Source organism: Pseudorhodoferax aquiterrae (genome assembly GCF_014652235.1).
GTDB classification, from domain to species: Bacteria; Pseudomonadota; Gammaproteobacteria; order Burkholderiales; family Burkholderiaceae_C; genus Pseudorhodoferax; species Pseudorhodoferax aquiterrae.
The window spans coordinates 55,077-109,987 of the sequence record NZ_BMYK01000022.1 but is presented as its reverse complement, the minus strand read 5'-3'; the positions used below and the strand labels follow the sequence as shown (position 1 = coordinate 109,987).

Genomic DNA, 54,911 nt, shown 5'->3' with positions numbered 1-54,911 from the left:
AGCAGGACCGTCAGCCCCTCCCCGCCTCGCAGTGAGTCCAGCGACTCACCAGACCAGCCCTTCAGGAAGAACGCCAGGCCCGACGAACGCTTGTCGTCGCGCAGGGAGTGGCCGCCCAGCATCTCGCCGCCCTCGGCGCTGAACACACCCACGCTGGACTGGAACTTCAGCAGCTTGCAGATGCCTTCGATGGTGGCATTGCCTGTCGTGATGCTCTTCGGCGCGGGCTTGGCCGGCTCAGGTTCCTTGCTGCCCTTGCGAGCTGCCATGTCCTCCTCGTAGTTGGCCAGCTGCGCTGAGTAGTCGCGGGCCTGCTGCTTGCGCGTCTCCTCGATCTCGTGGCACGCAACGGCATCAACTGCGCTCTTTCGGTCGCCGGAGCCGGCCCCGGTCAACACGAAGACGGACAACGGCGAGCGCTGGCCGTGCGGCATGACCACGTTGGCTAATGGCGAACTGGCTAATCCTGCCGCTGCAAGGACGCTTCCACCGGCCAGACTGTCCGGGGCCTGTACGTCGTGGGCGATGGCGCGAGCGGCGTCGCCGAGCACAGGGCCCATTGCATGGAACGGAAACGCATCGGGCATGGTGGGTTGGTCATCGATCAACGGGTCGAGCACCGGCCAGCCTCCCGCCACTTGCGCCGCCGCCTCCACTGACTCATTCACCGGGTTCAGGACCGCGCTCATGCCGTCACCTCCACAGCGCCAGCCAGCCGGTGCAGATCGTTGAAGTCGGTGTCCTTGTCGCCGCGAGGCAGGCCCGTGAAGTTGGGCACTGCCAGCAGTCCGCCGACAGCCTTCGCGGCCTCGGTAGCGGCGGTCAGCCCGGGATTGCCATCGGTCTTCCAGTCGTCGTCAGCAGCGAGCACCAGATCGATGCACGGAAACTTGCTGCGCAAAGCTCTGGCCACCGGCAGCAAGTTGCCGGCATTGAAGGCGACCGCGACAGCGTGACCGGTCTGCTCGTGGACGGTGGCCCCGGTGGCGAACCCTTCCACGATCACCAGCTTGCCGGCCGGCTTGCCGATGGCGTGATAGCAGCCCCTGGTGCGGCCGCCTGGCATGAACAGCTTAGCGCCGTCCGCGGCGATGAATTGCAGGCTGTGCAGTTGGCCCGAGGTGTCCCGCAGGGGAACCATCAGTGCGTTGCCCTCGATCCGCGTGCCGTGGGCCTGGATGCCCTTGGCGCGCAGGTACTGGTGATCGTGCGCAGGCTGGGCCGACACCCAGCGGACAGCGGCGGATGCGGCGGCCTCTGCCTGGCGCTGGCGCTGCTCGGCGTCATGGTTGCGGCGCAGGGCCTCCATGCGCTGGGCGAAGGCCTTGCGTTCGGCCGGCGTCAGCTCGCGCTGCTCGCGGCGGGACTCGACGTATCCGCAGCGGAAGCAGTGGGCAATGCCGTGCTGCTCATCGAGGATTGTCACGCCCATCGTCTTGTCGCGCGGTGCCTTGCCGCAGACAGGGCACATCAGCCGATGATCGCCGATGGTCAGATCGTGGAACACGCTCATTGCGCACCGCCGATCTGCGCGAGAAAGGCGCTTGCCTCTTCAAGGTTGCCCAGTTCGCGGACCAAGCCCCAGCGCGTGGAGAAGTAGCGCACTTGGCCGTCCTCGGCATTGGTGCGATGCAATTGGTGGCCGACCAGGGCGAAGCGGGCGCGCAGGTCGGCGAAGGCCTTGTCCTCGGCCGGCGTGCTCAAACCGCCTCCTTCTTGCCCTGCGCGTCGCGCCAGGCAATCAGCTGGTCACCGGGGAATACGGTGCAGCGGGAGGAAAGCCGAATAGGCTGCGGGAAGTCGTGGCGAGTCTTGACCCAGCGCCAAAGAGTTGCGGTTCCAATGCCGAGCAGCTCTGCTGCCGACTTCGGGCGGTAGGAATGGAAAGGTGATACCACTATTCGCTCCAAGTAGTCCCGCGTTGCATCGTTGCTGCGGTATGGAGCGACTGTCTTTTCGCTTGAACTTTCAGGTAAGCCTGCCGGCCGGCAGGCCTTGCACTCAGCCGCTAGGGGCTACAGCGTGCCGCTAAGACCTACGGTCTGCCGGCAGAGCGTAGTTTTTTCCACTCGCCAATCCAATCACGTGCCGTTCGGAAAACGACGGGGACTAGCTTGCCCGCCACGTCCGTCGCAGCAGCGTCCATGCTCTTGTAGTTGGCCATATTCGCATCGCACCATTCGTGCACGACTGCCTTCATCGCCCGGTTCTCAGCGTGGGCGGAGGCCGCACCCATTCGACCCACATCCGATGCGAGGAGCGCCTTGCGCCCTCCGCCGACTCGAGTCATCAAACCTTGCAGAACACCAAGCCATCGGTTGGCGTCCGCGACGTAAGACCAGGCAGCCGGAGAGTTCTTCTTCTCCCGGAAGGCCTGGATGCAGTAGGCGCAGATCACCGTGACCAGGGTTATCTTCACCACACCCTCATGCTCGGCTTGGGTCATTTTCTTGCCCTGCCATTCTTTGGCGTTCTCTGCCGCCTCCATCTCGTCAAGTTGAGCGGCCCCAGAGATGTCGGGGTTTGCCCACAGCGGAGCGAACATGATGTCGAAAAAGCTGTGCTGCTCGAACCATCCATCCCACATCTCAGCGAGCTTCTCCAATACCAAGTTCGCTTCGGAGATCGACTGGCATTTCGGACGGCGACGCTCTGCATAGTCCACTTTGGTTTCTTCTGTCACTTCGACACCTCGCCTTGAAAAAGGAATTCAGCCCATGCGGCCATCAACTCGGCCCGCTTGTTGAACAGGTCGCCACGTCGGTAGGCGGCCTCGACCTTGTTTTCGAGCGCGTGGGCCAAAGCGGCTTCTGCCACCTCACGCGGATAGTTGGTGCGCTCGGCCGCCCAGTCGCGGAACGATGAGCGCATGCCATGCGGCACGGCCTCGACCTCCATGCGTCGGGTAACGGCAGTGAGCGACATGTCCGATAGCAGGCCGCCACGTGGGGCGGAGAACACCAGGTCGTTGCCCTCGATGCGCGGCGTGTGAGCCAGCAGTTGGAGGGCCTGCGAACAAAGCGGCACGCGATGTTCCACGCCAGCCTTCATGCGCTCGGCCGGGATGGTCCAGGTCTTGGCGGGGAGGTCGAACTCGGACCACAGCGCGCCGCGGATCTCGCCGGAGCGGCTTGCGGTCAAGACAAGGAGCTCAAGCGCACGCGCCGCCACCCCGCCACGCTTGCGCAGGTTGACCATGAACCCGGGCATGGCATCCACGGGAAGGGCAGGGTGGTGGGTAACCTTGGCGACCTTGGTAGGCGCTGGTAGCAGTTTGTCCAGGTGGCCGCGCCAACGCGCTGGGTTCTCGCCCTCCCGGTAACCGCGAACGCGGGCCCAGTCCAGCACCTGCTCCATGCGGCCGCGCAGCCGGGTGGCAGTCTCGGTCTTGGTGGTCCAGATGGGCCGCAGGATCGAAAGGATGTGCGTCTGGCTCACATCGGATACCAGTACCTTCCCAATGACCGGGCCGGCGTAGGTCTCCAGAGTCGCCGACCACTGCGCGCGATGTTTGGCATTGCGCCACTGCTCCCCCTTGTCGGTGACGAACTGAGCCGCCGCGTCGGAGAAGGTAAGCGCCTTGGCCTGCTCGGCTCGCAGCGCGCTGGCGGCCCGCTGCCGCTCGAGCACTGGATCTACACCCAGCTCAACCTTCGCACGTGCTGCCCGCGCTTTGTCACGCGCCATCGCCAGTGGCACCTCCGGGAAAGCGCCCAGGCCCATCTCCCGGCGCTTGCTGCCGACGGTCACGCGCAATATCCAGGACTTGGTGCCCCCAGGGGCGATCTGCAGATAGAGTCCGGACACGCCACCCACGGCATGCATGCCCGGATCTTTCAGGCGCCCCACCGCCAGGGCACCTAATTCAGCTGCTCGACGCACCATTTCTACCCCCCTTTGAGCCCATCAAAGGCGATGAGATTGTGGGCGATTATGCGGGACAACGCGAGACAACCAGGGCGGGGGCTACTCCTCTGAAAACAGCTCGAAATGAGACTTTCTGAGACGATGTGAATCCCTATTTCAGCAGACTCCGTTTCCGCCAAACAAAAAATGGGCCTTCGGGCCCATTTTTCTTTTGGCTTCGGACTCATCCAAGCCAGCCATCGCGCCATGCGATGGCGAGCAGCATGTACGTCACGCGACGCACGCTCGCAGCCTGCCTGGCCTTGTCGTGGCCACACCCGAGGACGTCGGCCCGCGAGGGTGTGGCCGACCACCAACAGCGGATCCGGGCCGCTGGCGGCCGGCCCTTGACCTTAAGTCGACTTGAGGTTTTATCCTGCTGCTGCCCCGTGCATCCCCGTCATGCGCGGGTTCGACACGACGCCATGAAACCCCGGAGTTCCCTTCCATGTTCGCCAGCACGACAGAGTCACCAGCGGTCGCCCAGCCTGCAAGCACCTTTCTCGAGGAAAAAGCCTTTCGTGCACGGACCGTGCTCGTGTTCGGCACGGTCACCGATGCGCTGGCCTCGGAAACCGTCCGCAAACTTCTGGCGCTGGACGCGGAATCCAGCGCGCCGATCACCATGATCGTCTCCTCGCCTGGAGGCCATCTCGAGTCGGGCGATGCGATCCATGATGTCGTGCGCTTCGTCTCCTCGCCGGTCAACATGGTGGGCACAGGCTGGGTCGGCAGCGCGGCCACCCATCTCTACCTGGGGGCGTCGCGCGAGCGACGCTTCTGCCTGCCGCAGACCCGTTTCCTGATCCACCAGCCGAGCGGCGGTGCCGGCGGACCGGCAAGCGACATCGCGATCCAGGCCGAGGAGATCATCAAGGCCCGTGAACGCATCGCCCGGATCATCGCGCGCGAGACGTGGCAGCCCCTCGAGCGCGTGCTGAAGGACATCGAGCGCGACCTGTGGATGCCGGCCGAGCAAGCGCTTTCCTATGGGCTGGTGTCGCGCATCATCCAGCGGCGCGAGGAACTCGCCTCCGTCTGACCTGCTGGTCGCGGACCAGGGGCACGCAAGCCGCATGGCTCAGCCTCGCAAGGCCTTGATCCGCAAGGCCTCCGAGCGTCGGCGCCGGGAATCGTTGGAGCGGGCGAAGGGAATCGAACCCTCGTATGAAGCTTGGGAAGCTGCCGTTCTGCCATTGAACTACGCCCGCGCGGCGCGGATTCTACTGTGGCCCGGGACGCCGGCCGGGCTGGTCCTCCGGATGAGCGCCCCGAGCGATGAGCGCGGTGCGCGCCGCCATGGCGCCGTGAACCCACCGTTGCCACCGTCGTCGTACAGCATGGCGCAGTACATTATTGGCAACACAAGTTACGCAAATGAACCGGCCGATCCGATCATTTTCCAGAGCATTGGTCCAGGGCGTCGTCGCCTTGGTGCTCGTGGTCGGTGCCATCGCGTTGGCGGCCATGGCGTGGCAGGCCGCCTCCAGTACCCGCGAAGCGGAGGAGCAGGACCTGGCCCGCACGCTGGACCGCTCGGTCGAGCGCCTGCGCATGCTGGTGCAGGCGGCCGAGATGACCGCCGACTCGGTCGAGCGGGTGGCCCGCGTGCCGACAGTGACGCCCACAACGCTGCAGCCTGCACTGGAGCGGGCCCTGGCCGCCTTCGAGCAGCGTCCGGAGCTGAGCTACCTCGGCATCGCGCTCGCCGAGCAGGGCCAGTACGGCAACCTGGAACGCACGGCCGATGGCCGGGTCCTGCTGTGGCTGCATCCCGGAGCGGAGCCGGGCGAGCAGATCACGCGCAACTTCATCCTGGCCGATGGCGCCTTCACGCCGTACAGCCAGCAGCCTGCCGACGGCTACGACGCGCGCGAGCGGCCGTTCTACCGGGCGGCGCTGGAGCAGGCGGAGCAGGGGCGCTGGCTGCCGGCGTACCCGTGGATCGTGCACGGTGGCGCCGACAACCAGGCGCCGCTGTGGGGCTTGAGCTACGTGAAGGTCTTGCGCGACCGGTCGGGGCAGCGGATCGGCGTGCTCGACGTGGACTTCGACCTCCCTGCGGTGAACCGCTTCCTGGCCGCGGTGGCCGACGAATACGGCGTGCAACTGCAGATCGTGGAGCTCGGGCCGACGCCGCGCCTGCTTGGCGACCGGCGCGCCCAGGGCGCGCCGCTGCCGGTGCCGCAGGCGCTGGCACCGCTGCTGGGCGCGCCAGGCGGGGCGGCCACCAGCCGGCTCGCGCTGCCCGATGGCGACCACTGGGCGGCGGCGCGCCGTCTCGAACTGCAGGGCGGGGTGCAGTGGCTCGTGGTGGCCACGCGCAAGACCGCCCTCATCGGCGCACCGCTGCGCAGCCAGCTGTACCAGGTGGTGGGTATGGGTCTGGCGCTGGTCGTCGGCCTGGTGCTGATCTCCTGGCGCATGGCGCGGCGCTTCGGTCAGCCCTTGCAGGACCTGGAGCGCCAGGTCGCGCGCGCCGGGCAGCCCGATGCGCCGGACGCCTTGGCGATCGCCCCGGTGGCCGGCGGCTTCCGCGAAACGCAGCGCCTGGGCGAAGCGCTGCACCGCATGGCCACGGCGGTGCGTCAGCGCGAGGCGCAGTTGGCCGGCAAGACCCGCGAGCTGCTGCGCGCCAAGGAAGAGCAACTGGCCTCGCTCGCGCTGCGCGGCGCGATTTTCGAGTCCATCGACACGGCACTGCTCACCATCGACGCGCAGCGCACGGTGCTCGAATGGAACGCCGGCGCGGAACGCCTGTTCGGCGTGCGCCGCACACAGGCCCTGGGCCAGGACGTGGCGCGGTCCATCGCCGCGGCCGAGGGCCCGGCCGACTGGGAGGCGCTCCTGGCCACCCAGGGCGCCGGCATGCTGCGCCTGGCCGGCCCGCACGGCGCTTTCGACGCCGAGCTGCGCGTGGTGGCGTCGGGCCAAGGCGCAGACCGCTCGCACACGCTGGTCGTCAACGACGTCTCGGCGCGTCGCAATGCCGAGCGGCGCCTGCGCGAGGAGCGCGACTATGCCGACGCCGTGCTCAACAGCCTGCCCGGCGTCTTCTACCACTGCGACGCGCAGGTGCGGCTGCAGCGCTGGAACCACAACTTCGAGCGCATCACCGGCGCCGATGCGCGGCAACTGGCCGGCGTCGATCCGCTGGTGTTCATGCCCGAGGACCAGCGTGCGCGCGTCGCCGGCCAGTTTGCGCAGGTGTTCACCGCGGGCAACGTGCAGTTCGAGGCCGACTACGCACTGGCCAACGGTCGCCGCATCCCCTGCCTGTTCACGGGCGTGCGCTTCGAGCACGGCGGTGTGCCCGGCTTCGTCGGACTGGGGACCGACATCTCCGAACGCAAGCGGGCCGAGCGGCGGCTGCAGCATCTGGCCACGCACGATGCGCTGACCGACCTGCCCAACCGCAAGCTGCTGCACGAGCGCTTCGCGCAGGCCGCGGCGCGGGCGCGGCAGACCGGCCGGCCGCTCGCGCTGCTGCTGCTCGATCTGGACCGCTTCAAGGTCGTCAACGATGCCTACGGCCACCGCTTCGGCGACGAAGTGCTCAAGCTGGTCGCGCAGCGCCTGGTGCGGCTGCTGGGGCCTGGCGACACGGTGGCCCGCCACGGCGGAGACCAGTTCCTGCTGTTGCTCGGCGAACTGCGCGATGGCGCCGACGCCCAGGCCGTGGCCGGCCGCGTCCTGCAAAGCCTGGCCCAGCCCGTGGCTTTGCAGTCGCGCGAGGTGCACCTGTCCGGCAGCATCGGGCTCAGCCTGTTTCCGCAGGACGGCGAGGGGGTCGACGTGCTGATCAAGAACGCCGACCAGGCCATGTACCGCGCCAAGACCCTGGGCCGCAGCACCTGCGTGGGCTTCACGCAGGCCATGAACCACGACACCCAGCAACGCGTGGAACTGGAAACGCAGCTGCGCGGGGCCGCCGCCGCCGGCCAGCTGCAGCTGCTCTACCAGCCCAAGGTGAGCCTGGCAACGGGTGCCATCGTCGGCTGCGAGGCGCTGCTGCGCTGGCACCACCCGGTGCTCGGCCCGGTCTCGCCGGCCCGCTTCATCCCGGTGGCGGAGGACTCGGGACTGATCGTGCCGATCAGCGACTGGGTGTTGCGCACCGCCTGCCTGCAGGCCCGGGCCTGGGCCGATGCCGGCCTGCCGCGCACGACCGTGGCCGTGAACATCTCGGCGCGCCAGCTGCTGCAGCAGGACCTGGCCGGCTGGACGCTGGACATGCTGCAGGAAACCGGGCTGGCGCCCGGCCTGCTCGAGCTCGAACTGACCGAAAGCCTGATCGCCCAGGACGTGGAGAAGATGATCGACACCTTCGAGCGGCTCAAGGAGGTCGGCGTGCGCCTGTCGATCGACGATTTCGGGACCGGCTATTCGAGCCTGAGCTACCTCAAGCATTTCCGCGTGGACACGCTCAAGATCGACCAGTCTTTCGTGCGCAACATGCTCACGCAGCGCGAGGACGAGACCATCGTGCGCGCCGTCATCGCGCTGGCGCACAACCTGCAGTTCGAGGTCATCGCCGAGGGCGTGGAGACGGCCGCCCACTGCGCACTGCTGCGCGCCCACGGCTGCGACGAGATCCAGGGCTACTACTTCAGCCCGCCGGTGCCGGCCGCCGAGTTCGAAGCGCTGTTGCGCGGGGGCAGGCATCTGCCGCTCGAGGCAGGCGCGACGGCGCCGCAACGGGATGAGGAAAGCCTGCTCGGCCAGTGAGCGCGGCTCAAACGAGCTGGCGCAGCGCCGCGGTCGCCAGCACGCCGAGCAGCACGCTGCCGAACTGGCCCGCGCGCAGGAACCAGGCCACGACCACCGTCGCCAGCCCGCCCAGCAGCGTGGGCTCCAGCCCGCGGCCGGCCGCACCCACGACCGAGCTGGCCAGCATGCCGGCCAGCAGCGCGGCCGGCAGGGCGTCGATGAAGGCCGCGATGCGGGGCGGGAAGCGGCGCCCGTGCGCCAGCACCGGGCCGAGGGCCTTGATCGTGAAGTTGATCGCCGCGAACGCGAGCACGGTCCATAGCATGGCGCTCATGCTGCGGCTCCGCGACGCAGCAGGGCGGGCAGCGCGGCGACGCTGGCGAACATCAGCGCCACGCCGGGCGGCAGCAGCCAGCACATGCCGGCCGTGACGAGCACGGCGAGAGCCACGGTGCCGCGGCGCCGGGGCTCGCCGCGCACGATGTCGAGCACGAACACAAGGAAGAAGCCGGGGAAGACCAGGTCCAGCCCGATCGCGCGCGCCAGTGCCGGCTCGGGCGCGAGGTAGGCGCCCATTGCCGTGCCGGCCACCCAGGCGGGCCACTGCACCAGCGTGGCGCCAAGCATCTTGGCGCGGTCCACGCCGCCGTCGGGTCGGCGCGCGGCGGCCCAGGACGCGTCGACCACGGCCTGGGCCTCCAGCGAGCGGCGCCAGGCGCCGCCCTTGAATTCCGAGGTCAGCGCCATCGGAATGAAGCGCAGGTTGATCAGCGTGGCCGCCCCGAGCGCGGCCGGCATGCCGCCACTGGCGAAGGCCATCACCAGCGCGAACTGCGCGCCGCCGGCGAACACGATGGCCGACATCAGCGTGGCCAGCCAAGCCGGCCAGCCCTGGGCCACGGCGGCGGCGCCGAAGCCCACGGCCAGCGCGAACGCGCCCACGCCGAAACCCGCGCCCACCGCGAAACCTGCGCGCCAGCCGCCGCTGGATGCGGTGCTCCTGCCTGCCTGCATGCCGTCTCCCCAAAACCCGGAGCCGCCAATCTAGCAGGGCGAGCGCAGGCCTCACGCCGGACGGCGCCCGGCCCGCAGAATGCGGCGCGACTCCAGGGAAAGACCATGCACGTCCTCACTCGGGCAGGTGTTGCGCCATGAAGCGCCTGAACAGCTTCATCGACGGGCTTTCCGTGCGGCCGGCCAGTGTCACGAGGGCAAAGATGGCGTTGGAGCTGTAGGGCGGATCGGTGACGAGCTCGACGATCTCGCCCGTCGCCATGTGTTCGCGCGCGGCGGCGAAGATGGCGAACAGAATCGTATCGGTCTGCCGCATGACGTTGACCAGACTCGTGATGTCTTCACTGCGCAGCCGCACCGACTGGTTCGGATGGGCACGTGGCCCGAAATGGCGCATCAGCAGGTTGGCGATCTCGTCGGTCAGCGTCGTCGACGCCAACGGGTAGAGCATCACATCGTCGAAGGTCACGGGGCCGCCGCGCGCCAGCAGCGGGTGGCCGCTGCGGCACATGAAGCCGCCGCGCAACTCGGCCACCACTTCGACCACCAGGTCCTCGGCCGGTGGCACCGCACGCCGATCGATCACCAGCGCGTCCACGCTGCGCTCGCGCAGCTGGCGCAGCTGGAGCTCCAGCGCACCACGCGAGAGGGTGAGCCGCACGTCCGGATGGTGCCGGGCGACATGGACCATGAACGGCGTCATCAGCAGTGAAGCCGGCCCCGCCCCCAGGCCGATGCGGATCGGGCCGGAGCTGCCACGCTTGACCAGATCCACGCTGCGCCGCAGTTCCTCGGCGCCGAAGATCAGCTGACGCGCACGCGCCGCCACGGTCTCGCCCAAGGGCGTGAGTTCGTTGCGCCGGCCCATGCGGTCGATCAGCCGCGCGTCGAGCGCGTCTTCGAGCAGTCGGATGCTGCGGCTCAAGGCCGGCTGCGTGATGTGCAGCCGCTCGGCAGCGCGGCTGAACGATCCGGCGTCAGCCACCATGAGCAGGTGCTCGAGTTGCTTGAGGTTCATGCTCTATCCAAAAGTTTTTTTTCTAGTTTGAAGAAAAACAATGCATTGGACAGATAGGTGTGGGCGTTTTTACCATGGTCTCATTCCGTTATTTATGTGTACAAAAGCTAACGTAGTATCAGCGCATGAGCTTGTGCATCCAATCAATGGCGGAATGAACCGGAGAACACCATATGCCCCATCCCCTGATCGACAGCATCACCGCCCATGCCCAGATGTTCGTGAAACTGCGCCGTGAGCTGCAGTTGTCGGCCGAGCGCGACCTGGTGGATTGGCGCACCGAAGACCTCGTGGCAGGACGCCTGGAGCAATGGGGCTACAAGCTCGAGCGCGGCGTCGGCGGCAGTGGCATCGTCGCCCAGCTGCGGCGCGGCAAGGGCACCAAGCGGCTCGGCCTGCGCGCCGAGATGGGGGCGGCGCCGGCGGTGGCCGGCAGCGCGTTCGGCCACACCGCCATGCTGCTGGCCGCGGCCCACTATCTCGCGCGCCAGGGAGACTTCAGTGGCACGCTCAACCTCGTCTTCCAATGCGCCGACCTGCAGCAGGGTGGGGCGCGCCGCATGGTGGCCGACGGCCTGTTCGACCGGTTTCCCTGCGATGCCATCTTCGCGATGCACGGCGTCGCCGGCCAGCCGCAGGGCCAGCTGCTGCTGCGCGACGGCCCAGCCATGGCTTCGCACGACGAGGTCTTCATCACGCTGCACGGTGACCCGCTGCAGGGCGCGGCCGATCCCGTCGTGGCAGGGGCTGCCATCGTCATGGGGCTGCAAAGCCTCGTGGCGCGCCACACCGATGCGCAGCGGGTGGCGGTGCAGGTCAGTGGTTTCGAGGCCAGGGCCGTCCCGGGGGCTGCCGCCCCCCTGGCGACGCTGCAGCTCGGCGTGCGCGCGCTCGCGCCGGAGGTGCGCGACAACCTGCAACGCCGCATCACGGCGCTGACCGAATTGCAGGCACTCAGCTACGGGGTGCAGCCCACGGTGGACTACCGCCGCCACGCGCCGGTGCTGTTCAACAGCGCTCTGGAAACGGAATTTGCGCGCCAGCTGGCCATGGAGCTGCTGGGACCGGGCCAGGTGCAGCCGCAGGCGCCGGCCTTTGCCGGGTGCGACGACTTCGCCTTCATGCTGGAGCAGGTGCCTGGCAGCTACCTGCTGCTGGGCAACGGCGACGGCCCGGCACAGGACTTCAACGAAGCCAACCTGCCGATCGGCGCCGCCTACTGGGCCATGCTGGCCCAGTGCTACCTGCACTGATCAAAGGCGCTCGAACACGGCGGCGATGCCCTGGCCGCCGCCGATGCACATGGTGACCAGCGCATAACGGCCGCCCACGCGCTGCAGTTCGTGCAGCGCCTTGACCGTGATCACGGCACCGGTGGCACCGATCGGGTGGCCCAGCGAGATGCCCGAGCCGTTGGGGTTGACCTTGGCCGGGTCCAGGCCCAGGTCTTTCGTGACGGCACAGGCCTGGGCCGCGAAGGCCTCGTTCGCCTCGACCACGTCCAGGTCCGACACCTTCAGCCCCAGCTTCTCCAGCAGCTTCTTGCTCGCCGGCACCGGGCCGATGCCCATGTACTTGGGATCCACACCGGCATGGGCGTAGCCCACCAGGCGCGCCAGCGGCACCAGGCCGCGGGCCTTGGCGACCGACGCCTCCATCAGCACCACGGCGGCGGCCGCGTCGTTCAGGCCCGAAGCGTTGCCTGCGGTGACCGTGCCGTTCTCCTTGACGAACACGGGCTTGAGCTTGGCCATGTCTTCCAGGCTGGCCTCGGCGCGGAAATGCTCGTCGGTGTCGAACACCACGTCGCCCTTGCGGCCCTTGGAGACCACCGGAACGATCTGCTCCTTGAAGTAGCCCGCGGCGCTGGCCTTGGCGGCGCGGCGGTGGCTTTCCACCGCCAGGCCGTCCTGGTCGGCGCGCGTGATGCCCCATTTGGCGGCAATGTTCTCGGCCGTCACGCCCATGTGGATGGTGTGGAAGGGGTCGTGCAGCGCGCCGACCATCATGTCCACGAGCTTGGTGTCGCCCATGCGGGCGCCCCAGCGTGCGTTGAGCGAGGCATAGGGTGCGCGGCTCATGCTCTCGGCACCGGCGCCGATGGCGATGTCGCAGTCGCCCAGCTGGATCGCCTGCGCGGCCGAGACGATGGCCTGCAGGCCCGAGCCGCACAGCCGGTTCACGTTGAAGGCCGGCGTGTCCTCGCTGCAGCCGCCTTCGAGCGCGGCCACGCGCGAGAGGTACATATCGCGCGGCTCGGTGTTGACCACGTGGCCGAACACCACATGGCCGACATCCTTGCCCTCGACCTTGGCGCGCGCCAGCGATTCGCGCACGACCAGCGCGCCCAGCTGCGTGGGCGGCACGTCCTTGAGGCTGCCCCCGAAGGTACCGATGGCGGTGCGCACACCGCTGACGACGACGACTTCACGACCCATGTTGTTGCTCCTGCTGGGGAAGAAAAATTTGGCCGGCGATCTTCCCACGGGGGACGCGGGCGAGGTGTCACCAAGCTGCCAAAGGTAACAATTCAGTGCACACCGTGGATGTGGCGCGTGCGCGCCTGCACGCGCGGCACGGGCTCCTCGGCCAGGGTCTTGAGGATGCCGCAGTCCTCGGTCGGGTGGGCGGTCTGGCACTGGCTGCGCAAGGCCTTGAGCTGGCGCTCCAGCGCGCGCAACTCGCGGATGCGCTGCGCCACATGGCCGATGTGCGCGTCCAGCAGCGCGTTGACGCCACCGCAGTCGCCGCCCGGCGCGTCCTGGAACTGCAGCAGCGTGCGGATCTCGTCCAGCGCCATGTCGAGCGCGCGGCAATGCCGGATGAAGGACAGGCGCTGCACGTGGCTGTCGGCGTAGTCGCGGTAGTTGCCCTCGGTGCGCGGCGCGGCCGGCAGCAGCCCGGCGCGCTCGTAGTAGCGGATGGTTTCCACCGGTGTGTCGGTGGCGGCGGCCAGTTGTCCGATCTTCATGGCGCTTGACTCTACAGCGGCTTCAGGGTTTCCAATGCCTGCAACCAAGGAAAGACACCGCATGAAGCATTGCTGTTCCGAACCCGCGCCGCACGCGCAGGCCGCACACGCGACCCACGCCCACGCCCACGCCCACGCCCACGCCCACGCGCCTGGCCAGGCGCACAGCCACGCAGGCCAACACCGCCACGCTCACCACGATGGGGAGGAGGGCGGCCATCTGCACGACCATGACCACGGTGCCGGCCCGGGCGTGGGCCGCCTGGCCGCGGCGCTGGCGCTGGCCATCGCGGCCGAGCTGCTGCACTTCATGGCCGGCGATGCGCTCTGGTCCAAGAGCCTGGGCCTGGCCGTCGCGGCCCTGGCCATCGGCCTGTCGGGCGTGGAAACCTACACCCAGGGCTTCGCCGCGCTGCGCCGCGGCCGCCTGAACATCAACGCGCTCATGAGCGTGGCCGTGACGGGCGCCTTCCTGATCGGCCAATGGCCCGAGGCCGCCATGGTGATGGCGCTCTACGCGATTGCGGAGCTCATCGAAGGCCGCGCCGCCGACCGCGCGCGCAATGCGATCGCCGGCCTGCTGGCGCTCGCGCCCGAGCAGGCCGAGGTGCTGCAGGCGGACGGCAGCTGGCGCGCCCAGCCGGCCGCCGAGGTGGCGCTGGACGCCGTCGTGCGCATCCGCCCCGGCGAGCGCGTCCCGCTGGACGGCGTCGTGACCGAGGGCCGCAGCAGCATCGACCAGTCGCCCGTCACGGGCGAGAGCCTGCCGGTCGACAAGGGTCCGGGCGACACCGTGTTCGCCGGCACCGTCAACGCCGAGGGCGCGCTGCAGTTCCGCGTGACGGCTGCGGCCGGCAACACCACCCTGGCCCGCATCATCCACGCGGTGGAGCAGGCCCAGGCCACGCGCGCGCCCACGCAGCGCTTCGTCGACCGTTTCGCCGCCATCTACACGCCGGCCGTGTTCGTGCTGGCACTGGCTGTCGCGCTGGGCGGGCCGCTGCTGTTCGGCATGGCCTGGCTGGACGCCGTCTACAAGGCACTGGTGCTGCTGGTCGTGGCCTGCCCCTGCGCGCTCGTGATCGCCACGCCCGTCACCGTGGTCAGCGCGCTGGCCGCGGCTGCGCGGCGCGGCATCCTGGTCAAAGGCGGCAGCCACCTGGAGAACGCGCGCCTGCTCAAGGCCGTCGCGCTCGACAAGACCGGCACCATCACGGCCGGCAAGCCACGGCTCGTGCACTGGGAAACCGTGGGCGCGGAAGGCCAGGCGCTGGCTGGCCTGGCCGCCGCACTGGCTGCACGCTCGGACCACCCGGTCTCGCGCGCGATCGCGCAAGGGATCGGCGCGGCACCGTTGCCCGTCGACGACTTCCGCGCCTTGCCCGGCCGCGGCGTGCAGGGCCGTGTCGACGGCCGCGAACTGGTGCTGGGCAACCACCGCCTGGTCGAGGAGCGCGGCCAGTGCAACGCGGCGCTGGAGGCGCTGCTGCGCACGCACGAAGCGCAGGGCCGCACGCTCACGCTGTTGGCCGACGCGGGCGGCGTGCTGGCGCTGTTCGCCGTGGCCGACACCATCAAGGACAGCTCGCGCGAGGCCGTGGCCGAACTCCAGCGCCTGGGCGTGGTGCCCGTCATGCTGACCGGCGACAACCGCGCGACGGCCGAAACCGTGGCGCGCGACGCCGGCATCGCCGAGGTGCAGGGCAACCTGCTGCCCGAGGACAAGCTGGCCGCGATCGAGGCGCTGCAGCAGCGCATGGGCCCCACCGGCATGACGGGCGACGGCATCAACGACGCGCCGGCGCTCGCGCGCGCCGAGATCGGCTTCGCCATGGGCGGCGCCGGAACCGACGTGGCCATGGAGGCGGCCGACGTGGTCATCATGAACGACGACCTGCGCCGCATCCCCGAGACCATCCGGCTGTCGCGCCGCACGCACGCCGTGCTGTGGCAGAACATCGTGCTCGCGCTGGGCATCAAGTCGGTGTTCATGGTGCTGGCGCTGCTGGGCACGGCCACGATGTGGATGGCCGTGTTCGCCGACATGGGGGCCACGCTGCTGGTGGTGGCCAACGGGCTGCGCCTGCTGCGCGCCCGCGCGGGCTGATTCAGCCCGCTTCGCGCCCGAGCACGAGCGCGAACAGCTCGTTGCGAAAGTGGATGCCCAGCCGCGCGAACGCGCGGTTGCGGTAGGTCTTGACGGTGGGCAGGGACAGTGCCAGGTCGGCCGCGATGCCGTCCTGCGTCATGCCGCGCAGCAGCCGCGTGCAGACGTCGAGTTCGCGCGCGGTCAGTTCCCCGCTCAGTTGCAGCAGGCGCTGGCGCAGGGCCTCGGGTGAGCGCTGTGGCTCGGGCATGGGGCCACGCAAGGCCACCTGCTTGCGCGCCAGCGCCAGCAGCGCGGGCGCCAGTTGCTCGAAGTCGCCGATCTGCGCATCGCTGAGCGCGCGCTGGTGCGCATGGCGGTAGAAGTTGACGGCGAACAGCGCGTCGTCCGGGCCGTGCTCGACGATCGAGACGCGCTCGGCCACCCCGTGGGCCTCGTAGACGCGCGCGCGGTGCTCGTTCGGCACTTCGCGCGCGGTGATGTGGCACAACTGCGTGCGCTGGACCGGGTTGTCGTCGAAACGCAGGCTGCGGTCCTCGCGCACCGGTCCGGACAGGTAGGCGTTCCAGCAGGCGCGCGTGGTGTCGGGAATGCCGAGGCTGCCCGACAGGTACAGCCGCGGGGCGCAGCCCGGCCCCACCTGGTAGACCGACCACGAGGCGGCCGGCAGGGTGGGGTGCAGGCGTTCGAGCAGCCGCGCACCGAAATCCTGCTCGCCCAGCAGCTCGACCATGGCGCCCACGGCCGGGCCGATGCCGGCCGGCGAGCTACCGGGTTGCCAGGCCGCGGGGGCCCATTTGCGCATGCGTGGTCTCCTGGTTCTCCCGTCATCCTCAGGGATGACAGCCGCCAACGCAGGGCGGATTTACGCTCGTCCGCGATTGTCACCGCTTTGACGCACACCATGGACACCGACGCGATCCCGATGCCCCAACTGCGCTTCTTCGCTGGCTTGTCCGTCGAAGTGGCCGAGCCCCAGCAGGTCGGGGCCGTGCCGCACGGCCTGCGCCGCGTGATCCCCATCCTGGGCGGCCAGGTGCAGGGCGAAGGCTGGCGCGGCCGCGTGCTGCCCGGCGGCGCCGACTTCCAGCTCATCGTGCACGCGGGCTATGCCGAACTCGACGCGCGCTACGTGCTGGAGACCGACGGCGGCGACCTCGTCTTCGTGCAGAACCAGGCCGTGCGCAGCGGCCCGCCCGAACTGATGCAGCGCATCGCGCGCGGCGAGCCGGTCGATCCCGGCCAGATCTACTTCCGCTGCCAGCCGCGCTTCGAGACCGCGTCGAAGGCGCTGGGCTGGATCAACGAGCGCCTGTTCGTGGGCGCCGGCGCGCGCCACCCCGACAAGGTCGTGATGCGCTTCTTCGTGCTCGACTGATTCCCCACCATCCCCAGGAGACATGCCATGAACTTCACCCGCCGCCTGGCGCTGTGCGCCGCCGCGCTCGTTCCGTTCGCCGCTGCGGCCCAGGCGCCGTCCTATCCCAACAAGCCCGTGCGCATCATCGTGGGCTTTCCGGCCGGCACCGGCCCCGACATCGTGGCGCGGCTGCTCGCGCAGAAGCTGTCCGAAGGCTGGGGCAACCTGGGCGTGATCGTGGACAACAAGCCCGGCGCGGCCGGCCTGATCGCCGCCTCCGAGGCCGCGCGCGCCGCGCCCGACGGCTACACGCTGATGCTGGGCGAGACCGGCCAGCTCGCCATCGCGCCCAGCAGCTACAACAAGCTGCCCTACGACCCTGCCCGAGACTTCGTGCCGGTCTCGCAGGTCGTGACGGCGGACTTCATCCTGCTGGTCAATCCGCAGAAGGTGCCGGCCAAGAACGTGAAGGACTATGTGGACTGGACACGCCAGCAAAAGGGCATGTTCATGGCCACGTTCGGCGCCGGCACGCCGGGCCATTTCGGCGCCTTCATGTTCGGCGATGCGGTCGGCATCAAGCCCGAGCCCGTGCACTACAAGTCCACGGGCGACGCCATGAGCGGCATCTTCGGCGGCGACGTCTCCGGCGTGTTCGCCAGCGCGGGACTGGCCGCGCCCAACGTCAAGTCCGGCAAGCTCGTCGCGCTGGCCAGCACGGGCGCGCAGCGCACGGCCGCACTGCCCGAGGTGCCGACCTTCAAGGAGCAGGGCTACGCCAACCTGGAATTCAACTCCTGGTTCGGCATCGTCGCCCCGGCGAAGACGCCGCCCGACATCGTTGCCAGGCTCAACGCCGACATCGTGCGCGCCATGCGCTCACCCGACGGGCAAAAGAAGATGGAAGACGCCGGATTCCATGTCACCGGCACGACGCAGCAGGAGTTCGCCGCGCTGATCGCCGCGGACACGGCCAAGTGGGGCAAGGCCGTCGCTGCGACAGGCTTCAAGGCCGACTGACACACCACCCAGAGGAGACAAGCAGATGAAGAACACAGGCATCGTCTTTCCGACGTCCGCGCTCGCCCTGGCGGCGCTGGCCGGCTGCGGCGGCGGCGACGACAACGCGCGGCTCGAACTGGACGCCAAGGCGGCCGAGGCGGTCTGCGCCGAGATGGTGACCCAGTCCGGTCTGCCGGCCACGACGCTCACGACGCGCTACGTGCCCGCAGGCACGCGCCGCCCCGGCACGCTCACCACCGGCGACTTCCTGGGCGGCCACTGCGTGGTGACCGGCAGCCGCGACGCGCGCACCGGCGTCGATGGCAAGCCCTATGCGATCGGCTTCGAGCTGAGCCTGCCGGACCGCTGGAACGGCCGCTTCCTGTACCTGGGCGGCGGCGGCAACGACGGCACGCTGCGCGACACCTCGTTGTCGTCCACCATCTCCAACGGCACGCCTTCGCCGCTGGGGCAGGGCTACGCGGTGGTGTCCGCCGATGCCGGCCACCAGGGCACGAGCGCGAGCTTCGGCGCCGATCCGCAGGCGCGCATCGACCACGCCTACAACGCGCACGACAAGACCGCGCAATCGGCCAAGGCCCTCATCGCATGGCGCTACGGCAAGGCGCCCAACTACTCCTACTTCTCGGGCTGCTCGGGCGGCGGGCGCCAGGGCATGATGTTCTCGCAACGCTTTCCAAGCTACTTCGACGGCATCACGGCCGGCGCCCCGGCCATGCGCGTGTCCAGCGGCGCCACGGTGGCCGCCATGTGGAACAACCGCAAGTTCACCGACATCGCGCCGCTGGGCAGCGACGGCAAGCCCGTGCTGTCGCAGGCCTTCTCCAATGGCGACCTGAACCTCGTGGCGGACGCCGTGCTGGCGGCCTGCGACGCGGGCGACGGCGTGGTCGACGGCATGGTGCAGAACACGCGGGCCTGCCGCTTCGACCCGGCCGTGCTGCAGTGCGCGGGCGCCAAGGCCGACAGCTGCCTGAGCGCGGCCCAGGTCGGCGCGCTCAAGGACGTGTTCGGCGGCCCCAAGACCTCCGCCGGCCAGCCCCTGTACGTGACCCAGCCCTGGGACGCCGGCATCCGCAACGCCGGCTGGCGAGCCTGGACGCTGGGCAGCTCCACCACGTCCACGCCCAACTCGGCCTACAACACCTTGATGCTGGACGCACTGCGCAACGAGTTCTTCACCCCGCCCGACCCCAGCTTCGATGCGCTGGCCTTCAACTTCGACACCGATCCCGCGCGCATGCAGGCCTTCTCCGAGGTCTACGACACCTACCGCGACGACCGCCTGAGCGCCTTCAAGGCACGCAAGGGCAAGCTGATGTTCATCCACGGCATGTCCGACCCCATCTTCTCGGCCGACGAGGTGGTGGAGTACTACGAACGCCTGGCGGCCAACAACGGCGGCATCGCGGCCACGCAGGACTTCGCACGCACCTACCTGGTGCCGGGCATGACGCATTGCTCGGGCGGCCCGGCCACCGACACCTACGACTCGCTGCAGGCCATGGTCGACTGGGTGGAGAAGGGCGTCGCGCCCGACAGCATCGCCGCGCGGGCCAGCGCCAGCAACGCCTACTTCCCGAACCGCACGCGCCCGCTGTGCGCCTACCCCAAGTTCGCCAAGTACAAGGGCGCGGGCAGCATCGAGGACGCGGCCAGCTTCAGCTGCGAGGCCAGTTGACGGTGCAGGGCGGCGCGTCGCCTAAGATCGCGCCGCCCATGACCACCGCCGCCAGTCCCTCTCCACGCCGCAAGCCGGTGCGCGCCGTCAAGCCCGAGGGGCAGTGGCACCACGGCAACCTGCGCGAATCGCTGATCCAGTGGGGCACGCACCTGCTGGACACCGAGGGCAGCGAAGCCATGAGCCTGCGCGCCACGGCCAAGCTCGCCGGCGTCTCGCAGGGCGCGCCGGCCCACCACTTCGGCGACAAGAACGGCCTCTTGGCCGCCATCGCGGCGCGAGGCTTCCGCGACCTGGTCGCGCAGCGCCAGCGCCGGCTCGCCAGCGTGGATCCCGCCGACGGACCGGGCCAGTTGCGCGCGGTGCTGCTGACCTACATCGCGTTCGCGCAGGCCCATCCGGCGCGCTTTCAGCTCATGTTCGGCCCGCTGCTGGGTCGGCGCGACGACTACCCCGAACTCAGGGAGGCCGGCACGGCCTCGTTCGCCATGCTGCGCAGCGTGGTGCTGCCCTTGCTGCCTTCGCCGCGGACCGACACGCTGAGCGAGGACGAGGTGGCCAACATCGTCTGGGCCGCTGCGCACGGCCTGGCCACGCTGCACATGCACGGGCGCGGCGCGCCCATCCGCAGCGGCCCGCGCCAGAGCACCGAGCAGACCAGCGAGGCCCTGGTGCGCTTCTGTCTGCTGGCCATCGCCGGCCTGGCGGCTCCCCCGCGCTGACACCTTGGCGACTTGCGGCACAGGCCGCGTGCTGCTAACCTCGCGGCCAACTAGACAGTGCCTAGTTTGGCGCAACGACGGAGACACCCATGTATCCCACCCTGGTGTTCGCAGAGCAGACCTGGTCGCCCGCCGCGATGGCGGAACTGGCCGACCGCATCAGCGGCGGCCTGCGCGCGCTCGGCGTGGGCGAGGGCGACACCGCGGCCGTGATGCTGCGCAACGGCCCGGCCTACGTGGCCACCACCATCGCCTGCCGGCGCGCGGGCGTCTACCTGGTCTCCATCAACTGGCATTTCAAGGCGGCCGAGGCGGGCTTCCTGCTGGCCGACAGCGGCGCGCGCGTGCTGCTCGTGCACGAGGATCTGCAGGCGCAGATCGCAGGCGGCGTGCCCGCCCACGTGGCCGTGCAGGCCGTGCCCGCCGACGAGACCCAGGGGGAGGCCTGGGCGGCGGCGTTCGCCCAGGGCCAGGCGCCGCTGCCGCCTGCCACCGGTGTGGCCTTCAACACCGTGGTCTACACCTCGGGCACCACCGGCAAGCCCAAGGGCGTGCGCCGGCTGCCGGTGCCGCCGGAACAGCGGGCCGCGCTGGACGCCGCCAGCCAGCAGGTCGGCCGCACGGTCTACGGCCTGACGGCAGCCTCCACGGCGCTGCTCAGCGCGCCCATGTACCACAGCGCCACCATGTCCTTCGTGCTGAGCTGCTGCGGCGCCGGCGCCACGCTGGTGCTGGAGCCCGGCTTCTCGGCCGAGCGCACGCTGGCGCTGATCGAACGCTACCGTGTCACGCAGGCCTACCTCGTGCCGACCATGTACCAGCGCCTGCTGGCCTTGCCCGACGACGTGCGCCGCCGCCACGATCTCTCGTCGCTGCAGCAGGTCTCCTCGACGGGCTCGCCCTGCGCGCCCGAACTCAAGCGCCGCATGATCGCGTGGTTCGGCCCCGTCATCACCGAGGCCTATGGCTCCAGCGAGGCCGGCTACACCACCTTCATCGACAGCGCGAGCTGGCTGCAGCGCCCCGGCTCGGCCGGGCGCGCGCTGGGCGACGCCCAGGTGCGCATCCTCGATGCCGAGGGCCGGCCCGTGCCCGCGGGCCAGATGGGCCTGATCTACGTGCGCCAGCCCGCCATGCCCGACTTCAGCTACATCGGCCGCGACGAAGCCCGCGCAGCCATCGGCCGTGACGGCCTGGTCACGCTGGGCGACATGGGCTACCTGGACGCCGACGGCTACCTGTTCATCTGCGACCGCCAGTCCGACATGGTGATCTCCGGCGGCGTGAACATCTACCCGGCCGAGATCGAGGCCGAGCTGCTGACCATGCCCGGCGTGGCCGATGCGGCCGTGTTCGGGATTCCCGACGCCGAGTTCGGCGAAGGCCTGGCGGCCGCCGTGCAACTGCACCCCGGCGCTGCCGTCGATGCGGCCGCCGTGCAGGCCTGGCTGCGCGAGCGCCTGGCCAACTACAAGGTGCCGCGCACCATCGCCTTCCACGACAGCCTGCCGCGCGAGGACACCGGCAAGATCTTCAAGCGCCGCCTGCGCGAACCCTATTGGGAAGGCGTCGAGCGCCGCATCTGAGTCCGATTCGTTCACACCCTGGAGACCCGTTGCCATGAGCCTGCCCCCCATCCTGTCCGAGCGCCTGCGCCTGCCCGTCGTGGCCTCGCCGCTGTTCATCATCTCCAACCCCGACCTGGTCATCGCCCAGTGCAAGGCCGGCATCGTCGGCTCGTTCCCCGCGCTCAACGCGCGCCCGGCCGATCAGCTGGAGGTCTGGCTGGAGCGCATCACGACCGAACTGGCGGAGTACGACCGCCTGCACCCCGAGGCGCCCTCGGCCCCGTTCGCGGTCAACCAGATCGTGCACCGCTCCAACGACCGGCTCGAGCACGACATGGCGGTCTGCGCGAAGTTCAAGGTGCCCATCGTGATCACCTCGCTGGGCGCGCGCACCGAGATCGACGACGCGGTGCACGCCTGGGGCGGCATCGTGCTGCACGACGTGATCGACAACGCCTTCGCGCACAAGGCCATCGCCAAGGGCGCCGACGGCCTCATCGCGGTGGCGGCCGGCGCGGGCGGCCATGCGGGCTTCCAGTCGCCGTTCGCGCTGGTGCAGGAGATCCGCGAATGGTTCGACGGCCCGCTGCTGCTGTCCGGCGCGATCGCCTCGGGCCGGGCCATCCTGTCGGCCCAGACCCTGGGCGCCGACCTGGCCTACATCGGCTCGGCCTTCATCGCCACGCAGGAGGCCAACGCGGTCGAAGGCTACAAGCAGATGATCGTGGACAGCAGCGCCAAGGACATCGTGCACACCAACCTCATCACGGGCGTGCACGGCAACTACCTCAAGCCCTCGATCCGCAACGCCGGCATGGACCCGGACGCGCTGCCGACCAGCGATCCGTCCAAGATGGACTTCGGCTCCAACCGTCAGAAGCCCAAGGCCTGGAAGGAGATCTGGGGCTGCGGCCAGGGCATCGGCGTGCTGCGCGACGTGCCGCCCGCCGGTGAGCTCGTGGCGCGCCTGGGGCGCGAGTACGACGTGGCCCGGCGCGACTGGGTGCAGCGCGTGCTGCCCGCGGCGGCGCAGCCGGCCTGAACCGTTCAGCGCGCAGGCGGCCTGGCGCCGCGCCGCGCTGCCATCTCCTCGCCCATGGCCTGCTCCTGCGCGGGCGTGAGCCCGGCGTGCACGACAGGGAAGGCCGTGGCTTCTTCGGCCGCCAGGTGCCGGCGGTACAGCGCCGCGAACTGCGTCCAGCGCGCCACGGCGCTGGGCAGGGCCGCTGCGTCGAACGCGCCGTCGACGACGGCCTGCAGATCCGGCCGCAGCCGTGCCCAGTCGTGCTCCATGACCTGGTGGTCGGCACGCAAGCGCGCGGCCAGGCCGGCCTGGCCCTGGGCACGCAACAGCGGCAGCACGTGCAGCTCCTCGTCTTGGTGGTGCAGCGGCGCGGCAATGTCGAAGTAGCGCAGCACGTCGGCCGCCGCGCTGCGGGCCTGGCCGTCGCCACCCCGCTCGTGCAGATGCCGGCCCAGGCGCTCGAGCAGGGCCAGCGAGCGCTCCATGCGCGCATGGCAGGCCGCCAGCATCTCCAAGGGCTGGTCGAAACCGACGCTCGGGCCGGTGTGCAGCAAGGGGTGCGGTGAGGTCATGCGCGAGCGCATTGTCCGCGGCCGCGCGGGCGGGTGCACGCGGCCGCGGGCCTGGACAGGCCGGTGTTTGATCGGCATCAAACGCCGGCCGGTTTCTCAGAAGCCTTCCAGCACGATCTTGCCGCGGGCCTTGCCGCTTTCGATGTGGGCATGGGCGCGGCGCAGGTTCTCGGCGTTGATGCGGCCGTAGTGCTCGCCGATGGTGGAGCGCAAGAGGCCCGTGTCCACCAGCCGCGCCACCTCGGTCAGCAACCGGTGCTGCTCGACCATGTCCGGCGTCTGGAACAGCGAGCGCGTGAACATCAGCTCCCAGTGCAGGGAGACGGCCTTGCGCTTGAGCAGCGAGATGTTGATGCTGCCCGGCTTGGGATCGTCGATCAGGCCGAAGCGCCCCTGCGGCGCGATGAGTTCGGCGATCTGTGCGAAGTGCTTGTCGGTCTGCGTGAGGCCGACCACGTAGCGCGGTGCGGGCAGCTTGGCATCCTTGAGCGCCTGCGCCAGCGGGCGGCTGTGGTCGACCACATGGTGGGCGCCCAGCTTGCACACCCAGTCCTGTGTCTCGGGCCGCGAGGCGGTGGCGATCACGTTCAGGCCGGTCAGGTTGCGTGCGAGCTGCAGCAGGATGGAGCCCACGCCGCCGGCCGCGCCCACGACCAGCAGGCTGTCGGCGCTGGGCGCCGTGTCGCGCGCGATGCCGAGCCGGTCGAACAGCAGTTCCCAGGCCGTGATGGCCGTGAGCGGCAGCGCGGCGGCATCGGCATCCGTGAGGCTGCTCGGCGCCAGCGCTGCGATGCGCTCGTCCACCAGGTGCAGCGCGGCGTTGGCGCCTTGCCGGTCGATGGCGCCCGCGTACCAGACGCGCTGGCCGGGCTGGAACAAGGTGACGGCGCTGCCCACGGCGCGCACGGTGCCCACGGCATCCCAGCCCAGCACCTTCCAGCCGCCGGGCTCGGCGCTGGCGCTGGCGCGCACCTTGGTGTCGACCGGGTTCACGGCGATGGCGCGCACCTCGACCAGCAGGTCGTGCGGGCCGGGTTGCGGGTCGGGCAGGGTCACGTCCTGCAACGCGCGCGGGTCGCTGATGGGCAACGGGCTCTGGTAGGCGATGGCTTGCATGGTGATCTTTCCGAAAAGCAAGGAAGTGGAGCGAGTGTGGCGCGGCGCCGCGTGCGAATACAGCAGCAGCCGCGCGATTCACTTTCAAAGAAAATGGAACGATGACCCGTGTTGCCGATCTCGAACTGCTGGTGCGCGCGGCCGAGCTCGGCAGCCTCACGGCCGCCGCCCGCGCGCTGGACTGGTCGCCGGCCGCGGCCAGTGCCGCCGTCAAGCGCATGGAGGCCGAGTGGGGCGTGCCGCTGTTCGTGCGCAGCACGCGCAGTCTGCGCCCGTCCGCCGAGGGCGAGCGTCTGCTGCCCCATGTGCGCGAGGCCCTGCAGGCCTTGCAGCGGGGCCGCGACGCGGCCCAGGCCCAGCACCAGGCGCTGCAGGGCGAGCTGCAGCTGGCCCTGCCGTCCGACCTGGGCCGCCATGTGCTGCTGCCCTGGCTGGAGGCGTTCCAGCAGCGGCACCCGCGGCTGGCGCTGCGCCTGCACCTGGCCGACCGCAACAGCGACCTGCTGCGCACGCCGATCGACCTGGCCATCCGCTACGGCACGCCCGATGCCGCCACGCAGGTGGCGCTGCCGCTGGCGCCCGACAACCGGCGCGTGCTCGTGGCCTCGCCCGGCTACCTGGCGCAGCTGGGCAGCCCGGCGACGCCCGCGGCGCTCGGCGAGCGCGAGGCCTTGCGCTTCATGTTGGGGGGCGAGGTGCCGGCGAGCTGGCCGCTGCAGGTCGAGGGCCGCTGGTTGCAGGTGCCGGTGCAGGGCCGCCGCTCGGCCAACGACGGCGAGGTCGTCAAGCGCTGGGCACTGGCCGGCCTGGGCATCGCCTACAAGTCCTGGCTGGACGTGGCAGGCGAGCTTGCGGCCGGCCGGCTCGTGCATGTGAACCCGCATTGGCTCGGCGAGGCCTCGCCGCTGGCCCTGGTGGTGCCGGCGCGCCGGCAGCTCACGCCGGCGGTGCGCAGCCTGCGCGACTGGCTGCATGCGCGCTTCGCCGCGATGGCGAAGGGCCAGGGCCTCAGCGCTTGAAGGGCTGGCCGCCCAACTGGTAGCCGGCCTTGATGCCCTTCTTGGCGAACCAGCCCTGGTTCATCTCGAGCACGAAGCGCACGGGCTTGGCCGAGCAGTGCGAATCGGTGGTCTGCGGCTTCATGTCGGCCAGGTTCACGATCACGCCGGCATCGTCGACGAAGGCCGCGGTCAGCGGCAACAGCGTGTTCTTCATCCAGAAGCACTGCACGGCGGGCTCCTCGAAGATGAACAGCATGCCCTCGTGCTGCGGCATCTCCTTGCGGTTCATGAGACCGATCTGGCGCTGTTGCGCCGTGGTCGCCAGTTGCACGTCCAGGTGGTGCATGCCGGCCGTGAGCTGGGTGCGCGGCAGGTCCAGCTGCGGCCCTTCCTGGGCCAGGCCGGCGCCGGCGAAACCGGCGAAGAGCAGGGGGGAGAGCAGGCGAAACAGCAGACGCATGGCGGCGGTCTTTCGGTGACGGCAAAGCGGCCATTCTTCCATGCCGGGCCGTCGCCTGCGCGCCAGCGGGCGGTGAGGGGCGAAGGCTAGAATCGCCGCGCCTTTCGTCCGGTGCGAAGACCGCTGCGCACCGCGTCCCCCGACACAAAAAGCCTGCGCCGGAGTTTCTCCCACCATGTACCAGCACATCGTGCCGCCCGCCCGCGGCCAGAAGATCTCGGTCAACGCCGACCATTCTTTGCGCGTGCCCGACGAGCCCATCATCCCGTTCATCGAAGGCGATGGCGTGGGCCGCGACATCACGCCGGTCATGCGCAAAGTGGTGGACGCGGCCGTGGCCAAGGCCTATGGCGGCCGGCGCGCGATCCAGTGGATGGAGGTTTACGCCGGCGAGAAGGCCACGCGCCTGTACGGCGCCGATACCTGGCTGCCCGAGGAAACCGTGGCCGCCGTGCGCGAGCATGTGGTGGCCATCAAGGGCCCGCTGACCACGCCCGTGGGCGGCGGCATCCGTTCGCTCAACGTCAAGCTGCGCCAGCTGCTGGACCTGTACGTCTGCCTGCGGCCCGTGCGCTACATCCGGGGCGTGCCCTCGCCGCTCAAGGAGCCCGAGAAGACCGACATGGTCACCTTCCGCGAGAACTCGGAGGACATCTACGCCAGCATCGAGTTCGCGGCCCAGACGCCCGAGGCGAAGAAGCTCATCGACTTCCTCGTCAAGGACATGGGCGTCACGACCATCCGTTTCCCCGAGACCTCGGGCATCGGCGTCAAGCCGGTCTCGCGCGAGGGCACGGAGCGGCTGGTGCGCAAGGCGCTGCAGTACGCCATCGACCACGACCGCACGAGCGTGACGCTGGTGCACAAGGGCAACATCATGAAGTTCACGGAAGGGGCCTTCCGTGACTGGGGCTATGCGTTGGCCCAGAAGGAGTTCGGCGCCGAGCGCATCGACGGCGGCCTGTGGTGCCGCTTCAAGAATCCGAACACGGGCAAGTGGATCATGGTCAAGGACGTGATCGCCGACGCCTTTCTGCAGCAGATCCTGATGCGCCCGGCCGAGTACGACGTGATCGCCACGCTGAACCTCAACGGCGACTACATCTCCGATGCGCTGGCTGCGCAGGTCGGTGGCATGGGCATCGCGCCGGGCGCCAACATGTCCGACACCGTGGCCCTGTTCGAGGCCACGCACGGCACGGCGCCCAAGTACGCCGACAAGGACTATGTGAACCCCGGCTCGCTGATCCTGTCGGCCGAGATGATGCTGCGCCACATGGGGTGGACGGAAGCGGCCGACCGCATCGACCAGGCGATGGAGCAGGCCGTGCTGTCCAAGAAGGTCACCTACGATTTCGCGCGGCTCATGGATGGCGCGACGCAGGTCTCGTGCTCGGGCTTCGGGCAGGTCATGGTCGAGCTCATGTAGGCGCGCATTCGCCACCGTGCGGGCAGCGCAGGGCCGTGGATCTCCGCAGGGGATCCACGGCCTTCGCACTCCTGGGTGCATGGACCGCTGCCGTATCATCGCGCGCCATGCACCGCCTGCGCCGCTCCACCACGCTGGTCCGTCTGGTCCTCGCCTGGTTCGTGCTCGCACTCGGCGTGGCCGTGGCGGCACCCGCGGTGCAGCCCAGGGCCATGGAGCTGGTCTGCTCGGCCAGCGGCGGTGCCAAGCTGGTCGCCGTCGGCGAGGAGGCCGGGCACGACGGCCCGGCCAGCCACCACAGCATCGAATGTCCCTTGTGCCTGGGCGTCACGCCCCCGCCCGCGCCGCAGCGCGCGCAGGGTGGGGCATCGCCGCGGGTGCAGGTTCCGCAGGCCATGGCTGCCGCGCCCGTGGCGGCTGTGGCCGGTGCGCCGCTGCCGCCGCGCGGCCCGCCCGTTCTTTCCTGATCCATCGCCCTTGCGCAGCGCGCCGCGCTTGCGCTGTGCCGCGCCATCGGCCGCGGCGACGACGCCTCGCGCCGCACGCGCCTGGCGACCTTGGAAAGAACTGGAGAACTCTGTGTACCCATCGACCCCCTTCGTGCGGCCGCCCGCGCTGCGGCGGCGCGGCCTGCTCGCTGCCGGCAGCGCCGCGCTGCTGCCCCTGCTCGCGGGCTGCCAGCCCGCGCCGCCCGCCTTCAACGGCATCGACGTCTCGGGCGCCGATTACGGCAAGGACTTCCGGCTGCAGGACCCGTCCGGACGCACCCGCACGCTGGCGGACTTCAAGGGCCAGGCCGTGCTGCTGTTCTTCGGCTTCACGCAGTGCCCCGATGTCTGCCCGACCGCGCTCGCGCGCGCCGCGCAGGCCAGGGCTTTGCTCGGTGCGCTGGGCCAGCGCGTGCAGGTCGTCTTCGTGACGGTGGACCCCGAGCGCGACACGCCAGCCGTGCTGCAGGCCTACACCAGCGCCTTCGACCCGAGCTTCCTGGGCCTGCACAGCACGCTGGAGGAGACCGCCGCACTGGCGAAGAACTTCAAGGCGCACTACAAGAAGGTGCCCACCGGATCGTCCTACACCATGGACCACACAGCCCTCACCTATGTCTACGATCCTGCCGGCCGACTGCGCGTGGTGCTGCGCCACGACCAGAGTGCCGAGCAGTTCGCCCAGGACCTGCGCCGCCTGCTGGCGTGAGCAGCGCCACCACCCCCTAGAAGGAACATTCCCATGACATCCCCACTCCGTTTCCTCATCGCCGCCGCGGCCTGCGCCGCCGGCCTCGCGCAGGCCCAGGTCAGCGTGGACGAAGCCTGGGTCCGCGCCACCGTGCCGCAGCAAAAGGCCACCGGCGCCTTCATGAAGCTCAGCGCGGCCAAGGACAGCCGGCTGGTGTCCGTCTCGTCGCCGGCCGCGCCCGTGGCCGAGATCCACGAGATGGCGCTGCAGGACAACGTCATGCGCATGCGCCAGGTGCAGGGTGTGGAACTGCCGGCGGGCAAGACCGTGGAACTGCGGCCGGGCGGCTACCACATCATGCTGATGGACCTGCCCCGGCAGATGCAGGCCGGCGAGACGGTGCCGCTGACCCTGGTCTTCGAAGGCAAGGACGGCAAGCGCGAAACGCGCGAGGTGCAGGCGCCGGTGCGGCCCGTGAACGCCAGCGCCGCGCCGGCCGGCCACGGCCAGCACAAGCACTGAAGCGCGCGCTGCGCCACGGGGCTCAATCCTGGTCGCGCAGCAGTTGCGCGATGCAGCCGGCCAGCTCCTGCGCGGCGGCGCGCAGCATCTGCTGCGCGGGTGCCGCCGTGGCGAAGTACAGGCTCAGCGTCATGCGCACCTCGGGCTCCACGAGCCGGATGCAGCGCACCGCGTAGCCGCGCGCGATCTTGCGCGCGTAGCCGGCGCTGACCATGTAGCCGCCGTGGTTCTCCACCACCGACAGGGCCGTGGTGGCGCTGCCGATCACGCGCCAGTCGTCCAGCACGAAGCGCCGGTCCAGGTAATGCATGACGTGCAGCACCGCGCGCGAATCCATGAAGATCAGCGGCTTGCCGATGACCTCGGTCCAGGCGATCCGGGCACGCGCGCCGAACTCGGTCCGCGGTGCCACGAAGTACAGCGGCATGTCGCAGATGTCCAGGGTCTCGATGCCGGCGCCGGCCGCGCGCCGCGGGCCCACGGCCAGGTCGAAGGCGCCGCGCAGCAAGGCGTCCTGCAGCGTCTCGGCATCGTGGTCCACGAGCGAGAGCTGAACGCCGGGCCGGCGCTGCATGCACAGGCGCACGGCCGGCAGCAGGAACGAGGCATTCGCGAGTTGCGTGCCGCCGACACGCAGGGCACCCAGGCGGTTGTCGCGGATCGCCGCGGCGCTGTCGGTGCTGCGCTGGTGCGCCAGCACCACATCGCGCGCGGCGGGGCGCAGGATCTCGCCCTGGGCCGTCAGCGCGACCGACTTGGGCGAACGCTCGAACAGCGCGAAGCCGACCAGGTCCTCGGCCTCGCGCACCGTCTTGCTCAAGGCCGGCACCGAGACGCAGAGCCGGTGCGCCGCCAGCGTGAAGCTGCGCAGTTCGGCGACCGCGACGATGGCCTTGTAGTGGCGCAGCGAGAGTTCCGGCATGGCGTGTTGCGCAGGGGTTAACAAGGCTTGCCGAATCGTCAATTGACCGATTCGCGGCGCTTCCTAGACTCGGCCGCTTCCCCAGCTTCCCTGCAGTTTTTCGTATGAACAGTTCCAGAAGGCAGGCCGTCCGGGCCATGGCCGCACTCGTGGGCGCCCGTGCCCTGACCGGCGCGGCGCTGGCCGCCGAGAGCTTCCCGGCGCGGCCGGTCACATTGATTGTGCCCTGGCCTGCGGGCGGTTCGACCGATGCCGTGCTGCGCGCGCTGGCCAAGGCCACCGAGCCGCACCTGGGCCAGCCCATCGTGGTCGACAACAAGCCCGGCGCCGCCGGCACGCTGGGGCCGGCGGTCATGGCCAAGACGGCCAAGCCCGACGGCTACACCGTGAGCCAGGTGACCCAGACGCAGTTCCGGCTGCCGCACCTGCAGAAGGTGTCGTTCGATCCGATCAAGGACTTCAGCTACGTCATCCGCCTGACCGGCTACACCTTCGGCATGGTGGTGGACGCCAAGTCGCCCTGGAAGACGCTGCAGGACTTCATCGCGCATGCGAAGAAGAACCCGGGCACGCTGACCTATGGCTCGGGCGGCACCGGCACCTCGCACCATGTGGCGCTGGCGGTGCTGGCCGAGCGGCTCCAGCTGGACATGCAGCACGTGCCGTTCAAGGGCTCGTCGGAGAACCTCGTGGCGCTGCTGGGCGGCCATGTGGACGCTGCATCGGACTCGACCGGCTGGGCACCGTACCTGCAGTCCGGCCGCATGCGTCTGCTGGCGACCTACGGCCCCGAGCGCGCCAGGAAGTGACCCGAGGTGCCCACGCTAAACGAGCTCGCGCCCGGCCTGGTGTTCGATTCGCCCTACGGCCTGGCGGCTCCTGCCGGCACGCCGGCCGAGCGCATCCAGGTGCTGCACGACGCCTTCCGCAAAGGCATGGAGGAGCCCGAGTTCCTGCGCGTGATGGAGAACTTCGACCAGACGCCGCGCTACATGAACACGGCCGACTACACGGCCGACAACATCAAGACCTTCGCCGACGAGCGCGTCCTGATGCACAAGCTCGGGCTGGCCAAGCCATGACGGACTTCGCACAACAAGGCCTGGACGCCACGGCCCTGGCAGCGGGTCTCGTGCAGGGCGAGTACAGCTGCACGGCGCTGATGCAGGACGTGCTGGCGCGCATCGCGGCGCGCAACCCCGACATCAACGCGGTCTGCCTGGTCGATGCCGACCATGCCGCCGAGCAGGCCGAGGCCAACGACCGCCTGTTGCGCGGCCTGGACACGGCCGCTCGCGCGGCGCTGCTGCGCGAGCGGCCCTTCTTCGGCGTGCCCTCGCTGCTCAAGGACCTGGGCACGGCCGATCCGCGCCTGCCCAGCACCATGGGCTCGGCCTACTTCGGCCAGGTGCGCTTCGAGCGCGAGGGCGATCTCACGGCGCGCTACCGCAAGGCCGGCTTTTCGCTGATCGGCCGCAGCACCTCGTCGGAGCTGGGCCTGAGCCCGACCTCCGAAGGCCCGAGCTACGGCGCGCCCACGCGCAACCCCTGGAACCGCAGGCACAGCGCGGGCGGCTCCAGCGGTGGCGCGGCCGCGGCCGTGGCCGCCGGCATGGTGCCGATCGCACATGGTGGCGACGGTGGCGGCTCGATCCGCATCCCGGCCGCCTGCTGCGGCCTGGTGGGCCTGAAGACCAGCCGCGGCATGACGCCGTTCGGCCCGGCCCGCGGCGAGAGCTGGGGCGGCATGGTGTCCGAGCACATGCTGACCGTGTCGCTGCGCGATTGCGCGGGCGTGCTCGACGTGGCGGCAGGCGCGTCGCCCGGCGCCCCCTATGCGGCCCCGGCCTTCGCGCGCCGCTTCGCCGACGTGGTCCGCGACGTGCAGGCCGGCGCCGCCCTGGCACCGCTGCGCATCGGCATCGTGGCGCAGGACGGCCCGGCGCTGGACGCGGCCGTGCGCGATGCCTATGCGCGCTTCGGCCGGCAGCTGGCGGCACTGGGGCACGACTGCGTGGCGGTGCCGTTTCCGTTCGCGCCGCGTGAGGTCATGCAGCATGTGGTGCCGGTCATCGCGCAGAACGCCTGGGCGGCGATCGAGGCCCATGGCCGGGCCACTGGCACGACCGCGCTGGACGGGCTGCAGAAGACCGTGCAATCCATGGTCCGCTACGCGCAACGCATGACGGCCAGCGACTACGTGCGCCACGTCAACGGCCTGCACGCGCTGGGCCGGCGCTTCGCCGACTACCTGGCCGCCACCGGCATCGACCTGCTGGCGCTGCCCGTGCTGGCGCGCGAGCCGGCGCCGATCGGCCGCTTCGGCCTGGACTGGGACGACTACGAGGACTACCGCTTCGGCGAGGACAGCTTGCTGCAGTACTCGCCGTTCTGCCCGCTGGCCAATGCCACGGGCTGTCCGGCGCTGGCGCTACCAGCGGGGCTGTCGCCCAACGGCCTGCCGCTGGGCATGCAGCTCGTCGCGCCACTGGGGCAGGACGACAGGCTGCTGGCGGTGGGCGCCCAGTACGAGGCCGCGCATCCCTGGCAGCGCTACGCGCCCGGGGCTTGAGGCGTAGAGCTCTCAGCGCCGGCCGAAGGGGGGCTGGCCGCGCCAGTAGCGGATCACCAGCCAGCCGCCCAGCAGGCCGCCCAGGTGCGCGAAGTGCGCCACGCCGCTGGCGCTGCCGGTCACGCCCAGTGTCAGCTCGATGGCGCCGTAGAGCGTCACGAAGGCCCAGGCCGGCATCGGGATCGGCGGCAGCAGCGGCGTGATGCGGCGCTGCGGGAACACCATGGCAAAGCCCATCAGCAGGCCGAACAGCCCGCCCGAGGCGCCCACCGTGGGCGCCATGCTGCCGGCCATGCCGGTGACCAGCAACTGGGCGAGCGCGGCCGTGCCCACGCTGGCGGCATAGAACACGGCCAGCCGGCGCGAACCCCAGACGCGCTCGAGTTCGCCGCCGAACATCCACAGGCCGTACATGTTGAAGGCCAGGTGCATGAGGCTGCCGTGCAGGAAGGCGTAGCTCGCCACCTGCCAGGGCATGAACATGCCCGACTCCAGCGGCCACAGCGCGAACCAGGCGACGATGTCACCGCCCAGCAGCATCTGGAGCACGAACACGCCGATGTTGGCGATGAGCAGGTTCTGGGTCAGTGGTGGCATGGCAGGCATGCTATGCGAGCCGGCTTGGCCGTCCGCCGGCTACGGGTTTGGTGGCGTCAGTAGCTGTCGGAGCGGCCGGCGGCGGCGCGCTGGTCGCGCCACTGGGCGGCGGTGCCGTCGGCACCGTTGCGCAGCAGCAGCATGTCCATGGCCACGGCCACGAACTGCGCACCCTGGGCGATGCAGGCGCGTGCGCGTTCGGCATCGGCCATCAGGATGCCGGGCGCCTTGCCGGCGCGGCGGATGCGGCGGATCGCATCGTCGATGGCGGCGTCCACCTCGGGGTGGCGCGGCTGGCCCGGGTGGCCCATGCTGGCCGACAGGTCGGCCGGGCCGATGAAGATGCCGTCGATGCCATCGATGGCGGCGATCTCTTCGATCCGGGCCAGCGCCTCGCGCGTTTCCACCTGCACCAGCAGGCAGATCTCCTCGTGCGCGTGGTCCACATACCCGGCCGCACGGCCGAAGTTGGTGGCGCGCGTGGAGCCGCCCATGCCGCGCACGCCGGCCGGCGCGTAGCGTGTGGCCTGCACGGCGGCCTGGGCTTCGGCGGCGTTCTGCACGAAGGGCAGCAAGAGGCTGCGCGCACCGATGTCCAGGTAGCGCTTGATCAGCACGGTGTCGTTCCAGGCCGGGCGCACCACGGCCTCCATGGGCGCGGCGCCCGGCGCGGGCGTGGCCGAGGCCACGGCCTGCAGCTGGTTCAGCATCAGCGGCACGTCGCTCGGGGTGTGCTCGGTGTCGAGCAGGCCCCAGTCGTAACCGCTGCCCGCGATCAGTTCGGTCGCGTAGGGCGAAGCCAGCGTGGACCAGATGCCGATCTGCGTGCGGCCTTCGCGCAGTGCGCGTTTGAAGAGGTTGGGTGGCAAGGTGTTCATGTCATGGTTCCGATGCAGCGCCGCGACCATACCCCATGGGATCAGGGTGCGACGCGGCGCAGCCGCTCGGCCAGCGTGGCGCGCGAGAGCTCGCCGATGCGCGCGTCCACGAGCCGGCCCTCGCGGTCGAAGAAGTAGGTCGCCGGCAGCGCGCGGTGGCCGAAGGCCTGGCCGGCGCTGGCCTGGGGGTCGAACAGCAGGTGGTGCAGCTGCAGTCGCTGGCCGGCAAGGTATTGCAGCACCCGCGCCGCACTCTCGCCCTGGTTGGCGAAGACCACGTGCACGTCGGGCCGCTCGGCCTGCAGCTGCTGCAGCGCCGGCATCTCGCGCCGGCAGGGCGGGCACCAGCTGGCCCACAGGTTCAGCACCACGGGCTGGCCGCGGAAGCTGCGCAGGTCCACGGTGCGGCCGTCCACGGCGACGAGCTGCAGGGCAGGCAGGCTGCGCTGCTGCTGCAGGCCATGCCATTGCAGCGCCAGCGTGCCGACCAGCCAGAAGCCGGTGGCCGCGGCCAGTGCGCGCAGGACGGGGCGCCGGTCGGGACGGTGCACGGGCAGCAGCACGGTGGCGGCGAGCCAGCCGCCCACGATGCCGGCCACCGGGCTCCAGCCGCCGTCGCGGATGTCCAGCATGGTCCACGGTGCGGCCAGGTAGGCATCACGGTAGCTCCAGACGAAGGCCAGCCGCGCGCAGAGCAGCGCGGCCAGCAGCACGCCCCACAGCCGCGGCTCGGGGTCCACGCCGAGCGGGCGCGCCAGCCGGCGGGCCAGCCAGAACGCCAGCAGCGCGCAGACCAGCACCAGCAGGAGTGGGGCCGGCAGCACCAGCGGCCCCAGTTGCAGGCCTGCGCTTGTGAAGTGATCGATTGGACTCACGACGGGGTGCCCGCAGGTGCCGGGCAAGGCGCGCCGCGCAGTCCGTATCGAGATACGGACCAGCGGCGCAACGCCGCCCGGTGCCTGTGGGTGCCCCGGCCCGCAGGGCAAGACCCCGCAAACCGCCACTGGAGATGGAAACGGCCTGCGCCGGGGTCTTGCGTGAGTTCAAGCGATTGCTTCACAAGCGCTCAAGTCCATGCGGGCGGGTGGCTGCCGGGCGGCATCGAGGGATGGCGGTAGCCCACCTGGGCCCGGCCCAGCTGCATGGCCGGGCGCACGGCGCAGAGTTCGCCGAAGCCGGACGCGGTGGTTTCCAGGAACGGCGTGCGGTCCGGCATGGCCGCCTGCAGCCCGCCCGGCACGCGGCCCAGGCCGCGCAGCCAGTGGGCGGTCTGCGCCAGCGAGACCTGCACATGCCAGCTGCCGCCTTCGCGCTGCTGGCGCCACAGCGCGGCCGCGGCGCCGAAGGCCATCAAAAAGCCTGTCGCCTCGTCGAGAATCTGCATGGGCATGGGCCGTGGTTGGCCGTCGCCCGCAGCCTCGCCCTCGGCGTGGTTGAAGCCCATGGCCGTCTGCAGCAGCGAGTCGAAGCCGCGCCGCGCGGCCCAGGGGCCTTGCGCGCCGTAGGCCGTCAGCGAAACGCAGACCAGGCCGGGGCGCAGCGCGGCCAGGGCCTCGGGGCCGCATCCCAGGGCGGACAGGCCGCCGGGTCGGTAGCCCTGTGAGAACACGTGCGCGTCGGTCAGCAGCGTGCGCATCTGCGCCTGGCCCGCATCGGTACGCAGGTCGACGTGGGCCGAGCGCTTGCCGCGGCTGGTGTCGGCGATGGCGGCGATGTTGGGCAGCTTGGGGCTGTTCACGAGCAGCACCTCGGCGCCCAGCGCGGCCAGCGCGCGGCCGCCGACCGGGCCGGCCAGGATGCGCGTGAGGTCCAGCACGCGCAGGCCGTCCAGCGGCAGCGCGTCCGCGGCCAGCGGCGGCAGTGCGCGCGGCGGGGCATCGCCGATGCGCGTGAAGCTCAGCAGCGGCTGGGCCGCGACGGCCTGCGCCTGCGGCGTGGCGTCCCACTGGGCGAAGCTGCGCAGCGCGGTGGCGACGAGGCCGCGTTCGGCCGTGGCCTGCTCGAAGTCCAGCGCGCGCCAGTCCAGCAGCGCGCGTTCGGCATCGCTGCGCCGGGCTGTGGCGGGGTCGAGGCCGAGCAGGTGCAGAGCGCCTTCGCGGTGGTGGGCGAAATTGGCGTGCAGGCGCACATGGCCGTCGGCGCAGCGGTACAGGCCCGAGAAGGCGTCCCAGAGATCGGGCGCCTGGCCATCCAGGCTGAACCAGCCGGTGCATTCCACGGCCGCGTGCGCCATGTCCACGGCCACGCGCTGGCGCGGCTGGCCGCGTGCATGGCCCAGCTCGGCCGCGGCCAGCGCCGCGGCCGCCATGCTGGCCTGGGCGGCCCGGCCCACGGCGAAGGAAGAGGGCACGACCGGGTCCTGGCCCCTGAGCTGCAGTTCGGCCAGCGCGGCCTCGGGCAGGCCGGCCAGGTCCCAGATCGCGGCGACGGTGCGGGTGTTGTCCATGGCGATCCTCAGAGCTGGCGGCGCAGCGCGGCGAAGAAGAGTTCGGATTGCAGGCGTTCGCCCAGCGTCTGTTCGCACACGCGCGCGACCAGGGCGGGATCGGCCCGTCGCAGCGGCCGGCCCGTCGACTGGGCCAGCACCTGGGCCATGCAGGCGCGCTCGAGGTAGTAGAGGTCGTCGTAGGCGTAGGCCATGCGGTCGCCGCAGACCACCACGCCATGGTTGGCCAGGAAGGCCACGTCGGCCCCCTGCATGGCGCGCGCGATGCGCTCGCCCTCGGCGCTGTCCAGGGCCAGGCCGTTGTACGCGGGGTCCAGCGCCACGCGGCCATGAAAGCGCATGGCGTTCTGCGAGAGGCAGCTGTCCAGCAGGCCGTCCTCCGTCAGCGTCAGCGCGGTGGCGTAGGGCATGTGGGTGTGCAGCACCACGGCCTTGCCGCACAGGCGGTGGATGGCGGCGTGGATGAACATGGCGGTGGGCTCCACCGCATGGCGGCCCGCCAGGCGCTCGCCATGGGCGTCCACCATGACCACATCGTCGGCCTGCACCTCGGACCACAGCAGGCCGCGCGGGTTGAGCAGGAAGCGCCCGCTGCCATCGGGCAGCTCGACGCTGAAGTGGTTGCAGACGCCTTCGGCCAGGCCATGGTGCGCGGCGGCGCGCAGGGCCAGCGCCAGGTCTTCGCGCAGCGCGGCGACGGCAGGGCTGTTGAAATCGTGCGATTGCATGCGGGGCTCCGAGGGGATGGCGCCGGCCATTCTGGCAGGCCCGGGGCACGCGGGAGGCGGGTGCCTTCCACACGGATGGCCTGCCGTCCGACAGTCCTGGCCCGGGCGGCGCGGCCAGACTGGCGCATGTCCAGGAGATCGCCATGAACATCCGCGAGAAACTGCAGGAACTGAGCATCTACGTCCCCGAGGCCGCGCAGCGCTGCCGGGCGGGCAAGGGCTGCCTCGTCTGGCTGCCGGCCGAGGCCGAGGACGGCTCGCCTGCGCTGTTCCTGATGCCGGTCACACGCGAACAATACGAGGGCCTCATGGCGGCGGGTCTGCTGGGCCCCAACGGCTGGCATGTGGAGCAGCCCTATGTCGAACCACGCGCGCGCTGAACGCAGGCTGCGCCGGGCGCTGCCCTGGGCCTTCGCGCTCGCACTGGCCGGCTGCGGCAGCTGGACCAAGCCGGGGGCCACGCCCGACCAGCTGGAGGCCGACAAGGCGGCCTGCGGCGTCGAGGCTGCCAAGGCCTGGCCGCCACGCCAGATGACGGCACCGACCTGGCCGACCGAGGCGGACCGCAAGTGCACGGACATCTATGGACAAGGGCCCTGCACCCCCCTGGTGCAGCCACCCGGCACGTCCACCGACCTGAACGCCGGCGCGCGCAGCGCCGCCTTCGACCGTTGCCTGCAATCCAGGGGCTACCGCTTCTCGTCCCACTGAGCCGGCCGGCCTCATGCCATGAGCGCGCAGCGCTTGCAGGCCTCTTCGAGCGCCGCGAACAGCGCGCCCGGCTCATAGGGCTTGCGCAGGACAGTGGCCGAGAACTCCTGCAGGTTCTCCGCATAGCCCGTGCTCACCACGATGGCGATGCCGGGCCGCTCGGCCGCGCACCAGCGCGCGAGGTCCACACCGTTCATGCGCCCCGGCATCACCACGTCGGTGAACAGGATGTCGAAGTCGTGGCCTTTCTGCAGCACCTGCAGGGCCTCGTCGGCCGTGGGGCAGTGGCGCACCACACAACCTTCCTCCTCGAGCGCGGAGGCGACCATGCCCGACACCAGCTTGTCGTCCTCGACCATCAGGATGCGCACGCCGGCCAGGGGCGCGGCTGGTGCGGCCGGCGCCGGGACGGCCGGGGCGTCGGCCGGCGTGGCCGCCACCGGCAGGTACAGGCGGATGCGCGTGCCCACGCCGAGCTGGCTGGACAGCACGATGTCGCCGCCCGACTGCTTGGCGAAGGCGTGCACCTGGGCCAGGCCGATGCCGCTGCCCGCGCCCACGGGCTTGGTCGTGAAGTAGGGCTCGAAGGCGCGGGCCTGCACGGCATCGGTCATGCCCGTGCCGGTGTCGGCCACTTCCAGGCGCACGAAGCGGCCGGCGCCCAGGTGCGCGGTCTCGGCCGCCAGCGCCTCTTGCGCGGCGATGGTGATGTGGCCGCCGGCGGGCATGGCGTCACGCGCGTTGAAGACCAGGTTGAGCAGCGCCATTTCGAACTGCACGGCGTCCACGTGCACGGCGGGCAGCGCGGGCTCCAGTGCGGTGCTCAGAACGATGGCCTCGCCAACGGCTGTGCGCGTGAGTTCCTGGCTCTTGAGCACCAGGTCGGGAATGCTCACGGCGCTGGGTTCCAGCAGCTGCACGCGGCCGAAGGTCATGAGCTGCTTGACGAGGTCGCGCGCCTTGGCGACGGCGCGCACGGCGCCGTCCAGCGTGCGGCGCTCCGGTCCGTCGGTCACGCGGCGCAGCAGCAGGTGGTGGGCCGTGACGATGGTTTGCAGCAGGTTGTTGAAGTCGTGCGCGACGCCGGCCGTCAGCCGGCCCACGAGCTCGAGCTTCTGGCTCTGCAGCAGCTGGGCCTGGGCCTCCTGGGCATGGGCCACGGCCTCGCGCACACGGCGCTCCAGCGTGGCGTTGGCCTCCTGAGCGCGCGTGCCGGCCTCGTGCAGTGCTGCGGCCACCCGGTCCACCTCGGAGACCCCGGTCAGCAGCCGCGGCGGCACGCGGTGGTGGGCCAGATCGCCGGCCGCGCCTTGCAGGGCCTCGACGGTGCGGCCGATCTTGCGCGTGCCGCTCAGGGCCAGCAGCAAGCCGAAAGCGAGCAGCAGCGCGGCCGCGCCCACCGCCTTGGCCGACGCCTGCTGGGCCGCGGCGTCGAGCAACTGCATCGGCACCGAGACGATGACCGACCAGCCGTAGGCGTTGCGCGGCGAGAGATAGGTCATGGAGCGCACGCCGTCCAGCGTGGTCGACTCGGCGAAGCCCGTGCCGCCCTCCACGATGCGCTGCTTGAACCGGGGCGAGGCCGAGACGCCGAACCACTTCTCGGGGTCGCGGCTGCGCGCCATGATGACCTGCTCGTCGTCGACGACGACCGCGAGCGCCTGAAACGGCCCTGGGTGGGATTCCAGCGTCTGCTGCAGTGCCGCCGGCGAGAAGGCCACGCCCACGTTGTAGCGTTGGGGCACCATGCCCGGCACCGGCACGAACACCGTGATGGCCGGCATCATGGCCACCGGGGCGTGGCCCACGAAGCGCACCTGCGGTCCACTGTCCGTCAGCGGCAGCGGCTTGATGCGCGGCACACGCGGGCCCGGGTAGGGCGCCTTGGTGTTGAGGATCTGTCCGGCGGGGTCGACCAGCAGGGCCCACGAGGCCGTGCCGGCCGTCGCGCTGCGCGCCTCCTCGTGCAAGCGCGCGAAGTCGCCGCTGCGTGCCTCGGCGGAGGCCGCCAGGGCCTGGGCGAGCACCACGCGCCGGTCGAGCTCACGCTCCATGGCGGTGGCCAGGCGCAGCCCGTACTCCTCCACCTGCCGGCGCGTACCGGCGACCTGCTCGGCGTGCGTGTACCACGTGAGCAGGCCGAAGCCGGCGGCGGCGGGCAGCCAGACCCCGATGACCAGCAACAGCAGGCGCTTTCGGATGCTCATGTCTTGGTATGCGGCGGTGCCCCTCTTGGCGGGTCGCATTATGGGAGCTTCGGCGGCGCCGTGGACCGGCCGCCCGCATCCGCTCCCGCCGGACCTGTTCGCGCAGCCGGCCGGCCAGGGCGCCGCGCGCGGAGGGTCAGACCACCATGCTTGCGTAGACCAGCAGCACCAGTGCCGTGAACGCCAAGGGCAGCGCACGGCCGGCGCGGCTGGTCTGCACGGCCGCATGCCAGTGCTGCGGTGCCCAGGCCCAGGCGCCGGTCGCGCCGACCAGGACCAGAAAGGCAACGACCTGCCAGGGCATCAGGCTTGCAGCGGCGCGGGGGTGCGCTGCAGCGGGCGCGTCTCGATCCAGTGGCTGTCGGGCCCATGCAAGGCCAGGGCCTCGGCCAGCCGTGCCTTGAGGAACCAACGGTTCATCTGGCAGGCCTCCATCCATTGGCAATCGAAGCGCCGGCCGTCGGCGGGGGAAAGTTCAGCGGCGCGCGTGATGCGGATTTGTTGCATGGCGTGAGGAGCGTAACGAAACGCTATGGCGCCCCGCTGTGCGCCAACGGCGATGGCAGCCGTAGGACGGGGCTGACAGCCGCCTGCCGCCCGGTTGCCCGTTTCGCAGGCACCGTGTCGCAGCCCGCACCGGGCAAGGGTTTGGCGCGGATCCCACAAGCTTGTCCACAGGCTTGCCCACGGGAGCCATGGACAAGTTCGCAGCCGCCTGCGCGGCGGCGAGAATCGCGCCGCCCATCCTTCGCCCACCGCTCCATCCACCCGCAGGCCTCCGTGGCGTCCACCGAACTCAAGGGCTTCATCCTGACGCGCCACTGGCGCGATGCGCCCGACGGCACCGACATCGAATACTGGCTGGCCAGCGAGCAGAGGCCGCGCAAGCTGCTGCTGCGCGCCCAGACCTCGGTGGCCTTCGTCGCGGCGCGGCACCGCGATGCCGTCCAGGCCCAGCTCGCCACGCTGCCCGGCCTGCAACTGCGCGAACTAGCGCTGCGCACGTTCGGCCAGGAGCCCGTGCTGGGCGTCTACGCGCGGCAGTTCCGCCAGCTCGGCCGGCTGGCCCGCGCGCTGCAGCCACTGCAGATCCCGCTGTACGAGGCCGACGTGCGCCCGCACGACCGCTACCTCATGGAACGCTTCATCACGGCCGGCGTGGTGGTGGAGGGCGGTCAGCGCGACGGCGACACCATCGTCGACGGCCGGCTGCGGCCCGCGCCCGGCTACCGCCCGCAGGTCAGTGTCGTGTCGCTGGACATCGAAACCAGCGCGACCGAGGCGCTGTACTCCATCGCGCTGGACGGCACCCGCCCGCGCACGGTGCTCATGCTGGGCGATCCACCCGATGCGTCCACCGAGCCGCCGGACTTCACACTGGTGTATTGCGCTAGCCGGCGCGAGATGCTCGAACGGCTGAACGCCTGGTTCGTCGCGCACGACCCCGACGTGGTGATCGGCTGGAACGTGGTGCAGTTCGACCTGCGCGTGCTGCAGAAGGCGGCCGACGCCTGCGGCGTGCCGCTGCTGCCCGGCCGCGGCCGCAAGCCCATCGCCTGGCGCACGCACCCGGGCCAGCAGGGCTACCTGTTCGCGCCGATGCCGGGGCGGGTGGTGGTCGACGGCATCGAGGCGCTGCGCGCGGCGATGTGGAGCTTTCCGTCCTTCAGCCTGGAGTCCGTCGCGCAGGCCCTCTTGGGCGAGGGCAAGGACATCGGCGACGCCTACGACAAGATGGCCGAGATCGAGCGGCGCTACCAACAGGACAAGCCGGCCCTGGCGGCCTACAACATCCGGGATTGCGCGCTGGTGCTGCGCATCTTCGAGAAGGCCGCGCTGCTGCCGTTCGTGCTCGAGCGCGCGCAGGCCACGGGCCTGCAGGCCGACCATTTCGGTGGCTCCATCGCCGCATTCAGCCACCACTACCTGCCGCGCATGCACCGCCTGGGCTACGTGGCGCCCAACGTGGGCGAGATCGCAGCCAAGGCCTACCCGGGCGGCTATGTGATGGACTCGCGGCCGGGCTTCTACGACGCGGTCGTGGTGCTGGACTACAAGAGCCTGTACCCCTCCATCATCCGCACCTTCCTGGTCGATCCCGTGGGCCTGGTCGAGGGCATGCAGGCCGAAGACGCCAGCGGCCTCGTGCACGGGCCGCAGGGCACGCGCTTCTCGCGCGAGCGGCATGGCTTGCCCGAGATCGTGACGGGCTTGTGGCATGCGCGCGACGCGGCCAAACGCGAGGGCAACGCTGCGCTGGCGCAGGCGATCAAGCTGCTCATGAACGCTTTCGCGGGCGTGCTGGGGGCATCCGAATGCCGCTTCTTCAACCCGCGACTGGTCTCGGCCATCACGCTGCGCGGCCACGAGATCATGAAGCGCACGCGCGACTTCGTGGAGCGGCGCGGCTACCGCGCCATCTACGGCGACACCGATTCCATCTTCGTGTGGCTGCAGCGGCCCCATGGCAACGGGGAGGCGCACGCCGTCGCAGCCGGCCTGGTGCAGGACATCAACGCCTGGTGGACCCGCGCGCTGCGTGAGGAACAGGGCCTGGAGAACTTTCTCGAGATCGAGTTCGACACCCATTACGCCAAGTTCTTCATGCCCACCATCCGCGGCTCGGACGTGGGGAGCAAGAAGCGCTATGCCGGTCTCAGCGTGGACGCGCAGGGGCGCGAGGAAATGGTGTTCCGCGGCCTGGAGATGGCGCGCAGCGACTGGACGCCGCTGGCGCGCCAGTTCCAGGAAGGGCTGCTGTCGCGCATCTTCCGCGGCGAGCCCTACCGCGGGTTCGTCGCCGACTACGCCCAGGCGCTGCTGGCTGGAGCCAAGGACGAACTGCTGGTCTACCGCAAGCGCCTGCGCCATCGGCTGGATGCCTACCAGGTCAACGTGCCGCCGCAGGTGCGCGCCGCGCGCCTCGCCGACGAGCACAACCTGCGCATGGGCCGCCCCCCGCAGTACCAGCAGGGCGGCTGGATCCGCTACGTCATGACGCGCGGCGGGCCGGAGCCGCTGGCGCTGCGCCAGTCGGGCATCGACTATGCGCATTACCTTGACAAGCAGTTGCAGCCGATCGCCGACGCCATCCTGCATCCGATGGGCGACAGCTTCGCCGCGCTGACAAGTGCGCAGCGCCGGCTGTTCTAGCCGCGCTCGCCCGCTCTCAGGCCCTGGCCTTGCGCACCAGGCGCCGCTCGCGCTTGGCGCGCGATTCCACGACGATGCGCAACAGCACCAGTCCGCCCAGCAGCGCCAGCTTGGGCAGCAGTTCGCGCGAGGCATGGGCCGTCCAGCGCGAGACTGCTGCGGCCGGCGCCTGCACGGGCTGGGGCGCGGGAGCTGCAGCGGGCTTGCGCGCATCCGCCGCCGTCAGCTGCACGGGCGTGGCCGGCGCGGTGTCCTTGGCCGACCCATGGGCGTGGGCATAGACCTTGGTGAATTCCGCGCCCAGCAGGAAGATCTGCGCCGCGTAGTAGACCCAGGCCAGCAGCACCACGAGCGCGCCGGCGCCGGCGAAGGAATTGGCCAACGCGCTCTTGCCCAGGTACAGGCCGATCAGCAGCTTGCCGACCTCGAACAGCAGCGCGGTGACCACCGCGCCAACCCAGACATCGCGCCAGGCCACCTTGGCCGTGGGCATGAGCTTGAAGATCATCGCGAACAGCACGGTCGTGACGGCCAGCGCGACGCCGGTGTTGAGCACCTGCAGCAGCAGCTCCTGGCCCGGCAGCAGGCCGCCGAGGTAGCTGCCGAACGCGGCCAGCGCGGCGCTGACGGCCAGCGAGACCATCAGCAGGAAGGCCAGCCCCAGGATCAGCCCGAGCGAGAACAGCCGTGCACGCAGCAGGCCCCAGATGCCGCTGGGCTTGTTCGACTCGGGCACGTGCCAGATCCGGTCCAGCGCAGCCTGCAGCTCGCTGAAGACGCTGGTGGCACCGACCAGCAGCACGGCCACGCTGGCGACAGTGGCCCAGATGCCGCTGCCGCTCACGGTGGCGCTGGCCACCATGCCCTCGATGGCCTCGGCCGTTTCCGGCCCCATCAGTGCGGACAGTTGCGCCGAGATCTGCCCGCGCACGGCCTCCGCGCCGAACGCCAGGCCGGCCACGGCGATCACGAGCACCAGCAAGGGTGCGAGCGAGAACAGCGTGTAGTAGGAGATCGCGGCGCCCATGCTGGGCGCGTAGTCGTCGGACCAGGCCACCACGGCCTCTTTGGCCAGCTTCATCCATTGCGCCATCTTCACGGTGTTTCCTCGCTGATCGGTTGCGAAGAGTCTGGTGCGATGGCGCGTGCGCCGCTGTCAGCCGTGCAGCAGCTGCGGTGTCGGTCTTGGGCTGCGCGCGATGACGCGGGCTGGGCGCGCGGGAGGGGGCCGGCGGTCAGGGCGCGGAAAAGAAAAACGGCCCGTGCGGGCCGTTCGTCATTTGTCTTGGCGGAGCAGGCGGGATTCGAACCCGCGGTGGGCTATTAACCCACACACGCTTTCCAGGCGTGCGACTTAAACCACTCATCCACCGCTCCGTGGGAAGCCAGCGATTGTAGCAGTCAATTTGCCGCGTTTTTCTGCGGCCAGGCGTGGCGCTGCAAATCTTCCAGCAAAACGAACTCCAGCGCGCTGATGTGCGTGGACTCCAGCACCACGTGCGGGGCGCAGCCGGCCTCGTGCGCCTCCTTCCAGCGCGCCGCGCACAGGCACCAGCGGTCGCCGGGCTTGAGGCCGGCGAAGCGGTGCTCGGGCCGGGGCGTGGAGAGGTCGTTGCCGCGCAGCTTGGAGAAGGCCAGGAAGGCCGCCGTCACGCGCGCGCAGATGACATGCGCGCCGAGGTCGCTGTCGTCGGTATTGCAGCAGCCGTCGCGGAAGTAGCCCGTCAGCGGCGCGTAGGAACAGGGCACCAGCTCGGAGCCCAGCACGTTGTGCGCCACCGCGTCGCTCATGGTTTGGGCGGCTGCAGCCGCACCATGTTCATGGCCGAGCTGATCAGTGCCGCGGTGTCGGCCATGTTGCTCGGCACGATCAGCGTGGTCGTCGCGTCGGCCGCCACCTTGCTGTAGGCGTTGACGGCCGCCTCGGCCACCTTGAGCTGCACGGCCTCGTTGCCGCCGGGCTGGCGGATGGCGGCGGCCACGCGTTCGATGGCCTGGGCCGTGGCGTCGGCCACGGCCGTGATGGCGGCGGCCTCGCCCTGGGCCTGGTTGATGGCGGCCTGCTTTTCGCCTTCGGAGCGCGCGATGAAGGCCTCGCGCTCGCCCGTGGCGATGTTGATCTGCTCCTGGCGCCGGCCTTCGGAGGCGGCGATCAGCGCACGCTTCTCGCGCTCGGCCGTGATCTGCGCCTGCATGGAGCGCAGGATCTCGGCCGGCGGCGTGAGGTCCTTGATCTCGTAGCGCAGCACCTTGACGCCCCAGTTCAGCGCGGCCTCGTCGATGGCCGCGACGACCTGGGCGTTGATGATGTCGCGCTCCTCGAAGGTCTTGTCGAGCTCGAGCTTGCCGATCACGCTGCGCAGCGTGGTCTGCGCCAGCTGCGTGACGGCCATCAGGTAGTTGGACGAGCCGTAGCTCGCGCGCATCGGGTCGGTCACCTGCAGGTACAGGATGCCGTCGACCTGCAGCTGGGTGTTGTCGCGCGTGATGCAGACCTGGCTGGGCACGTCCAGCGGCACTTCCTTGAGGCTGTGCTTGTAGGCCACCTTGTCGACGAAGGGCAGCAGGAAGTTCAGGCCCGGCGACAGCGTGCTGTGGTACTTGCCGAGCCGCTCGACGACCCAGGCGTTCTGCTGCGGCACGACCTTGATCGACTGCGAGACGAACACCGCGGCGATGACCAATAGAACGATGGCGACTTCCATCCGCGAATCTCCTGCGTTGGGGTGAGAGGGTTTCAGGCCTTGTCGACCATGAGCCGGTTGCCGACCACACCGACCACGCGGTAGGTGCCTGCCACCGGCGGCTGCGCCGCGCGCTGCACCACGGTCCAGCGCGCGCCGCGGTAGTGTACGGAGGCGGTGCCGTCCGGGTTCCAGCGGTCCACAGTCAGCGTCTCGCCGATGTCCAGGTTCAGGTCCGGGTTGCCGCTGGCGCGGTCCTTGCGGCCGCGTGCGCTGCGCACGGCATACCAGATGGCCACCGCGCCACCGCCGGCGATGGCGGCCGTGGCGATCTGCCCGGGCAGGGCCAGGCCCAGGTAGGCGGCCAGCGCCGCGGCGACGAAGCCCAGCGCCAGCATCAGCAGGTAGAAGGTGCCCGTGACCAGCTCCAGCACGATGCAGGCGCCGGCCAGCAGCCACCAGAAGGTCGTATCGGCAATGCCCATGGGCAGGCTCCCTCGTTGCGTTGCGCCGCATTGTGGGTCAAAAGAACCGCCGCCCCACCGTGCGGTCATCCAATGTCCGTACACTTCGCGCCTTTCCATTTCCGCCTGGCCCGGAGCTGCCCATGAAGTTTCGCTTTCCCATCGTCATCATCGACGAGGACTACCGCTCGGAGAACACCTCCGGCCTGGGTATCCGCGCGCTCGCCCAGGCCATCGAAAGCGAGGGCTTCGAGGTGCTGGGCGTGACGAGCTACGGCGACCTCTCGCAGTTCGCCCAGCAGCAAAGCCGCGCCAGCGCCTTCATCCTGTCCATCGACGACGAGGAGTTCAGCGCCGGCCCCGACCTCGACCCCGCGGTGCTGAACCTGCGCAAGTTCATCGAGGAAGTGCGGCGCAAGAACCTGGACGTGCCGATCTACGTGTACGGCGAGACCAAGACCTCGCGGCACATGCCCAACGACATCCTGCGCGAGCTGCACGGCTTCATCCACATGTTCGAGGACACGCCGGAGTTCGTGGCGCGCCACATCATCCGCGAGGCCAAGAGCTACCTGGAAGGCGTGCAGCCGCCGTTCTTCAAGGCGCTGCTGGACTACGCCGAGGACGGTTCCTACTCCTGGCACTGCCCGGGCCACTCGGGCGGCGTGGCCTTCCTCAAGAGCCCGGTGGGCCAGATGTTCCACCAGTTCTTCGGCGAGAACATGCTGCGCGCCGACGTCTGCAACGCGGTGGAGGAACTGGGCCAACTGCTGGACCACACCGGCCCGGTGGCCGAGAGCGAGCGCAACGCCGCGCGCATCTTCAATGCCGACCACTGCTTCTTCGTGACCAACGGCACGAGCACGTCCAACAAGATGGTCTGGCACCACACGGTGGCGCCGGGCGACGTGGTGGTGGTGGACCGCAACTGCCACAAGTCCATCCTGCACGCCATCATCATGACGGGCGCCGTGCCGGTGTTCATGAAGCCCACGCGCAACCACTACGGCATCATCGGCCCGATCCCGAAGAGCGAGTTCGAGCCGGCGGCGATCAAGGAGAAGATCCGCGCCAACCCGCTGCTGGCCGGCGTGGACGCCGAGACCGTCAAGCCGCGCGTGATGACGGTCACGCAGTCCACCTACGACGGCGTGCTCTACAACACCGAGACCATCAAGGGCCTCTTGGACGGCTACGTCGACACGCTGCACTTCGACGAGGCCTGGCTGCCGCACGCGGCCTTCCACCCCTTCTACGGCGCCTACCACGCCATGGGCAAGCGCCGCGCGCGGCCCAAGGAGTCGCTGGTGTTCGCCACCCAGTCCACGCACAAGCTGCTGGCCGGCATCAGCCAGGCCAGCCATGTGCTGGTGCAGGACTCGCAGCACCGCAAGCTGGACCGACACCTGTTCAACGAGGCGTTCCTGATGCACACCTCGACCAGCCCGCAGTACGCCATCATCGCCAGCTGCGACGTGGCGGCCGCGATGATGGAGCCGCCCGGCGGCACCGCGCTCGTGGAAGAGAGCATCCTGGAGGCGCTGGACTTCCGCCGCGCCATGCGCCAGGTCGAGCGCGAGTTCGGCGCCGACGAGTGGTGGTTCAAGGTCTGGGGTCCGGACGCCCTGGTCGAGGAGGGCGTGGGCACGGCCGACGACTGGATCATCAAGGACGCTGCGGCCGCCAAGTGGCACGGCTTCGGCGATCTGGCCGATGGCTTCAACATGCTGGACCCGATCAAGTCCACCATCGTGACGCCGGGCCTGGACCTGGACGGCAAGTTCGCCGCCGAGGGCATCCCGGCCAGCATCGTGACCAAGTACCTGTCCGAGCACGGCATCATCGTGGAGAAGACCGGGCTGTACAGCTTCTTCATCATGTTCACGATCGGCATCACCAAGGGCCGGTGGAACACCATGCTGGCGGCGCTGCAGCAGTTCAAGGACGACTACGCCAAGAACCAGCCGATGTGGCGCATCATGCCGGAGTTCTGCCAGCAGCACCGCCGCTACGAGCGCATGGGTCTGCGCGACCTGTGCCAGCACGTGCACCAGCTCTACGCCAAGTACGACATCGCACGCCTCACGACCGAGATGTATCTGTCGGACCTCACGCCCGCGATGAAGCCCAGCGATGCCTACGCCCACATCGCGCACCGCAAGACCCAGCGCGTGCCGATCGACGAGCTCGAGGGCCGCATCACGACCAGCCTGGTCACGCCGTACCCGCCCGGCATCCCGCTGCTGATCCCGGGCGAGGTCTTCAACAAGAAGATCGTCGACTACCTCAAGTTCTCGCGCGAGTTCAACCTGCTGTGCCCGGGCTTCGAGACCGACATCCACGGGCTCGTGGAAGTCGAGGACGAGAACGGCAAGGTCAGCTACTTCGCCGACTGCGTGGCCGAGGGCCAGCCGATGTCCGAGGCCGAGAAGGTCACGCGGCCCGAGGACATGATCCAGGTCGGCAACGACGGCCCCTACAGCCGCACGATCTGATTCTCAGGCGTCGTCGCCGCGCACGCGCAGGAAGCGCGCGTGGCGCGGCAGGCCGCTCGCGTTGAGCCCGTTGTAGCGGTAGGTCACGAGGGCGCCGACAGGGGGCGGATCGCGCCGCTGCGCATCGCTGAAACCGCCGCCGAGCCTGAAGCGCAGCCCTTCGCCCGTTTCCACGAGCAGGGCGCCCAGGCGGCCCGCGTGTTTGCCCTGGCCGGGCAGGTGGGCGAGGACGCGGGCTTCGGCATCGTCGTAGGGCTTGAACTTGAGCAGGTCGTCGCTGCGCTCGCTGCGGTAGGGCGCGCTGCCCAGGTGCAGCACGAGGCCTTCGCCGCCTTCCCGCACCACGCGGTCGCGCTGCGCCTGCAGGGCTGCGTGGGTGGTGGCGCGCTGCTGGGGCACGGCGACGATCCAGGGCGCCGCGGCGATCGGCAGCAGTTGCTGCAAGCGCGCGAGCCGGGCATCGAAGTCGCCCGGTGCGGCCGGCAGATCGAACACCATGAAGCGCATGGCGCGCCAGGCCGCGTCGTCCGGCTGCTGGCTGCGCACGGTGGACAGCGCATGCTCGAAGCGGCCGCGGCCGGCCCAGAGTTCGCCGTCCATGGGCACGGCGGGCAGCGGGGCCGTGAACCACGCCGGGGCCATGACGCGCTGGCCGCCGCGTGTCCAGAGGGCCTGGCCGTCCCAGTAGCCGCGCAGGCCATCGTATTTCTCGCTGACCCAGTAGCCGGCCAGCGGCATGCCGCGCCGGTAGACATTGGCCAGCATGAGCCTGGGCGGCGCGGCCCAGGCCGGCACCAGGACGCTGCCCAGCGCTGCCAGCAGCAGCGCGCGGCGGCGCTTATTCGCCGTCGATGCCGCCGACGACCTGGCTGAAGCCGCCGTCCACATAGGTGATCTCGGCCGTCACGCCACCGGCCAGGTCCGACAGCAGGAAGGCGGCGACGTTGCCTACGTCCTCGATGGTCACGTTGCGGCGGATCGGCGAGACCGCGGCCACGGCCGGCAGCAGCTTGCCGAAACCCTTGATGCCGCTGGCGGCCAGGGTCTTGATCGGCCCCGCGGAGACGCCGTTCACGCGCACGCCCTTGGGGCCCAGCGAGCCGGCCAGGTAGCGCACCGAGGCCTCGAGCGAGGCCTTGGCCAGGCCCATGGTGTTGTAGTTGGGCACGGTGCGCACGGCGCCCAGGTAGGTCAGCGTGAGCAGGGCCGCCTTGTCGTTGAGGTAGGGCAGCGCGGCCTTGGCCATGGCCGGGAAGCTGTAGGCGCTGATGTCGTGGGCGATCTTGAACGCCTCGCGCGACAGGCCTTCGAGGAAATCGCCCGCGATGGCCTCACGCGGCGCGAAGCCGATGCTGTGCACGAAGCCGTCGAACTTGGGCCAGGTCTGGGCCAGGTCCTCGAACAGCTTGGCGATCTGGGCGTCGTCCCCCACGTCGCAGTCGAAGATCAGCTGGGAACCGAACTCGGCCGCGAACTCGGTGATGCGGTCCTTGAAGCGCTCGCCCACGTAGCTGAACGCCAGTTCGGCGCCTTGCTCGTGGCAGGCCTTGGCGATGCCGTAGGCGATGGAGCGGTTGGACAGCACGCCGGTGATCAGCAGCTTCTTGCCAGTCAGGAATCCCATGGGTTCTTCTCGTTCGTTGCGGTGGAGCCTGCCGACGGCACCTGTTCAGGGCTTGTCCGAGGGGGCAGGGCGATTGGTGCAGAATTGTCGCATGCGATTTCTGTGGCTCTGCTTGGCGTTCGCGGCATCGGCGCCGGCCTGGGGAGCCCACGCTTATGCCCAGTTCGGCGACATCAAGTACGGCCCGGACTTCAGCCATTTCTCGTACGTGAACCCGGATGCGCCCAAGGGCGGCGAGATCCGCATGGTGCCGCCCACGCGGCCGACCAACTTCGACAAGTTCAATCCGTTCACGCTCAAGGGCACGGCGCCCTACGGCATCGGCGGACTGCTGTTCGAGAGCCTGCTGACCGGCAACATGGAGGAGCCGACGACCGCCTACGGCCTGCTGGCCGAGGACGTGGAAGTGGCGCCCGACAAGCTCTCGGCCACCTTCCGCATCCGGCCCGAGGCGCGCTTCCACGACGGCTCGCCCGTGCAGGCGGCCGACGTGGTGCACTCCTACGAGATGCTGGTCGGCAAGCTCGCGGCGCCGCAGTTCCGCGTGATCTATGCCGAGGTCAAGCGCGTGCGTGCCCTGTCCGAGCGGGTGGTGCGCTTCGAGTTCGCCCGGCCCAATCCCGAGCTGCCGTTGGTGGTGGGAAGCATGGCGGTGTTCAGTCGGCAGTGGGGTGGCGGCAAGCCCTTCGACCAGATCACGACCGACGTGCCGATCGCCTCCGGGCCCTACCGGATCGCCAACCCGCGCCTGGGCCGCGACATCACCTACCAGCGCGACCCGAACTACTGGGGCAAGGACCTGGCGGTGCGGCGTGGCCAGTTCAACTTCGACCGCGTCACCTACAAGATCTACCTGGACGAGACGGCGCGCTTCGAGGGCTTGAAGGCCGGGGAGATCGACTTCATGCGCGAGTTCACCTCGCGCAACTGGGCGCGCCAGTACTACGGCCCGCAGTTCGACCGCGGCGACCTCGTCAAGCGCGCATTCGAGAACCGCAACCCGGGCGACTTCCAGGGCTTCGTGTTCAACCTGCGCAAGGACAAGTTCAAGGACGTGCGCGTGCGCCAGGCCATCGGCCTGGCCTACGACTTCGAGTGGCTGAACCGCCAGATGTTCTACAACCTGTACCAGCGCGTGCAGGGCTGGTTCCCGAACAGCGAGTTCCATGCCGAAGGACTGCCCGGGCCCGACGAACTGGCCCTCATGGAGCCGCTGCGCAGCAAGCTGCGGCCCGAGGTGTTCGGGCCCGCGCTGGTCTCGCCCAGCACCGCGCCGCCGGGCAGCCTGCGCGAGAACCTGCGCCAGGCCCAGCGGCTGTTGGCCGAGGCCGGCTGGACCTACCGCGACGGCGCGCTGCGCAACGCCAAGGGCGAGCCCTTCACGATCGAACTGCTCAACGACCAGCCCGGCCTGATCCGCGTGATCACGCCGCTGCAGGGCAGCCTGCGCAAGCTCGGCATCGAGATGAGCTTCCGCACGGTGGACTTCTCGCTGTCGCAGCAGCGCATGGACAGCTTCGACTTCGAGATGACCACGATCCGCCTGCCAGGCACCTCGGCCCCGGGCGGCGAGCTCATCGAACGCTTCGGCTCGGAGGCGGCCAAGACCAACGGCTCGTCCAACATCTGGGGCATCGCCGACCCGGGCGTGGACGCCATCGTCGCCAAGGTCGTGGCCGCCACCACGCGGCCCGAACTGACCACGGCCATGCGCGTGCTCGACCGTGTGCTCTCGCATGGCCACTATTCCATCCCGCAGTACTTCGGCGGCCCGTTCCTGATCGGCTACTGGCCCAAGCGCTTCGTGCTGCCCGACACCATCCCGCCCTACTACGATGCCGGCACCTGGGCCGCATCGACCTGGTGGGCGTCCGACCTCAACAAGTAAGCGAGACCTCCGCGCGTGGCAGCCTACATCTTCAAGCGTTTGTTGCTGATGCTGCCCACGCTGTTCGGCGTGCTGCTGCTGACCTTCGTGGTGATCCAGTTCGTGCCGGGCGGCCCGGTGGAGCAGATGGTGGCGCAACTGCAGGGCCGCGATTCGGGCGGGGAGGGCGCGGCCGCGAGCGGCGCCGGCTACCGCGGCCGCCAGGGCCTGGACCCGCAGCGCATCGAAGAAATCAAGGCCTTCTACGGCTTCGACAAGCCGGCGCCCGAGCGCTTCTGGCGAATGCTCAAGTCCTTCGCGCAGTTCGACCTGGGCCAGAGCTTCTACCAGCGCAAGGGCGTGTGGGAGCTCATCAAGGAAAAGATGCCGGTGTCCATCAGCCTGGGCCTGTGGACCTTCTTCATCAGCTATCTGATCGCCGTGCCGCTGGGCGTGGCCAAGGCCGTGCGCGCAGGTTCGCGCTTCGACTTCGTGACCACGCTGATCGTGCTGGTCGGCTACGCCATCCCGGGCTTCGTGCTGGGCGTGGCCTTGCTCGTGGTGTTCGGCGGGCAGCTGCAGTGGTTCCCGCTGCGCGGACTGGTCTCGTCGAACTGGGAGCAGATGTCGTGGGGCGCGCGCATCGTCGACTACCTCTGGCACATCACGCTGCCGGTCACGGCCATGGTGCTGGGCAGCTTCGCGGTGACGGCCATGCTGACCAAGAACTCCTTCCTCGAGGAGATCCGCAAGCAGTACGTGTTGACGGCGCGCGCCAAGGGTCTGGACGAGCGCCGCGTGCTCTGGAAGCACGTGTTCCGCAACGCATTGATCCCCATCATCACGGGCTTTCCCGCGGCCTTCATCGGTGCCTTCTTCACCGGCTCGCTGCTGATCGAAACGCTGTTCTCGCTCGACGGCCTGGGCCTATTGAGCTACGAGAGCGTGATCCGGCGCGACTATCCGGTCGTGCTCGGCACGCTGTTCTTCTTCACGCTGATCGGCCTCGTGACCAAGCTGCTCAGCGATCTGTCCTATGTGCTGGTCGATCCGCGGGTGAAATTTGACTAGCAGCACCATGCCGCCCATCGCCTCGGCCTCGGCAGCGCCGACGGCCGAACCCCGCCATCTCTCGCCCGGCCGCCGCGCCTGGCAGCGCTTTCGCCGCAACAAGCTGGGTTTCTGGAGCCTGGTCCTCTTTGCCACGCTCGTCGTGCTGAGCCTGTTCGCCGAGGTGCTGTCCACCGACAAGCCGCTGGTCGTGCGCTACGAGGGCCAGACCTATTACCCGGTGCTGCGCGATTACTCGGAGAAGGTCTTCGGCGGCGACTTCGAGACGCCGGCCGACTACCTGGATCCGTTCATCCGCGAGCGCATCACCAGCGGCGGCAACTGGGCCGTCTACGCGCCCAACCCCTATGGCCCGCGCACGCTGAACTACTTCGCGAGCAAGCCCAACCCGGCCGCGCCCTCGACCGAGAACTTCTTCGGCACCGACGACCGCGGGCGCGACCTGCTGGCCCAGCTCATCTACGGCTTTCGCGTGAGCGTGCTGTTCGCGCTCGCGCTGACGGCCATCGGCGTGGTGCTGGGCGTGCTGGCGGGCGCCATCCAGGGCTACTTCGGCGGCAAGACCGACCTCGCGTTCCAGCGCTTCATCGAAATCTGGGGCTCCATGCCCGAGCTCTACCTGCTCATCATCTTCAGCGCCATCTTCGCGCCCAGCGTGGCGCTGCTGCTGGTGCTGCTCTCGCTGTTCGGCTGGATGGGGCTGTCGGACTACGTGCGGGCCGAGTTCCTGCGCAACCGGCAGATGGACTACGTGCGCTCCGCGCGCGCGCTGGGCGTGTCCAACGTGCAGATCATGTGGCGCCACATCCTGCCCAACTCCATGGTGCCGGTCGTGACCTTCCTGCCGTTCCGCATGAGCGCGGCCATCCTGGCGCTGACCTCGCTGGACTTTCTGGGCCTGGGCGTGCCGCCCGGCACGCCCTCGCTGGGCGAGCTGCTGAGCCAGGGCAAGGCCAACATCGACGCCTGGTGGATCTCCATGTCCACCTTCGGCGTGCTGGTGCTCACGCTCTTGCTGCTGACTTTCATGGGCGACGCGCTGCGCGATGCGCTCGATCCGCGAAAGGCCGAAAAATGACCCAGCCGCTGTTGCTCAATGCCAAGCAGCT

At 69.9% G+C, this 54,911-nt stretch carries 53 protein-coding genes, 2 tRNA genes and 1 pseudogene (2 of these 56 cut by a window edge); 25 read left to right on the top strand and 31 right to left on the bottom strand.

Annotation, left to right across the window (positions count from 1 at the left end):
* The 5 genes from IE209_RS25440 to IE209_RS25415 form a co-directional block, all read right to left on the bottom strand.
* Nucleotides 1–689 carry the beginning of a YfjI family protein gene (locus IE209_RS25440; RefSeq protein WP_189689673.1) on the bottom strand. It extends 733 nt beyond the left edge of the window, so the window shows 689 of its 1,422 coding nt (coding positions 1–689); it begins with the start codon at nt 687–689; its stop codon lies off the left edge, out of view.
* The gene (locus IE209_RS25435; RefSeq protein WP_189689672.1) at nt 686–1,513 is read right to left on the bottom strand and encodes a toprim domain-containing protein; all 828 of its coding nucleotides are present in this window, start codon (nt 1,511–1,513) and stop codon (nt 686–688) included. Before IE209_RS25435 ends, IE209_RS25440 begins: the two co-directional genes overlap by 4 nt.
* Nucleotides 1,510–1,704, bottom strand: coding sequence for a hypothetical protein (locus IE209_RS25430; RefSeq protein WP_189689671.1), 195 nt, complete (start codon nt 1,702–1,704; stop codon nt 1,510–1,512). The genes IE209_RS25435 and IE209_RS25430 overlap by 4 nt, the downstream gene beginning before the upstream one ends.
* A 331-nt stretch (nt 1,705–2,035) precedes the next feature.
* Nucleotides 2,036–2,683 carry a hypothetical protein gene (locus IE209_RS25420; RefSeq protein WP_189689669.1) on the bottom strand — a complete coding sequence of 216 codons (648 nt, stop codon included), beginning with the start codon at nt 2,681–2,683 and terminating at the stop codon, nt 2,036–2,038.
* Nucleotides 2,680–3,825, bottom strand: a complete 1,146-nt coding sequence (locus IE209_RS25415) for a tyrosine-type recombinase/integrase (RefSeq protein ID WP_308433219.1) — start codon at nt 3,823–3,825, stop codon at nt 2,680–2,682. Before IE209_RS25415 ends, IE209_RS25420 begins: the two co-directional genes overlap by 4 nt.
* A gap of 529 nt (nt 3,826–4,354) precedes the next feature.
* Here IE209_RS25415 and IE209_RS25410 point away from each other — a divergent pair.
* Nucleotides 4,355–4,948, top strand: a complete 594-nt coding sequence (locus IE209_RS25410) for an ATP-dependent Clp protease proteolytic subunit (RefSeq protein WP_189689667.1) — start codon at nt 4,355–4,357, stop codon at nt 4,946–4,948.
* A 95-nt stretch (nt 4,949–5,043) separates the two neighbouring features.
* Here the strand turns inward: IE209_RS25410 and IE209_RS25405 are convergent.
* Nucleotides 5,044–5,117, bottom strand: a tRNA-Gly gene (locus tag IE209_RS25405).
* A gap of 166 nt (nt 5,118–5,283) precedes the next feature.
* On the opposite strand from IE209_RS25405, the gene IE209_RS25400 reads away from it, so the two are divergent.
* A complete protein-coding gene (locus IE209_RS25400) occupies nt 5,284–8,634 on the top strand; it encodes an EAL domain-containing protein (RefSeq protein WP_189689666.1) in 3,351 nt (1,116 codons plus the stop codon).
* A 7-nt stretch (nt 8,635–8,641) separates the two neighbouring features.
* Here IE209_RS25400 and IE209_RS25395 read toward each other — a convergent pair whose 3' ends face one another.
* The 3 genes from IE209_RS25395 to IE209_RS25385 all read right to left on the bottom strand — a co-directional run bounded on the left by IE209_RS25395 (nt 8,642) and on the right by IE209_RS25385 (nt 10,648).
* Nucleotides 8,642–8,950: an AzlD domain-containing protein gene (locus IE209_RS25395; RefSeq protein ID WP_189689665.1), complete on the bottom strand. Its 309-nt coding sequence runs from the start codon at nt 8,948–8,950 to the stop codon at nt 8,642–8,644.
* Nucleotides 8,947–9,630: an AzlC family ABC transporter permease gene (locus IE209_RS25390; protein WP_189689664.1), complete on the bottom strand. Its 684-nt coding sequence runs from the start codon at nt 9,628–9,630 to the stop codon at nt 8,947–8,949. Before IE209_RS25390 ends, IE209_RS25395 begins: the two co-directional genes overlap by 4 nt.
* 115 nt (nt 9,631–9,745) lie before the next feature.
* A complete protein-coding gene (locus IE209_RS25385; RefSeq protein ID WP_189689663.1) occupies nt 9,746–10,648 on the bottom strand; it encodes a LysR family transcriptional regulator in 903 nt (300 codons plus the stop codon).
* Between the two features lie 173 nt (nt 10,649–10,821).
* Here IE209_RS25385 and IE209_RS25380 point away from each other — a divergent pair, with 173 nt between their 5' ends.
* Nucleotides 10,822–11,901 carry a M20/M25/M40 family metallo-hydrolase gene (locus IE209_RS25380; RefSeq protein WP_189689662.1) on the top strand — a complete coding sequence of 360 codons (1,080 nt, stop codon included), beginning with the start codon at nt 10,822–10,824 and terminating at the stop codon, nt 11,899–11,901.
* Here the strand turns inward: IE209_RS25380 and bktB are convergent, their stop codons facing one another.
* Together bktB and cadR are read right to left on the bottom strand one after the other, a co-directional pair.
* Nucleotides 11,902–13,086, bottom strand: a complete 1,185-nt coding sequence (gene bktB, locus IE209_RS25375; RefSeq protein WP_189689661.1) for a beta-ketothiolase BktB — start codon at nt 13,084–13,086, stop codon at nt 11,902–11,904.
* A gap of 92 nt (nt 13,087–13,178) precedes the next feature.
* The gene (gene cadR, locus IE209_RS25370) at nt 13,179–13,619 is read right to left on the bottom strand and encodes a Cd(II)/Pb(II)-responsive transcriptional regulator (RefSeq protein WP_189689660.1); all 441 of its coding nucleotides are present in this window, start codon (nt 13,617–13,619) and stop codon (nt 13,179–13,181) included.
* Between the two features lie 61 nt (nt 13,620–13,680).
* On the opposite strand from cadR, the gene IE209_RS25365 reads away from it, so the two are divergent.
* Nucleotides 13,681–15,726 carry a heavy metal translocating P-type ATPase gene (locus tag IE209_RS25365; RefSeq protein WP_229883039.1) on the top strand — a complete coding sequence of 682 codons (2,046 nt, stop codon included), beginning with the start codon at nt 13,681–13,683 and terminating at the stop codon, nt 15,724–15,726.
* A 1-nt stretch (nt 15,727) separates the two neighbouring features.
* Here IE209_RS25365 and IE209_RS25360 read toward each other — a convergent pair whose 3' ends face one another.
* Nucleotides 15,728–16,531 (bottom strand): helix-turn-helix transcriptional regulator, encoded by an 804-nt coding sequence (locus IE209_RS25360; RefSeq protein WP_229883038.1) that lies wholly within the window; start codon nt 16,529–16,531, stop codon nt 15,728–15,730.
* 99 nt (nt 16,532–16,630) lie between these two features.
* Here IE209_RS25360 and IE209_RS25355 point away from each other — a divergent pair, with 99 nt between their 5' ends.
* From IE209_RS25355 to IE209_RS25330, 6 genes are all read left to right on the top strand, one after another.
* Nucleotides 16,631–17,104 (top strand): DUF3237 domain-containing protein, encoded by a 474-nt coding sequence (locus IE209_RS25355; protein WP_189689658.1) that lies wholly within the window; start codon nt 16,631–16,633, stop codon nt 17,102–17,104.
* 27 nt (nt 17,105–17,131) lie between these two features.
* Nucleotides 17,132–18,106 carry a Bug family tripartite tricarboxylate transporter substrate binding protein gene (locus IE209_RS25350; protein WP_189689657.1) on the top strand — a complete coding sequence of 325 codons (975 nt, stop codon included), beginning with the start codon at nt 17,132–17,134 and terminating at the stop codon, nt 18,104–18,106.
* Between the two features lie 25 nt (nt 18,107–18,131).
* Nucleotides 18,132–19,790, top strand: a complete 1,659-nt coding sequence (locus IE209_RS25345) for a DUF6351 family protein (RefSeq protein WP_189689656.1) — start codon at nt 18,132–18,134, stop codon at nt 19,788–19,790.
* 38 nt (nt 19,791–19,828) lie between these two features.
* The gene (locus IE209_RS25340; RefSeq protein WP_189689655.1) at nt 19,829–20,512 is read left to right on the top strand and encodes a TetR/AcrR family transcriptional regulator; all 684 of its coding nucleotides are present in this window, start codon (nt 19,829–19,831) and stop codon (nt 20,510–20,512) included.
* An 89-nt stretch (nt 20,513–20,601) separates the two neighbouring features.
* Nucleotides 20,602–22,098 carry an AMP-binding protein gene (locus IE209_RS25335; RefSeq protein ID WP_189689654.1) on the top strand — a complete coding sequence of 499 codons (1,497 nt, stop codon included), beginning with the start codon at nt 20,602–20,604 and terminating at the stop codon, nt 22,096–22,098.
* A 34-nt stretch (nt 22,099–22,132) separates the two neighbouring features.
* Nucleotides 22,133–23,122 (top strand): NAD(P)H-dependent flavin oxidoreductase, encoded by a 990-nt coding sequence (locus tag IE209_RS25330; protein WP_189689653.1) that lies wholly within the window; start codon nt 22,133–22,135, stop codon nt 23,120–23,122.
* A gap of 5 nt (nt 23,123–23,127) precedes the next feature.
* Here IE209_RS25330 and IE209_RS25325 read toward each other — a convergent pair whose 3' ends face one another.
* Both IE209_RS25325 and IE209_RS25320 read right to left on the bottom strand, forming a co-directional pair.
* Complete coding sequence (locus tag IE209_RS25325; RefSeq protein ID WP_229883037.1) at nt 23,128–23,676, bottom strand: hemerythrin domain-containing protein; 549 nt, start codon at nt 23,674–23,676, stop codon at nt 23,128–23,130.
* Between the two features lie 96 nt (nt 23,677–23,772).
* Nucleotides 23,773–24,792 (bottom strand): zinc-binding alcohol dehydrogenase family protein, encoded by a 1,020-nt coding sequence (locus tag IE209_RS25320; protein WP_189689651.1) that lies wholly within the window; start codon nt 24,790–24,792, stop codon nt 23,773–23,775.
* A gap of 101 nt (nt 24,793–24,893) precedes the next feature.
* Between IE209_RS25320 and IE209_RS25315 the strand changes: the two genes are divergently transcribed.
* Complete coding sequence (locus tag IE209_RS25315; protein ID WP_189689650.1) at nt 24,894–25,811, top strand: LysR family transcriptional regulator; 918 nt, start codon at nt 24,894–24,896, stop codon at nt 25,809–25,811.
* Here IE209_RS25315 and IE209_RS25310 read toward each other — a convergent pair.
* On the bottom strand, nt 25,801–26,253 hold the full coding sequence (locus tag IE209_RS25310; protein WP_189689649.1) for a DUF192 domain-containing protein: 453 nt from the start codon (nt 26,251–26,253) through the stop codon (nt 25,801–25,803). The genes IE209_RS25315 and IE209_RS25310 overlap by 11 nt on opposite strands.
* A gap of 175 nt (nt 26,254–26,428) precedes the next feature.
* Between IE209_RS25310 and icd the strand changes: the two genes are divergently transcribed.
* The 4 genes from icd (at nt 26,429) to IE209_RS25290 (ending at nt 29,383) form a co-directional block, all read left to right on the top strand.
* A complete protein-coding gene (icd, locus tag IE209_RS25305; RefSeq protein ID WP_189689648.1) occupies nt 26,429–27,682 on the top strand; it encodes an NADP-dependent isocitrate dehydrogenase in 1,254 nt (417 codons plus the stop codon).
* 107 nt (nt 27,683–27,789) lie between these two features.
* Nucleotides 27,790–28,149, top strand: coding sequence for a DUF2946 family protein (locus IE209_RS25300; protein WP_189689647.1), 360 nt, complete (start codon nt 27,790–27,792; stop codon nt 28,147–28,149).
* A gap of 112 nt (nt 28,150–28,261) precedes the next feature.
* Entirely contained in the window at nt 28,262–28,879 is a 618-nt protein-coding gene (locus tag IE209_RS25295) for an SCO family protein (protein ID WP_194659029.1), read from the top strand.
* A gap of 33 nt (nt 28,880–28,912) precedes the next feature.
* A complete protein-coding gene (locus IE209_RS25290; RefSeq protein ID WP_189689646.1) occupies nt 28,913–29,383 on the top strand; it encodes a copper chaperone PCu(A)C in 471 nt (156 codons plus the stop codon).
* A gap of 22 nt (nt 29,384–29,405) precedes the next feature.
* Here IE209_RS25290 and IE209_RS25285 read toward each other — a convergent pair whose 3' ends face one another.
* On the bottom strand, nt 29,406–30,305 hold the full coding sequence (locus IE209_RS25285) for a LysR family transcriptional regulator (protein WP_189689645.1): 900 nt from the start codon (nt 30,303–30,305) through the stop codon (nt 29,406–29,408).
* A gap of 104 nt (nt 30,306–30,409) precedes the next feature.
* On the opposite strand from IE209_RS25285, the pseudogene IE209_RS25280 reads away from it, so the two are divergent.
* Nucleotides 30,410–31,387 (top strand): annotated as a pseudogene (locus IE209_RS25280) (Bug family tripartite tricarboxylate transporter substrate binding protein).
* Nucleotides 31,384–32,877: an amidase gene (locus IE209_RS25275; RefSeq protein ID WP_189689644.1), complete on the top strand. Its 1,494-nt coding sequence runs from the start codon at nt 31,384–31,386 to the stop codon at nt 32,875–32,877. The pseudogene IE209_RS25280 and the gene IE209_RS25275 overlap by 4 nt, the downstream one beginning before the upstream one ends.
* A 12-nt stretch (nt 32,878–32,889) precedes the next feature.
* On the opposite strand, the gene IE209_RS25270 is transcribed toward IE209_RS25275, so the two are convergent.
* From IE209_RS25270 to IE209_RS25250, 5 genes are all read right to left on the bottom strand, one after another.
* Nucleotides 32,890–33,474 (bottom strand): rhomboid family intramembrane serine protease, encoded by a 585-nt coding sequence (locus IE209_RS25270; RefSeq protein ID WP_373305427.1) that lies wholly within the window; start codon nt 33,472–33,474, stop codon nt 32,890–32,892.
* 56 nt (nt 33,475–33,530) lie between these two features.
* Nucleotides 33,531–34,352 carry an HpcH/HpaI aldolase family protein gene (locus IE209_RS25265; protein WP_189689643.1) on the bottom strand — a complete coding sequence of 274 codons (822 nt, stop codon included), beginning with the start codon at nt 34,350–34,352 and terminating at the stop codon, nt 33,531–33,533.
* Between the two features lie 41 nt (nt 34,353–34,393).
* Nucleotides 34,394–35,227 (bottom strand): TlpA family protein disulfide reductase, encoded by an 834-nt coding sequence (locus IE209_RS25260; protein ID WP_229883036.1) that lies wholly within the window; start codon nt 35,225–35,227, stop codon nt 34,394–34,396.
* Nucleotides 35,228–35,418: 191 nt separating this feature from the next.
* Nucleotides 35,419–36,798 (bottom strand): CoA transferase, encoded by a 1,380-nt coding sequence (locus IE209_RS25255; protein ID WP_189689642.1) that lies wholly within the window; start codon nt 36,796–36,798, stop codon nt 35,419–35,421.
* Between the two features lie 8 nt (nt 36,799–36,806).
* Nucleotides 36,807–37,526: an aldolase gene (locus tag IE209_RS25250; RefSeq protein ID WP_189689641.1), complete on the bottom strand. Its 720-nt coding sequence runs from the start codon at nt 37,524–37,526 to the stop codon at nt 36,807–36,809.
* Nucleotides 37,527–37,669: 143 nt separating this feature from the next.
* Here IE209_RS25250 and IE209_RS25245 point away from each other — a divergent pair, with 143 nt between their 5' ends.
* Both IE209_RS25245 and IE209_RS25240 read left to right on the top strand, forming a co-directional pair.
* Nucleotides 37,670–37,906 carry a hypothetical protein gene (locus IE209_RS25245; protein ID WP_189689640.1) on the top strand — a complete coding sequence of 79 codons (237 nt, stop codon included), beginning with the start codon at nt 37,670–37,672 and terminating at the stop codon, nt 37,904–37,906.
* Nucleotides 37,884–38,237, top strand: coding sequence for a hypothetical protein (locus IE209_RS25240; protein ID WP_189689639.1), 354 nt, complete (start codon nt 37,884–37,886; stop codon nt 38,235–38,237). Before IE209_RS25245 ends, IE209_RS25240 begins: the two co-directional genes overlap by 23 nt.
* Before the next feature lie 11 nt (nt 38,238–38,248).
* Here the strand turns inward: IE209_RS25240 and IE209_RS25235 are convergent, their stop codons facing one another.
* The 3 genes from IE209_RS25235 to IE209_RS33980 form a co-directional block, all read right to left on the bottom strand.
* On the bottom strand, nt 38,249–40,444 hold the full coding sequence (locus tag IE209_RS25235) for an ATP-binding protein (RefSeq protein WP_189689638.1): 2,196 nt from the start codon (nt 40,442–40,444) through the stop codon (nt 38,249–38,251).
* Between the two features lie 136 nt (nt 40,445–40,580).
* Nucleotides 40,581–40,748: a hypothetical protein gene (locus IE209_RS25230; protein WP_189689637.1), complete on the bottom strand. Its 168-nt coding sequence runs from the start codon at nt 40,746–40,748 to the stop codon at nt 40,581–40,583.
* Nucleotides 40,748–40,951: a hypothetical protein gene (locus tag IE209_RS33980; RefSeq protein ID WP_229883035.1), complete on the bottom strand. Its 204-nt coding sequence runs from the start codon at nt 40,949–40,951 to the stop codon at nt 40,748–40,750. Before IE209_RS33980 ends, IE209_RS25230 begins: the two co-directional genes overlap by 1 nt.
* Before the next feature lie 273 nt (nt 40,952–41,224).
* On the opposite strand from IE209_RS33980, the gene IE209_RS25225 reads away from it, so the two are divergent.
* Complete coding sequence (locus IE209_RS25225; protein ID WP_229883034.1) at nt 41,225–43,597, top strand: DNA polymerase II; 2,373 nt, start codon at nt 41,225–41,227, stop codon at nt 43,595–43,597.
* Between the two features lie 16 nt (nt 43,598–43,613).
* Here the strand turns inward: IE209_RS25225 and IE209_RS25220 are convergent, their stop codons facing one another.
* The 5 genes from IE209_RS25220 to IE209_RS25200 form a co-directional block, all read right to left on the bottom strand.
* The gene (locus tag IE209_RS25220) at nt 43,614–44,690 is read right to left on the bottom strand and encodes a YihY/virulence factor BrkB family protein (RefSeq protein ID WP_189689680.1); all 1,077 of its coding nucleotides are present in this window, start codon (nt 44,688–44,690) and stop codon (nt 43,614–43,616) included.
* A gap of 193 nt (nt 44,691–44,883) precedes the next feature.
* Nucleotides 44,884–44,974, bottom strand: a tRNA-Ser gene (locus IE209_RS25215).
* Nucleotides 44,975–44,998: 24 nt separating this feature from the next.
* The gene (locus IE209_RS25210) at nt 44,999–45,388 is read right to left on the bottom strand and encodes a DUF2237 family protein (protein ID WP_145545813.1); all 390 of its coding nucleotides are present in this window, start codon (nt 45,386–45,388) and stop codon (nt 44,999–45,001) included.
* Nucleotides 45,385–46,302 carry an SPFH domain-containing protein gene (locus IE209_RS25205; RefSeq protein ID WP_189689635.1) on the bottom strand — a complete coding sequence of 306 codons (918 nt, stop codon included), beginning with the start codon at nt 46,300–46,302 and terminating at the stop codon, nt 45,385–45,387. Before IE209_RS25205 ends, IE209_RS25210 begins: the two co-directional genes overlap by 4 nt.
* A 32-nt stretch (nt 46,303–46,334) precedes the next feature.
* Nucleotides 46,335–46,760, bottom strand: coding sequence for an NfeD family protein (locus tag IE209_RS25200; protein WP_189689679.1), 426 nt, complete (start codon nt 46,758–46,760; stop codon nt 46,335–46,337).
* A gap of 128 nt (nt 46,761–46,888) precedes the next feature.
* On the opposite strand from IE209_RS25200, the gene IE209_RS25195 reads away from it, so the two are divergent.
* A complete protein-coding gene (locus IE209_RS25195) occupies nt 46,889–49,240 on the top strand; it encodes an arginine/lysine/ornithine decarboxylase (protein ID WP_189689634.1) in 2,352 nt (783 codons plus the stop codon).
* A 3-nt stretch (nt 49,241–49,243) separates the two neighbouring features.
* Here IE209_RS25195 and IE209_RS25190 read toward each other — a convergent pair whose 3' ends face one another.
* Together IE209_RS25190 and fabI are read right to left on the bottom strand one after the other, a co-directional pair.
* A complete protein-coding gene (locus tag IE209_RS25190; RefSeq protein WP_189689633.1) occupies nt 49,244–50,128 on the bottom strand; it encodes a DNA ligase in 885 nt (294 codons plus the stop codon).
* Nucleotides 50,079–50,864 (bottom strand): enoyl-ACP reductase FabI, encoded by a 786-nt coding sequence (fabI, locus tag IE209_RS25185; RefSeq protein WP_189689632.1) that lies wholly within the window; start codon nt 50,862–50,864, stop codon nt 50,079–50,081. The genes IE209_RS25190 and fabI overlap by 50 nt, the downstream gene beginning before the upstream one ends.
* Before the next feature lie 91 nt (nt 50,865–50,955).
* On the opposite strand from fabI, the gene IE209_RS25180 reads away from it, so the two are divergent.
* The 4 genes in view from IE209_RS25180 to IE209_RS25165 are tightly spaced (at most 15 nt apart) and all read left to right on the top strand, a layout consistent with a single transcriptional unit that may run on beyond the window.
* Nucleotides 50,956–52,752: an extracellular solute-binding protein gene (locus tag IE209_RS25180; protein ID WP_189689631.1), complete on the top strand. Its 1,797-nt coding sequence runs from the start codon at nt 50,956–50,958 to the stop codon at nt 52,750–52,752.
* A gap of 15 nt (nt 52,753–52,767) precedes the next feature.
* Complete coding sequence (locus tag IE209_RS25175) at nt 52,768–53,802, top strand: microcin C ABC transporter permease YejB (protein ID WP_189689630.1); 1,035 nt, start codon at nt 52,768–52,770, stop codon at nt 53,800–53,802.
* A gap of 7 nt (nt 53,803–53,809) precedes the next feature.
* Entirely contained in the window at nt 53,810–54,880 is a 1,071-nt protein-coding gene (locus IE209_RS25170; protein WP_189689629.1) for an ABC transporter permease, read from the top strand.
* Nucleotides 54,877–54,911: the 5' end (the start) of an ABC transporter ATP-binding protein gene (locus tag IE209_RS25165; RefSeq protein WP_189689628.1), read on the top strand. The gene runs 1,600 nt beyond the window's last position; only the first 35 of its 1,635 coding nucleotides appear in the window; its start codon is at nt 54,877–54,879; the stop codon falls past the right edge of the window. Before IE209_RS25170 ends, IE209_RS25165 begins: the two co-directional genes overlap by 4 nt.

What these genes read in the sequence shown, in the direction of transcription:
- IE209_RS25340 (WP_189689655.1), top strand. Translation starts at nt 19,829, where the DNA reads ATGACCACCGCCGCCAGTCCCTCTCCACGCCGCAAGCCGGTGCGCGCC.
- IE209_RS25190 (WP_189689633.1), bottom strand. Translation starts at nt 50,128, where the DNA reads ATGTGGACGGCGGCTTCAGCCAGGTCGTCGGCGGCATCGACGGCGAAT.
- IE209_RS25195 (WP_189689634.1), top strand. Translation starts at nt 46,889, where the DNA reads ATGAAGTTTCGCTTTCCCATCGTCATCATCGACGAGGACTACCGCTCG.
- IE209_RS25210 (WP_145545813.1), bottom strand. Translation starts at nt 45,388, where the DNA reads ATGAGCGACGCGGTGGCGCACAACGTGCTGGGCTCCGAGCTGGTGCCC.
- fabI (WP_189689632.1), bottom strand. Translation starts at nt 50,864, where the DNA reads ATGGGATTCCTGACTGGCAAGAAGCTGCTGATCACCGGCGTGCTGTCC.
- IE209_RS25235 (WP_189689638.1), bottom strand. Translation starts at nt 40,444, where the DNA reads ATGAGCATCCGAAAGCGCCTGCTGTTGCTGGTCATCGGGGTCTGGCTG.
- IE209_RS25320 (WP_189689651.1), bottom strand. Translation starts at nt 24,792, where the DNA reads ATGCAAGCCATCGCCTACCAGAGCCCGTTGCCCATCAGCGACCCGCGC.
- IE209_RS25220 (WP_189689680.1), bottom strand. Translation starts at nt 44,690, where the DNA reads ATGGCGCAATGGATGAAGCTGGCCAAAGAGGCCGTGGTGGCCTGGTCC.
- IE209_RS25325 (WP_229883037.1), bottom strand. Translation starts at nt 23,676, where the DNA reads ATGACCTCACCGCACCCCTTGCTGCACACCGGCCCGAGCGTCGGTTTC.
- cadR (WP_189689660.1), bottom strand. Translation starts at nt 13,619, where the DNA reads ATGAAGATCGGACAACTGGCCGCCGCCACCGACACACCGGTGGAAACC.
- IE209_RS25270 (WP_373305427.1), bottom strand. Translation starts at nt 33,474, where the DNA reads ATGCCACCACTGACCCAGAACCTGCTCATCGCCAACATCGGCGTGTTC.
- IE209_RS25330 (WP_189689653.1), top strand. Translation starts at nt 22,133, where the DNA reads ATGAGCCTGCCCCCCATCCTGTCCGAGCGCCTGCGCCTGCCCGTCGTG.
- IE209_RS25435 (WP_189689672.1), bottom strand. Translation starts at nt 1,513, where the DNA reads ATGAGCGTGTTCCACGATCTGACCATCGGCGATCATCGGCTGATGTGC.
- IE209_RS25355 (WP_189689658.1), top strand. Translation starts at nt 16,631, where the DNA reads ATGGACACCGACGCGATCCCGATGCCCCAACTGCGCTTCTTCGCTGGC.
- IE209_RS25265 (WP_189689643.1), bottom strand. Translation starts at nt 34,352, where the DNA reads ATGAACACCTTGCCACCCAACCTCTTCAAACGCGCACTGCGCGAAGGC.
- IE209_RS25170 (WP_189689629.1), top strand. Translation starts at nt 53,810, where the DNA reads ATGCCGCCCATCGCCTCGGCCTCGGCAGCGCCGACGGCCGAACCCCGC.
- IE209_RS25240 (WP_189689639.1), top strand. Translation starts at nt 37,884, where the DNA reads ATGTCGAACCACGCGCGCGCTGAACGCAGGCTGCGCCGGGCGCTGCCC.
- IE209_RS25385 (WP_189689663.1), bottom strand. Translation starts at nt 10,648, where the DNA reads ATGAACCTCAAGCAACTCGAGCACCTGCTCATGGTGGCTGACGCCGGA.
- IE209_RS25335 (WP_189689654.1), top strand. Translation starts at nt 20,602, where the DNA reads ATGTATCCCACCCTGGTGTTCGCAGAGCAGACCTGGTCGCCCGCCGCG.
- IE209_RS25410 (WP_189689667.1), top strand. Translation starts at nt 4,355, where the DNA reads ATGTTCGCCAGCACGACAGAGTCACCAGCGGTCGCCCAGCCTGCAAGC.
- IE209_RS25250 (WP_189689641.1), bottom strand. Translation starts at nt 37,526, where the DNA reads ATGCAATCGCACGATTTCAACAGCCCTGCCGTCGCCGCGCTGCGCGAA.
- IE209_RS25365 (WP_229883039.1), top strand. Translation starts at nt 13,681, where the DNA reads ATGAAGCATTGCTGTTCCGAACCCGCGCCGCACGCGCAGGCCGCACAC.
- bktB (WP_189689661.1), bottom strand. Translation starts at nt 13,086, where the DNA reads ATGGGTCGTGAAGTCGTCGTCGTCAGCGGTGTGCGCACCGCCATCGGT.
- IE209_RS33980 (WP_229883035.1), bottom strand. Translation starts at nt 40,951, where the DNA reads ATGCAACAAATCCGCATCACGCGCGCCGCTGAACTTTCCCCCGCCGAC.
- IE209_RS25255 (WP_189689642.1), bottom strand. Translation starts at nt 36,798, where the DNA reads ATGGACAACACCCGCACCGTCGCCGCGATCTGGGACCTGGCCGGCCTG.
- IE209_RS25180 (WP_189689631.1), top strand. Translation starts at nt 50,956, where the DNA reads ATGCGATTTCTGTGGCTCTGCTTGGCGTTCGCGGCATCGGCGCCGGCC.
- IE209_RS25290 (WP_189689646.1), top strand. Translation starts at nt 28,913, where the DNA reads ATGACATCCCCACTCCGTTTCCTCATCGCCGCCGCGGCCTGCGCCGCC.
- IE209_RS25400 (WP_189689666.1), top strand. Translation starts at nt 5,284, where the DNA reads ATGAACCGGCCGATCCGATCATTTTCCAGAGCATTGGTCCAGGGCGTC.
- IE209_RS25230 (WP_189689637.1), bottom strand. Translation starts at nt 40,748, where the DNA reads ATGCCCTGGCAGGTCGTTGCCTTTCTGGTCCTGGTCGGCGCGACCGGC.
- IE209_RS25300 (WP_189689647.1), top strand. Translation starts at nt 27,790, where the DNA reads ATGCACCGCCTGCGCCGCTCCACCACGCTGGTCCGTCTGGTCCTCGCC.
- IE209_RS25205 (WP_189689635.1), bottom strand. Translation starts at nt 46,302, where the DNA reads ATGGAAGTCGCCATCGTTCTATTGGTCATCGCCGCGGTGTTCGTCTCG.
- IE209_RS25395 (WP_189689665.1), bottom strand. Translation starts at nt 8,950, where the DNA reads ATGAGCGCCATGCTATGGACCGTGCTCGCGTTCGCGGCGATCAACTTC.
- IE209_RS25360 (WP_229883038.1), bottom strand. Translation starts at nt 16,531, where the DNA reads ATGCGCAAATGGGCCCCCGCGGCCTGGCAACCCGGTAGCTCGCCGGCC.
- IE209_RS25245 (WP_189689640.1), top strand. Translation starts at nt 37,670, where the DNA reads ATGAACATCCGCGAGAAACTGCAGGAACTGAGCATCTACGTCCCCGAG.
- IE209_RS25380 (WP_189689662.1), top strand. Translation starts at nt 10,822, where the DNA reads ATGCCCCATCCCCTGATCGACAGCATCACCGCCCATGCCCAGATGTTC.
- IE209_RS25350 (WP_189689657.1), top strand. Translation starts at nt 17,132, where the DNA reads ATGAACTTCACCCGCCGCCTGGCGCTGTGCGCCGCCGCGCTCGTTCCG.
- IE209_RS25315 (WP_189689650.1), top strand. Translation starts at nt 24,894, where the DNA reads ATGACCCGTGTTGCCGATCTCGAACTGCTGGTGCGCGCGGCCGAGCTC.
- IE209_RS25310 (WP_189689649.1), bottom strand. Translation starts at nt 26,253, where the DNA reads ATGCGTCTGCTGTTTCGCCTGCTCTCCCCCCTGCTCTTCGCCGGTTTC.
- IE209_RS25345 (WP_189689656.1), top strand. Translation starts at nt 18,132, where the DNA reads ATGAAGAACACAGGCATCGTCTTTCCGACGTCCGCGCTCGCCCTGGCG.
- IE209_RS25390 (WP_189689664.1), bottom strand. Translation starts at nt 9,630, where the DNA reads ATGCAGGCAGGCAGGAGCACCGCATCCAGCGGCGGCTGGCGCGCAGGT.
- IE209_RS25275 (WP_189689644.1), top strand. Translation starts at nt 31,384, where the DNA reads ATGACGGACTTCGCACAACAAGGCCTGGACGCCACGGCCCTGGCAGCG.
- icd (WP_189689648.1), top strand. Translation starts at nt 26,429, where the DNA reads ATGTACCAGCACATCGTGCCGCCCGCCCGCGGCCAGAAGATCTCGGTC.
- IE209_RS25415 (WP_308433219.1), bottom strand. Translation starts at nt 3,825, where the DNA reads ATGCATGCCGTGGGTGGCGTGTCCGGACTCTATCTGCAGATCGCCCCT.
- IE209_RS25285 (WP_189689645.1), bottom strand. Translation starts at nt 30,305, where the DNA reads ATGCCGGAACTCTCGCTGCGCCACTACAAGGCCATCGTCGCGGTCGCC.